This window comes from Curvibacter microcysteis (genome assembly GCF_028649455.1).
Taxonomy (GTDB): Bacteria; Pseudomonadota; Gammaproteobacteria; order Burkholderiales; family Burkholderiaceae_C; genus Curvibacter; species Curvibacter microcysteis.
Genome location: NZ_JAQSIO010000002.1, coordinates 390,726 through 446,044, shown reverse-complemented (window position 1 = coordinate 446,044; position 55,319 = coordinate 390,726). Strand labels below are relative to the sequence as shown.

Here is a 55,319-nt window from a genome sequence, read left to right as displayed (position 1 = left end):
GCGAGCATCTTGCGCGCCATCAGCTGAGCGTGCTCGGGCCGGGCCAGCTCGGACAGCAGGATCAGGAACTCATCACCGCCGTGGCGGCTCACGGTGTCAGACTGGCGCACGCAGGCGCCCAGGCGGCGCGCCACGGTTTGCAACACCAGGTCGCCCGCCGCGTGGCCCAGGCGGTCGTTGATCAGCTTGAACTTGTCCAGGTCCAGGAACAGCACGGCCAGCCACTGGCCGCGCCGCCCCGCCAGGGTGATGGCGCCGCTCAGGCGGTCCAGCATCAAGGCCCGGTTGGGGGTGTCGGTGAGCGGGTCGCGCTGGCTGGCCTGTTGCGCCGCCTGCAGCGCCTGGGCTGCGCGTTCAGCTTCGCTTTGGGATTGCAGTGCTGCCAACAGCAGGTGCTCATTGGCGGCGCGCAAGCGCGCCTCGTGGCGGCCCTGCGCGTCTTGCGCCTGACTCAGCGCTTGGCGGCTCTGCAACAGGTCTTGCTGCAGTTGCTGGCGCTCGGCCTGCAAGCCTTGCACCTGCGAGCGCAGGCGCTGGGCATGGGCCGCCAGGAGCACCAGGGAGCGGGCCTGCGAGGGGGCCGACGGCAGCGGGGCCGGGGACGACAACTGGGGCATGGGCCTAGGGGTCCGCGGTGGTGAAGGGGGCCGTCCAGCGCACGCTCAATGGGTGAGGCCGGCCGCAGCCACCCACTGGCTCAGTGGCTCCTGCAACACCACGCTGAGCCAGGCTTCAGGCTGTTGGAGCGCGTGGGAAGCGGCCTCCTGTTCCAGGGTCTGGCTCAAGTCCGGGCCCAGCAGTTGCTGCAACAGCCCGCGCAAGGCCCACAACACCCCCGGCTGCGCGCCCAGCGGGGCGCTGCCGCCGGGCGACTCGCGCAGCAAGGCCTGCAGGGCGGACAGCTCCGGCTGCGGCCCCAAGGCCGTCACCTGGGCTCGCCAGCTGCGGGCTTGGGCCCCACGTTGCGCCTCCAGGAACAGGTGGAGGCTGCGCAGCAACAAGGCGGCCACGCCCGCGCGCCCCAGCACAGCGCTCAGGCTCTGCAGCAAGGGCGACCAGTCCGGCACCGGGCTCACACCGGTGGGGGCGATGGGGGTGGGGGAAGCAGGAAATCGAGGCATGGCAAATCCCAAAGGGGTTGAACACAGGGCGCTCGGGTGGCGGTGCCCTACTTTTGCGAGACGTTGCCGGGCTGGGGCGCGATGACGATCTCCACACGGCGGTTCATTTGCCGGCCGGATGGACTGTCGTTGCTGGCCACGGGCTGCTCTTCGCCGTACGCGCGGGTGCTGAGTTGGCCGGCCGGCACGCCCAGGGTCAGCAGCACCCGGGTCACGGCCTCGGCGCGGCGTTCGGACAAAGCCTGGTTGGCCTGGCTGCCCCCCACGCTGTCGGTGTAGCCCTCGACGCTGGCCGTGCGCAGCGGGTTGGCTTTGAGGAAATCGGCAATGCGCTCGATCTTGGGCGTGGCAGGCGACAGCAGGCGGGACTGGCCGGTGTCAAACAACACGTCATCCAGGGTGAGCACCAGGCCGCGCTCCGTCTGGCGGGCGTTGAGGTCACGCAGCTGCGATTCCAAATCGGCCACGCGGCGCTCGCCTTGCTGCATCTGGGACTGTTGCAACTGCACCGCCGTGCCCGCAGCGACCAGGGCTTGCTGTTGCTGGGCGCTTTGCTGCTGGACCGCGCCCAGCTGCAGGCGGGCCTGGTCGGCTTCTTGGGTGCGGCTGGCCAGGCGCTGGCGGTCGCGCTGGGCTGCCGCGCCCGCCACCTCCTCTTGCGCGGCGCGGGCACTGGCGGCTTCTTTGGCCAGGGTCAGGCGCTGGGCGCCCAGGTAGGCCGCGTGGTTGACGGTGGACAAGGGGGCGCCACTTTGCGCGCTTTGGTCGGCGGCTCGCAGGGCGGCTTCGGCAGCCTGCCATTCGGCGGGCGCCAGGCGCAGCAGCTGGGGATCGGCCTGGGCCGCGGTGCTGCGCTGGTGCAGCTCTTCCAGGGCCAGGTTGCGTTCCGGCACACCGGCGCAGGCGGCCAGGGTGCTGATCAGGGCCAAAGCGGCCGTGCGGCGAAGGGTGAAGTGGGCGGTCATGGGGTGTCCTGAAGCGTTCAAAACAAGGGCTTGCGGTTGATTTCTTCCTGCAAGGCCCGGGCAGCGGCGCGTGCCTCTTGCGCCGCCTGGCGGGAGCGCACCGACTCGGCGTGCAGTTCAGCCACCTGCGAGTCCAGCACGGCCTGTTCAGCCAAGCGGCGCGCCAAGGCGTTGTCGCGTGCCGCCAAGGCTTGTCGGGCGCTGACCAGCTTGTCGCGCGCCAACTGCAGCTCGGCCGGGGCGAACTCCGGTGTGGGGCTGGCACTGGCGCTGCGCACGGCGGCTTCGGCGGCGGCCATCTGCGCCTCGGGCACGGGCACACCGGCACAGGCCGTGAGGCACAAGGCCGTCAAGACCAGACCGGCCTGCCAAGCGAGGGCGGGCTGATCACCCATGCGAGGGTCGCGCGCCCAGAAAGTGAAAGAGCGGGGACGTTGGAACATGGTGTTCTCCTGACTCGGTTGGGGGCCTTGGACTGCGGTGGCAGCCCTGCCAGACCCAGGACTGCAGTGTGCGGAGAGCGAACCCCGGGGTCTGTCTGGCAGCGCACTTCCACCGCATCCAGGAGGAGCGCGAGGCCGATCGGCGGGCACGCGGCCGGCCGGCCCCCAGCGGGCACGCGCCATGTCGCAGACCCTCTGCATGGCGCAGCCCCGCAGCATGGCGCAGCCCCTCAGCGCGGCCGCGCCCAGGCCTGGGCCGGCACGGCCCCGGTGGGCGACAGCAGGGGTTCGGCCCACAGCAGCGCGTGCTGCAGGGGCTGCACCACCAGGCTGTGACGCAGCGCCTGCACCCCTCGCACCCGGGCTGCGGCGCGCAGGGCGCACTGCAGGCTGGCGAGGTCAGGCACCCGGCCCAGCAAGCTCACCTGCCCCTGGCAGACCTGCACCACGAGGCGGCGGGCATCCACACCAGGCTCCCAAGCCAGGGCTTCCAGCACGTCGGCGCGCAGCTGCGCTTCACTGATCAAAGCCGGCGCCAGAACGCGGGGTGCGGGGGGGTGAACAGAGTTCATGAAGGGCCTTGGCGATCCAGGCGCAGGCCCGGACGGGGTGGAAAGGCCTCAGTGTCCGAGCGCCCTGCCCGGCCGGTCTGTGCGGCGGATCACGGTCCTGCGCGGCCGCCGGGCCTGCGTGCAGCGCACGCGCAGCGCCAGCGCACAGGCGCTGCCGCGATGCCCTCAGCGGCGGGTGCGCGGCGGCTTGACCCAGTCGACGTCCTGCATCACCTGCTCGTAGGTCGACAGGTCCTGCCCGTAGCAGGCACACACCGTGCTGAGCAGGCCAGCGCGGTTGAGCACCAGCATGTGACCTCGGCTGTACTGGATCCAGCCGCGCTGCTGAAACTCACCGGCCGCCAGGGTGACACTGGCCCGGCGCACCCCCAGGATCAGGGACAGGGCTTCGTGGGTCATCCTCAGGTCAGGCACGCGCAGGCGGTCCAGGCTCATCAAGAGGAAGCGGGCGAGTCGCTGCTCCAGGCTGTGAAAGTGAGCGCAGGCCGCCAGAGCCCCCATCTGCGACAGCTCGAAGTACAGGAATCGCGTCATCAACAGGCTCAGCGTCCGGCTGGCCTGGCACAGGGCGCGCAGACGCTGCAGATCGATCTGCCAGGCCCGCCCCGCGCCGATGACCACGGCATCAAACGCGCAGGCCGACACCCCCAGCGCCGAGCCCGCCCCCAAGACCCCTTCATAACCCAACTGCCCGACCTCAAAGCAGCGCGGTTGGACCCGGTGGGTGAGCAGGGAAATCAAGCAATCGGTGGGAAAGTAAGCGTGGGTCAGCGCTTGGCCGGCGCGGGCGAGTGGGGCCGCCTCGTCGAGTTCGACCAGCTTGGCCTGACTCAACACACGGCGGCGCTCATCGGGGCCCAGCTGAGCCAGCAGGCGATTGGCAAGTGAGTGGTCGATGCGAGGGTCCTGAGGGAATGTGAGCGGGAGTGGCTGCGGGCAGTCTGAGCGAAGCCCAGGGCCATTTCTGTCTGGCAGCACACCCTGACCCAGGGGGCCCAGTGCTGAATCGACACGCAGCGGCGCGCCCCAAGTCGTGGGTCAGCGCTGCAAGATTTTCAGCAGGAAATCAGGTCTCACCCGATTACGTACGGCAGCGCACAATGACCTATGTTCGTCAGCGTACATATTGAAACCTCTTTGCCCGCCAGACTTCACCACGGGGTGGGCCACACAGGGAGGGAATCCTGGAAGGCTTGCCTCGGTCTTCAACGCTGTCACACCACAGGACTTCCATGTACCCTAAAGAAGCGCTACCCCAAGGCACGCACCTGAACCATTTGCTCAAAGCGATGGACTCACCGGCCTTCGCGCCGGTCATGGCCCAGCTGGAATTGGTGGAACTGCCGCTGGGCAAGGTCCTGTATGAATCCGGCGCCACCATGAGTTACGCCTACTTCCCCACCACGGCCATCATCTCTTTGCTGTACGTGATGGCCACCGGCGCCTCGGCTGAAATTGCCGTGGTGGGCAACGAAGGCGTGGTGGGGGTGGCCTTGTTCATGGGCGGCAACTCCACCCCCAGCCGCGCCGTGGTGCAAAGCGCGGGCATGGGCTACCGGCTGCGGGCCCAGACCTTGAAGAGTGAATTCGACCATGCCGGCCCGTTTTTGCACCTGTTGCTGCGCTACACCCAGGCCTTGTTGACCCAGATGTCACAGACCGCCGTGTGCAACCGCCACCACTCCCTGGACCAGCAGCTGTGCCGCTGGCTGCTGCTGAGCCTGGACAGGCTCCGAGGTCCCGACCTGGTCATGACCCAGGAACTGATCGCCAACATGCTGGGCGTGCGCCGAGAGGGGGTCACTGGCGCGGCGCTGCAGCTGCAGGCCGCCGGGCTGATCCGCTACGCGCGCGGCCACATCACGGTGCTGAACCGCCCGGGCTTGGAGCAGCGCACTTGCGAGTGCTACGCCGTGGTGAAAAAAGAATACGACCGCCTGTTGCCAGACCGGCCGGCCACCTGAGCCTCAGGCCATTGGCCCCAGCCGCGATGGCCTGGCTGCCCGCGCCGTGCCGAACCGACGCCCCCCAGCAGAACTTGGCCCAGTGCTCAGTCCAGGTTCAACAACAGCCAAGCCCAGGCCAGAAGCCCCAACAGCAGCAGCCAGCCCGAGCGTCGCCAAGGCCCCTGTGCATGCACCTCAGGCGACGAGGCGTGGCCCACACCATCGGCCCCGGCAGGGGTCATTTCAAAGTCGTCGAGAGGGGCTTGGACGGGGAGCTTCATGGCAGGTTCAGGTCACTTGCCTGGCACGATAACGGGCCCAGCCTGACCTGAACCTGACCAGCCGCCTCGACACCGACCGGCCCGTCCCCATCAGCCCTCAACAAGCGCCGCCATCGCCCCTCAGGTCGCAGGCTGCAGCCAGCGCTTGTTGAGCTGAAACACCACCAGGGACGCCAGGGCACTGAACATCACCCCGGCCCCCAGGGCCCACGGCAGGGGCGCGAAGCCAAAGGCCCGGGCCAGCCCCGGCACCGTGGTGACCAGCCCCAGGGCCAGCAAGGTGCCCAACAGCACCCCCGCACTGAGCCGGGGCAGGCCCTGAAACAGATCGCGCCAGCGGCCCGTCGGTGAGCGGCACGGCAAGATCAGGGCCGCATTGCCCGCCACCAAGGCCATGAAGCCGGCGGTGCTGGCCGTAGCCGCGCCCCAACCCAGCCAGGTCAAGCCGCCGTACCAGGCCAGGACCAGCCCCGTCATCCAGCAGCCCTGCAGCAGGCTCAAGCGGACGGCGTGCGCGGACAGCAAGGCCTCGGTGCGGCGCCGAGGTGGCTGGGCCATCAGCCCAGTCCGGCCGGACTCTGCCTCGAACACCAGGGAGCAGGCCGGGTCGATGACCAACTCCAGAAACGCGATGTGCAAGGGCGTCAGCACCAGGGGCCAGCCCAGCAGCGCGGGCAACAAGGCCAGCCCGATGATGGGCAGGTGCACCGCCAAGGTGTAGACCATGGCCTGGCGCAGGTTGGCAAAGGTGCGGCGCCCCCGCTCGATGGCGGTGACGATGGCCTGAAAGTCATCCTGCAACAGCACCAGCGAAGCCGCCTCACGGGCCACGTCGGTGCCCCGCTGGCCCATGGCGATGCCGATGTGCGCGGCCTTCAGGGCCGGCGCGTCATTCACCCCGTCGCCGGTCATGGCCACCACCTCGCCCTGCGCCTGCAAGGCCTGCACCAGGGCCAGCTTTTGCTGCGGCTTGACGCGGGCAAACACCTGAACCGAGGCCAGGTGGGTGGCCCACTCCCCCGGCGGCAGGGCGGCCAGGTCGTCGCCGGTCAAGGCCTGCCCCCCCGGAATGCCCGCCTGCGCGGCCACGGCCAGCGCCGTGCGCGGGTGGTCGCCGGTGATCATCACCACCCGGATGCCCGCGCGCTGGCACTGGGCCATGGCGGCCGGCACCTCGGGGCGCAAGGGGTCGGCCAGCCCCACCAGGCCCAGCCACTCAAAGTCAAAGTCATGCTGCTGCGCGGGCCAATCTTGGTGCCGGGGGTGGCGCGCCTGGGCCACGCCCAGCACGCGCAAGCCCCGGTCGGCCAGGGCTGCGGCCTGCTGCAACACCTGCTGGGCCTGGTCTGGCGGCAGGTGGCACAGGTCGACCACCGCCTCGGGAGCGCCCTTGGTGGAGACCACGTCCTGTTGGGGCGACGCCCCGCGCCACAGGTGGCTCATGGCCATCAGCTCGGGCGACAGTTCGTATTCGCGCGCCAGCTGCCACTCGGGGTGCAGGTGTTCGGAGCCCGCCAGCTGCTGGGCCGCCAGCCTTTGCAAGGCCTGCTCCATCGGGTCGTGTGGCGCTATTTCGCTGGCCAGCACCGCGTACTCCAACAGGCGGTGAAAGGCCTCGGGCAAGGCGCCCGGGGCCAGATCACCCACCGCCTGCTCGGCACCCGCCGCCACCAGGGTGTGCACCGCCATGCGGTTGCGCGTCAGGGTGCCGGTTTTGTCCACGCACAGCACCGTGGTCTGGCCCAGGGTTTCGATCGCGCTCAGGCGCCGGGTCAGCACCTGCTGGCGTCCCAGGCGCCGTGCGGCCAAGGCCAGGAAGACGATCAAAATGACCGGCAGTTCCTGCGGCAACAGGCCCATGGCCAAGGTGATGCCCGCCAACACGGCGGCCAAGGCGTCGCCCCGCAAAGCCCACAGCAAACCCACCAACAGCGCGCAGACCGCCAAGGCGAAGAACACCAGGCGTTGGGTCAGGCGGGCCATCTCCTGGCGCAGCGGCGAGGGCTGCAGACTGACCTCGTCCAGGGACTGACCGATGCGGCCCATCTCCGTGTGCGCACCCACCGCCGTGACCCGCACCAGGCCCTGGCCACTGAGCACCAGGGTGCCGGCCAGCACCAGCCCCAGCGGCGCTTGCTTGGGCACCGGCTCGGACTCACCCGTGAGCAGGGACTCGTCGGTGCTCAACTCATGGGCCTGCAGCAGCTGCCCATCGGCGGGCACCCGGTCGCCCTCGGCCAGCAGCAGCACGTCATCGCGCACCACCTCGCGCCCCGGGATGCGCTGGCTCACGCCCCCGCGCAAGACCAAAGCGCGCGGACTGGAGAGCTCACGCAACTCCGCCAGGGCCCCGTCGGTGCGGCGCTCCTGCAACACCGTCACGGCCATGATGATGAGCACAAAGCCCAGCAGGATCAGGGCCTGGCGAGCGTCCCCCATGGCCAGGTAAATGCCTCCCGAACCCAACATGAGCAGGAACATGGGCTCGCGCACCACCTCCCCCACCAAGGCGCGCAGCGGGCGTCGCTGGCTGGTGGCCAGTTCGTTGGGGCCGTCCTCGCGCAGTCGGCGGGCAGCGGTGGCGGCGTCAAGCCCGGAGGGCGGGGTGTCGGGCATGGGGGGCGTCCAGATTCAGGTTGATCTGAACTTGTAGCGGTAAAGCCGCCCCCCCGCCATCACCCAGCGCACACAAGTCGCATTCAGTGCCCAGGCCCCAAGGGGGCCGGCCAACTCAAATGCCGCGCTTGATGCGCGACAAGGCCGTGGTCACCGAAGTGGAGGCCTTGGCAAACTCCGACCCCGCGCCCAGCATGCGCTGGGCGTCGGCCATGGCCCCCGCATTGATGCGGCGCGCCACGTTGCCCGCGGCCAGGTGGAAGCCCTTGTGTTCTTCGAGCAAGGCCACAAAACTGGGCTTGCCGCCAAAGCGCTGGCCGCCGCGACCGTGCAGCCACTGGCCCAGGGGGCAGCGGTCGTCGCAGGAGATGGTGTCAGCGTCCAGCTGGCTGCGGTTCTCGATGGCCGCGCGCAGCTTGACCTTCCACTGCCGGTGCGCCTCGATGGCCGAGTCCACGTTCAGGTCGGCCACCTCCAGCTGGGGGCGAGCCTCCACCGACATGCCTTCAGGCACCTGGAAGCGAGCCACTTCGTGCGCCAGGGATTGGGCCTGCTCGCGCAGGGCAGAAGCCCCCGCAGCGGTCTCCTCGACCAGGGCGGCGTTTTGCTGGGTGGCGCGGTCCAGGTCCTGCACCGCTTCACTGACCTGGCCAATGCCCTGGGTCTGTTCCACCGAGCCGGTGGCGATGTAGCTGAGCAGCTCGTTGACGCGCTGGGCGCTGGCCACGATCTCCTGCATGGTGGCGCCGGCCTCGCGCACCACGCCAGTGCCGCCTTCGACCTTTTCGACGCTGGTGGCAATCAGTTGCTTGATTTCGCGCGCGGCCTCCGCACTGCGCCCGGCCAGCAGGCGCACCTCGCTGGCCACCACGGCAAAGCCCCGACCCTGCTCACCGGCACGCGCCGCCTCCACGGCAGCGTTGAGCGCCAGGATGTTGGTCTGGAAGGCAATGCCGTCGATGACCCCGATGATGGCCTCGATCTTCTTGGACGACGCCTGGATGTCTTCCATGGTGCTGACCATGTTGCCGATCACCTCACCGCCGCGCCCGGCGATGGTCGCGTTTTGCGCGGCGATGCGGGTGGCCTCCTGGGTGTGGTCCGAGGTCTGGCGCACCGTGGTGCCGATTTGCTCCATGGCGGCCGCGGACTGCTCCAGGTTGGCCGCGGTTTGCTCGGTGCGCGCGGACAGGTCCATCGAGCCCTCAGCGATCTCGGTGCTGGAATGCACGATCTCGTCCGAGGCCTGACGCACCTGCAGCACCATCTGGCGCAGGCTGTCTTGCATGCGCGACAACATCAGCATCAGGTGCGCCGCCTCGTCACGGCCCCAAGGGCGGGGCGAGGTGGTCAAATCACCTTCGGTCATGGCTTCCAGGTGACGCGTCACCTCTTGCAAGCCGCCGCGCATGACCAAAAAGAAGGCATAGAACAGGTACACGGCCACCAGCAAAAAGACCACCGACACGCCCAGCAAGAGCTGGCGCTCGGCCACGGTGCGGTCAATGCGCTTTTGCAGCAATTCGGCCAACAGCTTCAGGCTCTCGGCACTGACGGCTCGCAACTGGTCGACCGCCTTTTGCCCGGGGGCCTCCAGGCCCTGGAGGTCGGCTCGGTAAGTGCCTTCAAACCAGGACTTGGCCGCGGTGTCCAAAAAAGCGCGCGAAGCATTCACCGCGCCCTCCACCTGCAGGCGCTGACGCACCTCGGGGTTGGCCTCGGCGGCACGGGCAGCGGCCTTGCCGATGGCACCGACCCGGTCATGGCCCAGGTACCAGATGCCATACAGGCGTCGCAGCGCTTCGGGGTCGGCACGCCCACGCCGCTCCAGCACGCCCGACATGGCGCGGGTGCGCGAAATGGATTCGATCACTTCAGCCACCACGTCGGTGGACAGGGTCATCAGGTAGTAGGTGTCCTGGTCGGGGTCCAGGGTCAGCTCGGTGCGGTCCAGCACGGTGACGCGCAACTCGCGCACGGCGTCCACATAGCGCTGAAAGCTTTGCTCCAACTCGTCCAAGCCCGCCTTGCCCACCTGACCCTTCAGGGTCTGGTGCAATTGCTCCACGGCCGCGAACTCGCTGCGCACGTCGACCTCGCTTTGCAAGCCCGCCAAATGGCTTTTGACCGCTTCCAACTGCTGGGTCACGCCATTCAGGTCGGTGGTCGCGGCCAAGCCAGACAAGACCAGGCGGCGCTGGCGCTGCACCTCGACCAACCAGGGCTCGATCTTGCGGATCACCGACACCCCGGCCAATTCGTGCTGGGCGAAGTTGATGGTGGCCTGGCTGGTGCGCACATAGGCCAGTGCCAGCAGGACCAGGGGGATCAAAAACGCCAAGGAGATCCAGCCGGCTTTGGCACCAAATTGCAGCTTGCGAAACAGTCGCACGCCCGGCGCCCACATGCCGTGGTGCTGGAAAAAGTGGCTGGGCGAAGTGGCTTGGGAGGGGGACGCCTGGGACGAAGGCTCAACAGAAAGGGAGCGGGTCATGGGGGTGATCGGGGTCCTGTGAAGAAATCGCTGGCGTTCAGCGCAGAGCCGCTCATGAAACGCCCCGGCCACCATGCGCCAGGACAACAACAGCCTGTTTTGTTCGCCAACGTACCTATTGGAACTAATTTTGCTAACGCCAAGATGACTCGGGTCAAATATTTCATCAGGATTACCCTGACTGTCTCATAAAGCAACACTCGCCAGAGCGATGCCGCGTCAGCGCATTCAAGCCGAATTCAGGGCCTGGGCGCCTGGTCCTGGCGCACGCTCAGCGGCGTGCTCATCGGGCTGAAGCGGTAGATGCTGTCATTGAGGTAGCGCGTCACCTCCAGCACTTCGGCTTCGCGCCAAGCCAGCCCACTGTTGGCCTGCCAGCGCAGCACCTGGGCCTGCAGGGAGGACCAGTCGGTGGCCACGCGCCGGGCGCGCCAATGCACCTGGGTGGTGTGGCAGCTGATGCAATGGGTTTCATACAGCAACTGCCCTTGCGAGGGCACCGCTGGCCCCGGGTCCTGCGCCGCCGCCATGGCGCCCAGCGTGATCGCGCCCAGGGCCATCAGCCCCTTGTGAATCCAGCCCATGCTCAGTCCTTCGCCAAGATCAGCACCCATGAGCGGGCACCGAGCCCACCGCAGGGCGGACCGGCCCAGTGTGGGGAGCGGATACCGCGAGGTCGGTGCGCCGGCGCACACGGCCTCACGCGGGTGCCTGAGCGTGGTCCAGCGCACAGCCAAAGCGCGTGGCCCGCCTCACATTGGGCCTTTTCCCACTGCCCTCCAAAGGCCCCACCATGACCCACGCCGACAACGCCGCGCAGCCCCCTCTGGACCTGAACACCCTGCGCCAACAGGCCCGGCAGCACCTGGACCAGGGCGCCGTGACCGCCGACTACCCCGCCCACCGGTTGGAGGTGATTGCCCAACTCAACACGGCGCTGGCCACCGAGTTGGTGTGCAGTCTGCGCTACCGTTACCACCACTTCATGGCGCGCGGCATCCACTCCCAGACCGTCGGCCAGGAGTTCTTGGTGCACGCCAACGAAGAGCTGGAGCATGCCGACTGGCTGGCCGAGCGCATCGTGCAGCTGGGTGGCCAACCGGATTTTTCGCCCGACACCCTGCTGGGCCGCAGCCATGCCGAGTACGTGCGCGGTGAGACCCTGGGCGACATGATCCGCGAGAACCTGGTGGCCGAGCGCATTGGAATCGACAGTTACCGCCACCTGATCCGCTCACTGCAAGACCAAGACCCCACGACGCGCCGCTTGCTGGAACGCATCTTGGCGGTGGAAGAGGGCCACGCCGACGAACTGGCGGACTTGCTGCAACAAGTGCCCCCCAACCTGCTGCCCACGCCCCGCCCTGCCCTGTTGGCGCAGTGACATCCCACCCCTTAAGGAAGCTGCCATGAGCCTCGGAACCCTGTTGTTGATCGTCCTGATCCTGATCCTCATGGGCGTCATGCCCACTTGGCCGCACAGCCGCAACTGGGGCTATGCGCCCAGTGGCGGTGTCGGGCTGGTGTTGATCATTGTGCTGGTGCTGCTCTTGTTGGGCCGCCTGTGAAGCCCTGAAGAAAGCGCCGCATGGAAATGAACCCCCACGATTTGACCCACCTCTTCCTGCAGCTGGGCCTGCCCGCCGAGCGGGCGGAACGCGAGGCCTTTGTGCGCGAGCACCCCCTGCCCCCAGGCACGCGCTTGTCCGAGGCGGCTTTCTGGAGCCCCTCGCAAGCGGAGTTCTTGAAGCGCTCGATCGCCGATAACGCCAGTTGGGCGGCGGCAGCCGATCAGTTGGCGGCCTTGCTCAGTCCGGCCATGCCGGCCTCGGAAGCCGATTGAACCCGGCGCCCCGGCGCCTCAGCGCAAGCTGAACAGCGCCAACAGGGCATTGAAGTACGCGTGCAAGAGCACGCAGTCGCTCAGGCGCCGGCGCCAGCACCAGGCCAGCGCCAAGACCCCGCCCGGCAGCAGCCAAGGGGTGCAGCGCAGCAGGGCCCCGACGCTGAACCCATCCAAATGGATCAAGGCAAAAGCCACAGCCGCCCCTGCGCCGGCCGCCAGGTCCGCCCGGCGCGCTGAGCAGCCCCGGCGCAGCGCCGCCTGCAACAGGCCGGGCTGCCAGGCGCAGCGCATGACGGCTTCTTCCAGGCAAGGGGCCAACACCAAGCTCATCAAGGCGCTGTGCAGGTCGGGCCACACCAGCGCGTGAGCGCCCCGGTGAACCGCCCACCACGCCACGCCCGGGGCCAGCAGAACGGCGGCCAGCAGCGCGCGCCCCAGACCAGGCCAGGGCGCGGGCTTTGGGCCCAGGTCAGCGAGAATCAAGCCGGCGCGCCTGGGAACGGCGGCGCAGCCACAGGCCCGTCAAGCCGCTGAGCAAGAGCAAGACCAGGCCCGCATCGCGCTGGCCCGCCACGCTGGTGCAGCCACCGCTGCCGCCACTGCCCGTGCTGCCCGAGCCGCTGTCACCCGATGCCGCGGCCAACACGCCCGTGGCGCCCGCGTCCAGGGTCAGGTCAGCCTCTTCCACCCGCACCAGGCCAGCGCCCACGGGGCGCACCGGCACATCGGACCCGATGGCAAAAATTTGGTTGGGCTGGAACACCGAGTCGGCCGTGGTTTGAGCGTAGACCTCCACGGTGTAGTCGCCCGCGGGCAGCAAGCCCTTGAGGCTGATCGCGTAGCGGCCGTCATCGGCCCGCGCGTCCACGCCCTGGCCGTCGTCGGCCAGCACCAGGTCGCTGAGCACCGCCACGCCGTCGCTGACGCGGTACACCGTGGCCAGCAAGCGCGCCTTGGCGACCGGGGCCTGACCCGTGAACTGGGCACGCAACACGGGCTCGCGGTTGTCGGCCAAGGTGCCGCCCTCGACGTCGGCGCTCAACTGCACCACCGACTCGGTTTGCACATCCAAGCCCACGGAATTGCTGACGGCCGTGCTGCTGAGGGTGAGGGCACGGGCGCTGCCGTTGTGGCGGCCACTGCTGTTGTCCAGCTCGATCAGGGCATAGCCTTCACTGAGGTTGGACGCGGGCGACAAGGTGCTGAAGGTGCCCGCCGGCGTGACCAGGCGGAAGCTGAGCCGGTCTTTGTCCACCGGGTCGAAGTTCCAGTGCGCGCTGATCACCTGGTCGTGGGGGGTCAGGGTCAGCGGGGTGCTCTGGGTGGACGCGGCGCTGAGGCTGTCCCAGCCGGTGGTGGCCAGGAGGCTGAACACCTCGCCGGCCGCCTTGCGCTGGGCGCGCAAGATTTTCTTCACCGCTTGCTCCGCATCGCGCGCGCTGTAGGCGCTGCCACCCGTGGCCAAGGCCAGGGCGTCCAGGGCCACACCACCACTGGTGGTGGTGGCCGCGCTGCCAGCGGGCAGGCGCAGGCCGATGGCGTTGACCGAGGTGCGCAGCGCACGGGCCTGGCTGCCCAGTGCTTTGGGCAGGGTGCTGCCCTGCCCGGTGAACAGCTCAATGGTGGCCGAGTCGGCATCGGCGCGGTTCTTGGACAGCTCCGCTTGGGCCAGGGCAAAGGCGGCGCTGGCATCGAAGCGGCCATCGACCCGGGTCAAGCCCTGCACACTGGCCACCAAGGCGGCGCGCCCGGTGTCGATGGACTGAAGACTTTGCAGCGGCGTGTTGCCGGTGCTGGGCGAGGTGATCACGGCCCATTGCGTGCCCGTCTCGGCCAATTGCAACACGGCCTCCGCCGCTTGAATGGCCTGTTCAAAGGTCGCGGCTGGCAGGCTACGGTCGATCACGATGGCGTGGCGGGCCACGGCGGCCGAGGTGGCCGCAGCGCGCGCCGTGACGGCCAGTCGGGTACTGACCGTGCTTTGGCGCAAGGCCAGGGCCTTGGCGTCCGCCGGCGAGTCGACGAACACCACCTTGAAACTTTCAAACGCGCTGCCCGGCGTGCCGTCCACGGCATCGGCCGTGGCGCTGCCGCCCGACTTGGCAAACAGCTGGGCGTTGTAATCACTCAGGCTGGCGATGCGGTCCGACGCGGGCACCACCTGGTCCTTGCTGGCGTCGCCAGTGCCGCAAGCGGCCTGCACCAGCAGGGGATCGCAGAACACGCCGAAGTAGCGGGTCAGCTCCGACACCTTGGTCGGGGCGGTGAAGCCCTTGAAGGCATCGAACCACACCCGGGCGCCACCGTGGAATTCCTTGGCCTCGGCCGGGTCGCTGGCGGGGTCGCGGGTCAGCATTTCCCAATGGCTGCCGCCGCGCAGGTTGCTGCGGTCGGTGGCATAGACGCGGGCCTGGGCCGTGTTGTTGACGTCCGCACCGCCGGTGTAGTCCGCCGCCAGCGAGAGGCGGGTGAAGTTCTCATGGTTGTTCATGATCGAGTTGCGCGTGAAGTCCACGCCCGAGGGGCCGCCCGGGTCGGAGGCATTCAGGGCCTTGCCCTCTTCGCGGTACTCGTCGGCAAAGCCGTACACATAGTGGCCCAGCTCGTGCGCGATCACGCGCGAATAGCTGCGCAGGTTCTCTGGCTTGTTGTCCATGGCCAGGAAGTTGTAACTGCTGCCCTCGCTTTGCTGCCAGCGGGCGGCACTGGCGTAAGACCGGTCGCTCTTGTTGATGATCTGCACATCCACGTTTTTGCCAAAACGGCCGTTCTTGTAGAGGTAGACCGTGCCGATGCGGTGGCGGCCTTCGGTCATCAGGAACACGCTGCGCGCCACTTCCCGCAGGATCTGGTCGCGCAACACCTCTTTGGTCAGCACCGTGGTGCCATTGGATTGGGTGGGCGGGGCCGCGTCGTAGTCCCAATCCACGTTGGCTGTGATGTCGAGCACATGGGTGCTGGCCACACGCGAGTTGGGGTGGTTGGCCGCCCACAGGGGCGTGGCCGAGGGCAGGATCAGGGACAAAGCGGTGGCCGCAGCCACCAGGGCGTGCCGACCCCGAGGGCGGTGATTGAGGGGCATGAAGTCTCCAGGTTGATGCGCGTCCCCGCGACGGCCAATACCGGCAGGGTTGGAATCCGGTGGCCAGTCTATGAAGTTCCTTCACGCATTCATTACATATTGTTTCAATTACCCTCCCGGGAGGGCCTAGGGTCAACCCTGGGATCGCCCCGCGCCTGAGCTCAAAAACAGGCCCAAGGCGCGCATGCCTTGCTCAATCTGTGCCACCGACAGGCTGGCGTAGCCCAGGATGAAGCCGGCAGCACGCTGGGGGACACCCGCCGGCATCGGCCTGTCGGGCCGCGAATACAAAGGCGACACGGGGTAGATCCCCACCCCGATCTGGCGCGCCGCCAAGGCCACATGGTCCTCGTCCTGCGGCCCCCAGTCCGGCAGCCACAGCACCAGGTGCAGGCCCGCGGCCAGACCTGCGAGCTGGGCGTTGGCGGGCAGGTAGCGCTCAGCGGCCGCCAACAAGGCGCTGCGGCGGCGCTCGTTGTCGCGCCGCACGCGCCGCACATGGCGCTCGTAGGCCCCGCTGTCGATCAGGCTGGCCACGGCGCGCTGCTCCAGCACCGGCGCGTGCCGGTCGCTCAGGCGCTTGGCCTCCCGAAACACCGGCACCAGGGCGGGCGGCAGCACCAGGTAACCCAGGCGCAGTTGCGGCGACAAGGCCTTGGAGAAGGTGCCCACATAAATCACCCGGCCCTCGTGGTCGATGGACTGCAGCGCGTCGATGGGCCGCTGGCCGTAGCGGAATTCACCGTCGTAATCGTCCTCCACCACCCAGGCCTGCTGTGCCTGGGCCCAGCTCAGCAGCGCCTGGCGGCGGGTGATGGGCAGCACGCCCCCCAGGGGAAACTGGTGCGACGGCGTGACATAGGCCAGGCGCACGGACGGCCCCAGGGGCAGCTGTTCGGTGTCCAGCCCGTGGGCATCCACCGGCACGGGGGCACAGTGCGCCCCGGTGGCCTCAAAACAGCGACGCGCCATCAGGTAACCGGGGTCTTCGAAGGCAAAGCGGTCCCCCGCCTGCAGCAGCAAGCGGGCACACAGGTCGATGCCTTGCTGCGAGCCTTGCACCACCACGATTTGATCGGCATGGCAGCGCAGCCCCCGCGCCCGTTGCAAGTAGCCCTGCAAGGCCTGGCGCAGTGGCGCCTCCCCCTCCGGCGCGCCGTAAGAAAGGCGGGGTGAGGGACGCAGCCCGGCCTCCTTCACGGCCCGGCGCCAGGTCAAGACCGGAAAGTCCGACGAGGCCAGCGCGCCATAGCGAAAATCAAACGGGACTGGCTCCAAGGACGGAGGAGCCTGCACGGCCATGGCCTGCACGCGCTGGCCCAGGGCGGACAGCCTGGGCGCGGCGGCGACGACATCACCCACAGGGCGCGGACTGGGCGTCCCAGTGCCCCCCTGCGGCCACGCCACCCGCGCCACCCGCCCGCCCGAGGTCATCAAATAGCCCTCGGCCGCCAACTGCTCGTACACCGCTGTGACCGTGGTGCGCGACACCCCCCATTCCGCCGCCAAGGCCCGGGTGGAGGGCGCACGCGCCCCTGCGGGCAAGACACCGTCCGTGATTTGAGCGCGCAGCAGCGCATACAGACGGCGCCCAGCACCGGGCGGTGGGCTCGCGACCTGGGGTGGTGGCGGGGACAAGCCCTGCGATGGGGGCTGAGGTGGGGTCTTGGGGCTCAACTGGTCCACTCAATAGAATAAAAACTGGCTCTTCTGATTGTGCCGGTTGTGCGCCACAGTGCTGCTCAGTCACTTTTTCTGGACCGATCCACGATGTACATCCCTCCCCACTTCGCCGAGCAAAGCCCCGAAGAACTGCAGCGCGTGATGCGAGACCACCCCCTGGGCATGCTCGTCACCCACGGCGAAACCGGGCTGGATGCCGACCACATTCCCTTTGCCTTCGATGCCCAAGCCGGCCCGCACGGTACGCTGAGCGCCCATGTGGCGCGCGCGAATCCCTTGTGGCAGCGCTGCCCCAGCGGCAGCCCGGTGATGGTGGTGTTTCGCGGCGCACAGGCTTACATCTCGCCCAACTGGTACCCCAGCAAGCACGAGGCGCACCGCCAGGTGCCAACCTGGAACTACGAGGTCGTGCACGCGCACGGCGTCCTCACCGTACACGACGACGAGCGCTTTGTGCGGCGCCTGTTGGCCGGACTGACCAAGCGGCACGAAGCGGCCGAACCCCGCCCCTGGAAGATGGGGGACTCCGCGCCTGAGTTCATCGACGGCCTGCTGCAGCACATTGTGGGCATCGAGATTGCCATCACCTCGCTGGTCGGCAAGTTCAAGCTGAGCCAGAACAAGGAGGTGCGCGATCGCCAGGGGGCCGCCGACACCCTGGAGGAGCGCCAACAGCCCGGCTTGGCCCAGGCCATGCGGCAGACCTTGCCTGGGTCACAGTCTCAGTCTGGGCGCAGCTCAGCTGGCTGAGCGGGGTCATCGGGGCGGTCAAGCAAGAACCGGAACAACGCTCAACCCGTACTTAGTCCATTTCCAAAAACGAAACACGCTCCAAATAAAAGACCTTATTTATTGCTGTTTTAGATTCAATAGTCACGGCTTCGTCAAATCCACTTCCGAGAATCCGGTCGGTTGGCCCCACGGGGTCTGACCCGGAAGAATCACTGCCCCACCGCTGCAGGCGGACACACGGCGGCAGCGATGGCTTCTGATTTTCTGGAGGCTGGCGGTGCCACAGGCCCAACCGGGTCTTTGGCATCAACCACCTCACTTGATGACCTCTTCTTGCCGTCGGCCACAAGCTGACGGCGCTAGGAAATTTGATGAAAAAGAACCTGATCGCACTGGCCAGCCTGAGCGCGCTGTGCACCCTGGCCCAAGCCCAATCCAGCGTCGTCTTGTACGGCCTGGTTGACAGCGGCATCCGCCACGACAGTGCGGTGGCCAAAACCACCGCCGGCACCGGCTCGCAAACCCAATTCAGCTCAGGCGTGCTCAACACGTCGCGCTTTGGCTTTCGCGGTACAGAAGACCTGGGGGGCGGCCTGAAAGCCAACTTCACGCTGGAGTCCGGGATCAACTTGGGCAGCGGCGCGACCTCCAGCACCACCAACATCTTTGACCGCCGTGCGGTGCTGGGCTTGGAGGACCATTGGGGTCGCGTCGACATCGGCCGCAACACCACCTTCTTGTATGACCTGCAAGCCGGCTTTGTGAACGACCCGCTGGGCCAAGAGCTGACCACCAACCGCCAATACGCCGCCAATGCCGCCACCGCGGTGAACCCGCTGGGCACGCTGGTGGGTTCGGGTCTGGACACCTCGCGCCGCGACAACATGGTCAAGTACCAAAGCCCCAACCTGTCGGGCGCCACCCTGGGTCTGGCCTACTCCTTCGGCAACGTGGCCGGTGCAACGAGCGCCAATTCATCGGTTCAGTTGATGGCCAAGTACGACGCCAAACCCCTGCAGCTGGGCCTGGCATACGACCGCCTGCGCGACACTGGCGCCCGCACCCAGACCACGCTGACCACCGGTGGCAACTACAGCATCGACGGTTACAAGCTCACGGGGGGCTACACCCAGATGCAGGCAGATCCAGGCTTCGTGAACAGCAATACCTCGATCTTGACCAACTCCAGTGCCAGCACCTCGCTGTACAAATTCCTGGCCGGTGCAACTGCCGCCACCACAGGCCTGAAAGCCGCCGTGGTCGACGTCGGCCTGACCTTCTACGCCACCCCGGTGACTGAAGTTGTGGTGGCTTACTACAACACCAAGTACAGCGCCAACGGTGTGTCGGCCAATCGCTACGACACGGTGGCCACGCGCGCCCGCTACAAGCTGAGCAAGCGCACCGACCTGTATGCCGCCATCGACCACACCAAGGCCAAGGGCATCACGGCCGCCCAAACCGCCAGCGTCACGACCAGCAACACGGGCTTCGCCTTCGGTATCCAGCACCGCTTCTGAAGTCAGCACACCCGCTCTTGCGCTGCCACGCGGGGGCGGGCTCAGGGACTGAAACTTCATTGCTTGCCCCATCTGGCCTTCGGCACGGTGGGGCTTTTTTTCACCACACGGACGGTGGAGCGCAATCGCTCGAGCAAGAAAAAACGGGTTCCACTGAAACCAGTGGAACCCGTTTTAAATGGTGGTCGGAGCGGCGGGATTCGAACTCGCGACCCTCTGCTCCCAAAGCAGATGCGCTACCAGGCTGCGCTACGCTCCGACAGCCTGTATTCTAACCCGAGTTTTGGGGTCATTCTGGCTGAACAGGTTAAGAATCAGCACTCAGACTGTCTTGATTGCGTACTCCAACGGAGAAAATCAGGTCAATCCAGCCCTTTCAGCGCCCATTTCAGCCGGGCCACAGCCGCCAGCGCACGCCCGCGCTCGTTCAAAAGAGGCATGGCCCCCACCTCAGCGACTCAGGGTTAGCAGGGGGTCTCCAGGCTTGCAACAGGGCTTCCCAAGCCAGGAGTTTGCAATATACTGCCTGCACACAAGATGTGAAGCACTTTATTGCATTCCACTTCGGAGACAAGGCATGAAGCTCAAAATCCTGGTCGGCACCATGACCAGCACGGCCGACGATGTGGCCCAAGCCATCGAGATGGACTGCGCCGACTTGGTCGATCAGATTGAAGTCACGCCGATGGAGGGTCTGAGCCACCGGGTGTTCGCAGAGGATGCGCTCTATTTGATCTGCACCTCCACCTACGGCACGGGCGATGTGCCGGACAACGCCCAGGACCTTTATGAGTCGCTGGACGCCCCAGGCCTGAGCTTGCCCGGCGTGCGCTACGGCGTGATCGCCCTGGGCGACAGCATCTACCCCCAAACCTTTTGCCATGGCGGCCTGCGTTTTGACGAACGCCTGAGCGCCTGCGGCGCGCAACGCCTTGGCGACATCTGGCGCCACGACGCCAGCAGCGGCACCGATCCCGAAGGGCCTGCCGCGGCTTGGTGCCGCGACTGGCTGGCCCAGGCGATGGCCAGCAGCTGAGTCCCCTGGTACGGGTAACTCAGAGGACGGCACGCCGACCGCGTCAGTTAAATTGCTTTAGGCCTAAACCAATAGACAAAGGAGACACCTTCATGACCTCACGCCGACAGATCCTCAGCCACAGTGCCGCCCTCGTGGGGGCGGCCTCGACCGGGCTCTGGTTGCCCAGCCAGGCCCTGGCCCAATCGGGCAAGGTGCGCGTGGGTTTCATGCTGCCTTACACCGGCACATTTGCACAGCTGGGCGTGGCGATCGAAAACGGCTTCCGCCTGGCCATCGATCAGCAAGGCGGCAAGCTCGGCGGGCGTGAGATCGAGTATTTCAAGGTGGACGACGAATCCGATCCGGCCAAGGGCATCGAAAACGCCAACAAGCTGGTGCAGCGCGACAAGGTCGACGTGCTGATCGGCACCGTGCACTCGGGCGTGCAGATGGGCATTCAAAAAGTAGCGCGCGACAGCGGCGTGCTGAGCCTGATCCCGAACGCCGGCGTGCACGCGGCCACCCGGGCCCTGTGCGCGCCCAATGTGTTCCGCACCAGCTTCAGCAATTCCCAACCCACCCTGGCCTTGGGCCAGGCGATGGTGGCGGCGGGCCACAAAAAGACGGTCTGGATCACCTGGAAGTACGCGGCTGGCGACGAGGCCTTTGAAGGCTTCAAGGAAAGCTACACCAAGGCCGGCGGCACCATCATCAAAGAGCTGGGCCTGCCCTTCCCGAACGTGGAGTTCCAGGCCTTGCTGACCGAGATTGCCTCGCTCAAGCCCGACGCCGTGGCCTGCTTCTTTGCCGGCGGCGGCGCGGCCAAGTTCATCCGTGACTACGCGGCGGCCGGCCTCAAAGGCAAGATCCCCTTGTACGGCTCGGGCTTCCTGACCGAGGGCGTGCTGGAAGCGGCCGGCCCTGCCGCCGAGGGCATCACCACCACCATGCATTACAGCGACTCGCTGGACACGCCGCGCAACAAGCAATTCCGCCTGGACTACGCCAAGACCTTCAAGATGCAACCCGATGTCTACGCCGTGCAAGGCTATGACACCGGGCTGCTGCTGGTGCAGGGCGCCAACGCCGTCAAGGGTGACCTGAGCGGCAGCAAGCCCGCGCTCTACAAGGCCCTGGAGTCGGCCGTGATCGACAGCCCACGCGGCAAGTGGACCATGAGCAAGGCGCACAACCCGGTGCAGGACATCTACCTGCGTGTGGTTGAAAAGGGCGAAAACAAGGTGGTCGGTGTGGCCGCCAAGGCCTTATCTGACAGCGGCGCCGGTTGCCGCCTGACCTGACCCCACCCCGCCTCGGCGCTGCCAGCGCGCCACCGGCCCCGAACTGAGCCCCTGGGCTCGGCGGGACCTGCCCCCGACCTGCCACCAGGCCCGCCGGGGGCGGTGCGGTGGCCGCCTCTTCGCCTGCGCCTGCCCTCTCCTCACCTGCCAGACCAACGCCCCGCCTCACCATGGACCTTGCCAACTTTTTGATCCAGTTGCTCAACAGCCTGCAGTACGGCCTGCTGTTGTTCATGCTGGCCGCCGGCCTGACGCTGATCTTCGGCATCATGGGCGTGGTCAACCTCGCCCACGGCAGCTTCTACATGCTGGGCGCCTACCTGGCCTGGTCGCTCAGCACCCAGTTCAACAGCCTGGCCCTGGCCATCGTGGTGGGCGCGCTGCTGTCGGTGGCCCTGGGCCTGGCGCTGGAGTGGCTGCTGTTTCGGCACTTCTACCACCGCGACCACCTGGACCAGGTGCTGCTGACCTTTGGCCTGATCTATGTGTTTGAAGAGTTGCGCTCCCTCGTGTGGGGCGACGACGTGCATGGCGTGAATGTGCCACCCAGCCTGGAGTGGTCCATCCCGCTGACCGACACCCTGTCCTACCCGGGCTACCGCCTCTTCATGTCGGGCCTGTGCCTGCTGTTGGCGTTGGGCCTGTACCTGCTGATCTCACGCACCCGTCTGGGCATGAAGATCCGCGCCGGCGCCTTCAACCGCGACATGGCCGAATCCCTGGGCATCAACATCAAACTGATCCACGCCACGGTGTTTGCGCTGGGCGTGGGCCTGGCAGCGGTGGCCGGCATGATCGCCGCGCCGATCGCCAGCGTCTACCCCAACATGGGCTCTCAGGTGCTGATCATGTGCTTTGTGGTGGTGGTGATTGGCGGCATCGGCTCGGTGCGCGGTGCCCTCATCTCGGCCCTGCTGGTGGGCCTGGTCGACACCTTTGGCAAGGTGCTGCTGCCGCAAGCCTCGGGCATGTTGGTCTACCTGCTGATGGCGGCCGTGCTGCTGTGGAAGCCCGAAGGGCTGTTCAAGCAATGAGCCCCATGGACGCCACCCCCTGCCCCTCTTTTTTTGCTTTGCCCTTTTCACCGGCCCGGAGTTCTGCCCATGTCTGCCCCCCGAGCGAATCTTGAAACCCTGCCACGCGGCCTGCAGGTCGCGCTGGCCTTGGCCGTCGTCGCCCTGGCGGCCTTCCCCAGCGTGGGCAGCGACTTCTATGTGCAGATGGTCGCGCGCATGATGATTCTGGCCATCTTCGCCATGAGCCTGGACCTGCTCCAAGGCGTGACGGGCCTGGTCAGCCTGGGGCATGCGGCCTACTTTGGCCTGGCCGGCTACGCACTGGCCTTTCTGACACCGGCCGGCGAGCCGGCCAGCCTGTGGTGGACGCTGCCGCTGGCGGTGGGCGCCTCAGCCCTGGCCGCGCTGGTGATCGGCTTCCTGGTGGTGCGCACCCACGGCATCTACTTCATCATGGTCACCATGGCCTTTGCGCAGATGGTGTTCTATGTGTTCTTCGACAACAAGGCCCTGGGCGGCTCCGATGGCCTGTACATCAACTTCCGCCCCGATGCCTCGCTGGGCAGTTGGCTGCCCTTTGACCTGGAGAACAAGCAGACTTTCTACTACTTCACCCTGGTGCTGCTGCTGGCCGTCTACGCCTTCTTGCGCCGGCTGTTGTGGAGTCCCTTTGGCCGGGCGCTGTCGGGCATCCGCATCAATGAGCACCGCATGCGCGCCATGGGCTTCGGCACCTTCGGCTACAAGCTGGCGGCCTTCACTTTGGCAGGCGCCCTGGCCGGTCTGGCCGGCTACCTGTGGGGCGCACAAAGCGGCTATGTGAACCCGGAGCTGATGGGTTTTCACCTCAGCGCGCACGCCATCATGATGGTCATCCTGGGCGGCATGGGTAACTTTGCGGGCGCCGTGGTCGGGGCTTTTGCGTTTGAGACCTTGCTCGACCTGTTCAAAGACCTGCCCACCGTGGGCGGCTTCCAGGCTGGCAAACACTGGCAACTGTGGATGGGCCTGTTCATCGTGGCCCTGGTGGTGTTTGCCCCACGCGGCCTGCTGGGCCTGGTGCAAAGCCTGAGCCAACGCCTGCGCCCCACCCCTTCGGAGAAGCCCCATGACTGATGTGCACGACGCCGAAGTGCTGATGAGCGCGCGCGGCCTGACGCGCCGCTTTGGCGGCCTGGCCGCTGTCAACAACATTGAACTCGACCTGTGGCGCAACCGCATCCATGCGGTGATCGGCCCCAACGGGGCGGGCAAATCCACACTGACCAACCTGCTCTCGGGCGACCTGCCGCCCAGCGAAGGCCGCATCACCCTGGGCGGGCAGGACATCACCGGCTGGTCGCCCGAGCGCAGTTCGCGCCAGGGCCTGGGCCGCAGCTACCAAAAGACCAACATCTTTGGCCCCTTGACTGTGTGGGACAACGTGCGCCTGGCCGCCCAGTCGCGCACACCCCAGGCCTGGCGCTGGCTGCGCCGGGCCGACTCGGTGGCCGTGGTCAACGAGCGCGCCGAGCGCGCCCTGGAGCTGGCCGGCCTGCAAAAGCGCCGCCACACCGTGGCCGGTGCGGCCAGCCACGGTGAGCAACGCCAGTTGGAAATCGCCATGACCCTGGCCACCGAACCGCAGGTCCTGCTGCTCGACGAGCCCCTGGCTGGCATGGGGGTGGCCGAGGCCGAGCGCATTGTCGAGCTGCTGCTGCGCCTCAAACCCGGTCACGCCATGATGCTGGTCGAGCACGACATGGACGCCGTCTTCACCCTGGCCGACCGGCTGACCGTGATGGTCAACGGCACGCGCATCGCCAGCGGCACGCCCGCTGAAGTGCGCGCCGATCCCCAGGTGCAATCGGCCTACCTTGGAGCGGACGAAGAATGAGCGAACTGCTGATCCAGGCCCAAGGCCTGAACACCTATTACGGCGCCAGCCACATCCTGCGCGACCTGAGCTTCCAAGTGGCGCGGGGCGAAACCATCGGCCTCATGGGGCGCAACGGCATGGGCAAAAGCACCTTGCTCAAAAGCATCATGGGCCTGGTGCCGCCGCGCAGCGGCCAGGTGCACATCTGCGGCCGCCCCATGAACGGGCGCGCCACCTACGAAGTGGCGCGACTGGGCATCGCCTATGTGCCTGAAGGACGTGGGATTTTTGGCAACCTCAGCGTGCGCGAAAACCTGCAGATGGCGGCCCGTGCGGGTACGCGCGGTCAGCGCGACTGGACCTACCAGCGCGTGCTCGACACCTTCCCGCGCCTGCAAGAACGGCTGGACCACGGCGGCCAGCAACTGTCGGGCGGCGAGCAGCAGATGCTGACCATTGGCCGCGCCTTGATGACCAACCCCGATGTGCTGATCCTCGACGAAGCCACTGAAGGCCTGGCGCCCTTGATTGCACGCGAGATCTGGCGCATCTGCGGCCTGATCCGCGAAAGCGGCATCAGCAGCGTGATCGTCGACAAGAACTGGAAGCACGTCACCCAAATCAGCAACCGCAACGTCATCCTGGTCAAGGGCCAGGTGGCGTTTGAGGGCAGCTCGGAGCGCCTGCGCAGCGAGCCTGGGCTGCTCGACCAGTACCTGGGGGTCTGAGCCCCCAGCATCCCCACAGGACGCCACGAAAAAACGGCCCCGAGGGGCCGTTTTGCTTGGGAGAGCGCTGACACGATCTCACCGGGGTGGTCGCCTCCCACACGGTCAAACAGACAGCGTGGGGCTCATTGGGCTCATTTGGCCGTGACCGTGACCGGCACCTTCACCGTGGCCGTCAGGCCCAGGTTGTCCACCACGGTCACCGTCAGCGTGTAGCTGCCCGTCACCGGGCTGGGCCATTTGGCGGTGATGGTCAGGCCGCTCATGGCGAAGCCCATGCCCAGCGGCACCCCCGAGATCGAGACCGAAACCCAGCTGGCGCCCGGGTCGGCGATGCTGATGGTGCCCGTCATGGCCTTGCCAGCCACCCCCGTCATCGCCGGGGCGGTGATCACGGGACCTGCATTGGCGATCTTGACCGCATAGACACCTTGGGCGCTGAGCCCGGTCTTGCTGTCCTTGACCGTGGCCGTGACGTTGTAGTTGCCCAGCACGGGATTGGTCCAGCTGACCACGCCGGTGCTGCTGACCACCATACCGGCCGGTGCGCCAGCGAGGCTGAAGGTGACCGGGTTGGCCGAGCTGTAGCTGATGTTGAAGGACAGCGCCACACCCGGCTTGCCCGACACCGTCACACCACCGACCGTGGGCGGCGCTGGCGGAGTGATGGTCACGGTGTAGACGCCCTGGCCGCTCAAGCCATTGACATTGTCCTTGGCCGTGACGGTCACCTTGTAGCTGCCAGCCACGGGGCTGGCCCAGCTGACCACGCCACTGCTGCTGATGGCCATGCCCGCCGGTGCGCCACTCAAGCTGAAGCTGACGGCGTTGGCGGCGCTCACCGAGGCGGTAAAGCTCAGCGCTGTACCCGTCACACCCGTGATGCTAGCCGGCGTCACCACCGGGGCCACTGCAGGCGCCGAGGCCCCCGACAGTTGGGCCAGCAGGCTGCTGGCGTTGGGGGTGCCCAAACCGGTCATGGGGTCAAAACCCACCCGCGCTGCACAGGTGATGCAAGTGCCGTTGTTGCCCCTGGTGATGTCGGCAAATGCGCTGGCGTAGTTGCCCGGCACGGTCGAAATCTGGCCGTACAGCACCGCGTGCGGCGCCCCCAGCACCGGCTTGGCGCTTTGAGCACGGATCGCGTTGGCCACCGCCAGCAAACCGGCCCATTGCGGGGTCGACATGCTGGTGCCGCCCGCGCTGACCCAGTTCACAGCCGAGCTGCCGGGGTTCATCACCGCCACGTACTGGCCGGTGCTCGGGTCCGCGTTCATGGCCACATCGGGGCCGGTGCGGCGCACCACATTGCCCAGACCCGGCACAGCGGTGGTTTGGTACGCCGGCTTGGCCGTGTAGGCGCTGGTGCCGCCCCCGGTGCCCGACCAGGTGACTTCAGAGCGGGCGCCCGTGCCGCTGTAGGTCAGGCTGGTGCCGCCCACAGCCAACACATTGGACGACACCGCGGGCCACAGCACCGCCGTGCCCGAGTCACCCGCGGCCGCCAGGTAGCTCATTTTGGAATTGGTGAAGACCGAATCCACCGAGGCGGTCCAGTTGCCTTCGGTGGCGCCAAAACTCATCGACACGATGCCAGGGCCCATGGCGTTGGCCAGCTTCACACCGCCCAACAAGCTGTTCAGGCTGGGGTCAGCGGCCTCGATCAACACGATGCGGGCCAAAGGCGCGATCGCATGCGCCCACTGCACATCCAACGAAATCTCGGTGGCCCAGCCCGAGTCATAGGCGGGGGCCGTCGCGGTCATGCCGCCCGCTGGCGTGCTGTGCACCACCGACAACTCACAGGCGCTGGCGGAGGCCGCAGGCAGGGGCAAGGCCGCCGTCGTGGCAATCGCCTTGGTCGCGCAAGTGGGCAGGCCAAATTTCTGGTTGAACACGCTCAGTTCAGCCGCTGTGTTCGGGTTGTGCATGGCGTCCACCACATAGATGGTTTGGCCGGCACCGTATTGCGCGGCCTGGGCCGCTGTCAGCGTGGCCCCCGCGGCAGGCAGGGCCGGCAGCCCGTAGGCTGCGCGAATCTGTGCCGGCGAGTAGGTGCTGACGGCGGACCCGGCGCGGCTGACCACATCGCTCACCGCCAGGCGCTTGGCCACATCCAGCCCCTGCAGGGTCAGCTGGCGGGTCGGCACCGAAGCCAGTTCGGCGGGCACCATTTGCTGGCGCGGTGCAAAGGAGGCCGACAGGCCCTGGCCATTGGCATCGCTGTCATCCGGGGCATCAAGCAGCACCGGGGCCAGGTGGAAGGTCGGTTGGGCCACTTGGGCCCCGACCTCAGCAGACAAGGCCTCGGGCTCCAAATTCAGAATCGTGGTGCCGCTGGCCACCAGCACCTGTGCGCTGCCTGTCTCCGCCACGCCTGGATCGCCGCCGCCACAACCCAACAAGGCCAGGGACAAAGCACTCAATGAGAACCAAAGAGTGGCAGACCCGAAGGCTTTATGGGGGGCAATGGGGGCGTGTGACATGGTCTATCTCCGAGTGAATCAAATCGATAAATTTGACACCCGGAACAGATCGCATTGACCAAAACGGTCAGTCACCAAAGAGGGGTTACCGACAGCCAAACGGCTGGGTTTTGTTAAAAAAACCCTTAAAAAGGTCGTTTTTAACCGGCAACCCCGCTATCAAGCCCTTTTGGAGGGCGTAGACCGGTGGCTTTGCGACCCTGACTTTCGTACAGGTGTGCCTTTATCGTTACGCAACTTTACATCGGAAATATGTTTTTTGCCATTTTCAGCCAAGTGATTTCCTCAAATTCCGACAAACGGTTACACCACATCGAACACCTTGGGTGCCGAAAGAAGAGGGATTTAAGACCCGCAATTCCTGCCTTCCGCAGGCCAGGCGGGCCCGTCACCAGGTGGCGGTTTGGAAGTGCTGGACGAGGAAGTCGAGCAGCGCCCGAACGGCGGGCGACAGGTGACGGCGCGACGGGTACAGCGCCTGGATGTTGAGCACCGGTGGCTGCCAATCCGGCAGCACGGCCTGCAAATGCCCCGCGCGCAACGCAGGGGCGGCCAGGTAGGTGGGCAGCATGGCAATGCCCTGCCCCGCCACGGCGGCTCGCATCAACACCATGGCGTCGTTGGCGCTGAAGCGGGTGGCCACCGCCTGGGCCACCGCCTGCTCGCCCTGGCGCAAAGTCCACAGGGTTTTGCCCACATGGGCATGGCTCAGGCAGGCGTGCCGGGCCAGGTCCGCCGGGACGGTGGGCACCCCCTGCCGCGCCAGGTAGTCCGGCGATGCCGCCAGAACCGACTCGCACAGCGCCAGCGGGCGCGCAATCAGCAGTGGGTCAGGCTCGGCACTGATGCGGATGGCCAAGTCCACTCGCGCCTCGACCAGGTTCAAGGCGCTGTCGCCCACGTTCAAATCCAGCCGCAGGTGGGGATGCAGGGCCAAAAAGGCGCCCAGGGCCTCCACCAGCTGCGCATAGCCAAAGGACAGGCTGCAGGTCAGGCGCAGCTGGCCACGCAACTCGCCCCCACTGCTGCGCGCGGTTTCTTCCTGCAGGTCTTCACTCAAGGCCAGCATCTGTTGGGCCCGGCGCAGGCAGCTCTCGCCTGCGTCGGTCAGCGAGACGCGCCGGGTGGTGCGCTGCAGCAAACGGGCGCCCAGCCATTGTTCGAGCTCGGCGACGTAGCGCGTGACCATGGCGCGCGACATGTCGAGGCGATCGGCCGTGACCGTGAAGCTGCCGCTGGCAGCGACTTCGGCAAACACGCGCATGGCGGTCAGTCGGTCCATGGTGGGCTCGATTCAAGAAACAATGATGGGGAGATTATCCGAGCCACTTGGCCGGCTTTTGCCATCGAAGGCCCTCCTGCCCCACCCGGGCAGGCTCACCTTACAACAGGGCCCGAACCTCGCGCGCGGCCTCCAGCAACCAAGGCAGGAGACTCTGCTGCAGCGCGGCGGCTTCACGCTGCTGGGTGGAGGCCACCACATTCAGCGCCGCCACCGTGCGCCCTTGCATGTTGCGCAGCGGCACCGCCAGGGCCAGCACGCCCAATTCATGCTCCTCGGTGGCCAGGCAAAAATCGTCCTGCCGCACCTGCTTGAGCAAGCGGCGCAGCCCGGTGGCCTGCACGGTGGTCTGCGGCGTCAAACGGGTCAGGGTGCGGGCCTGCAGCCAGGCCGTGAGTTCGGCCGAACTCAGCGCCGCCAGCAAGACCCGGCCGGTGGACGTGGCGTGGGCCGGCAGCCGCGCCCCCAAGTGCAAGCCATAGGCCAGCAGGCGCGTGGGCGCGCCATACACCCCGCTGCGCGCCACGATCACCACCTCATCGCCGTCCAGCACCACAGCAGAGAACGACTCCTGCGTCTGCGCGGCCAGGCGGTTCAGGGTGGGCTGGATCACACGCGGCAGCCGTGCCGAGGCCAGGTAGCTGCCCGAAAAACGCAAGACCTTGGGCGTGAGCCAGAAATAGCTGCCATCGCTTTCCAGGTAGCCCAGGTGGGTCAGGGTCAGCAGGTGGCGGCGCGCTGCCGCACGGGTGATGCCCGCACGCTGTGCGGCCAGCGTGGCATTGAGCCGCTGGCGCTCGGTGTCAAAACTCTCCAGCACGGCCAGGCCTTTGGCCATGCCTTCAATGAAATCGGCTTTTGCAATCATGCGGCGCTCGGGGCTGCGGTGGGTGGGGGTCAGCCTGGCGCCGCAGGGCGGCCAGGATGCGATTGATCCACATCAATGTTGCGCGATCATCGCACAAGCGATTGATGAATCGCACAAATGCCGGTGGCATGGCTTGGGAATTCCCGGCTTGGCTTTTACGCTTGCGGCACTGATTTCAACACCCACGGAGACCCCATCATGCGTACCCAAGTCGCCATCATCGGCGCCGGCCCCTCGGGCCTGCTGCTCGGTCAACTGCTGCACAAAGCCGGTATCGACAACATCGTCATCGAGCGCCAAAGCGGCGACTACGTGCTGGGCCGCATCCGCGCGGGCGTGCTGGAACAAATCACCATGGACCTGCTGGAACAGGCCGGCGTGGCGCAACGGGCCCATGCCGAGGGCCTGCCGCACGATGGGTTTGAGCTGTTGTTCAAGGGCGAGCGTCACCGCATCGACATGCACAAGCTCACGGGTGGCAAGCGCGTCATGGTCTACGGCCAGACCGAAGTCACCCGCGACCTGATGGCCGCACGCGCCGCCGCTGGCCTGAACACGGTTTACGAAGCCAGCAACGTCAGCCTGCATGACTTTGACAGCCAACAACCCCGCGTTCGTTACGAAAAAGACGGCGTGCAGCACGAGATCACCTGTGACTTCATCGCCGGCTGCGACGGCTTCCACGGCGTGGCCCGGGCCAGCGTGCCGGCCTCGGCCGTCCAGCTGTACGAGAAGGTCTACCCCTTTGGCTGGCTGGGCGTGCTGGCCGACGTGCCGCCGGTGGGCGAGGAGCTGATCTACGCCAACACCCCGCGCGGTTTTGCGCTTTGCAGCATGCGCAGCCACACGCGCAGCCGCTACTACCTGCAGGTGCCGTCCGACGACAAGGTCGAGAACTGGACCGACACCCTGTTCTGGGAAGAGCTGGCGCGCCGCCTGGACCCCGCCGCACGCGAGCGCCTGGTGACCGGCCCCTCGCTGGAGATGAGCATCGCCCCGCTGCGCAGCTTTGTGGCCGAGCCGATGCGCTTTGGCCAGCTGTTCCTGGCCGGCGACGCGGCCCACATCGTGCCGCCGACCGGCGCCAAGGGTCTGAACCTGGCCGCCTCTGACGTGGGCTACCTGTCCAGCGCCTTCATCGAGCACTACCGCGAACGCAGCCAAGCCGGTATCGACCACTACTCGGCACGCTGCCTGAGCCGCATCTGGAAGGCCGAGCGCTTCTCCTGGTGGTTCACCTCGCTGATGCACCGTTTCCCGGAAACCGGCGAGTTCGGCCAAAAGATCCAAGAGGCCGAGCTGGACTACCTGGTGAACTCCGAGGCCGCCTCCACCTCGCTGGCCGAGAACTACGTCGGCCTGCCGATGAAGCTCTGATTCCAGGGCCTCCGCTCCCGAGGGCCCGCATCGCAGTGGGCCCCGGTCTGCCGCTATAGTTCGCTCCAAGAATTAAAAAATGGAGAGACACGATGCGTTTGTGCCCGGCCCTCAGCGGCCTGTTTGCACGCAGCGGCCCCCTGCGCCATGCCGCGACCAGCTGCCCCCAGCGGCGCGGGCTCCTGGCCTTGGTGCTGGGGGCGTGCCTGACCAGTGTTCTGCCCTGCCCCGCCCTGGCGGCTGAGGATTGGGTGGTCAGCCAGATTGGTCCCTTCACCGGCCTGCCCTCCCCCGACGCCCCCGACATCCAAGCTGGGGCCAAGGCCTATTTCGACCAAGTCAACAAAGCCGGCGGCGTCCAAGGTCGCCGGTTCAGCCTGTTCACGCTGGACGACCAGTTCAACGCCGACGGCTTCAAAGCCGCCCTGCCCAAGGCCCTGGAAAACCGCCCCATCGCGCTGATCAGCCCGGTCGGCTCGGCCGCGCTCAGCACCTTGATCAAGGAGCGCTTGCTGGACAACGCCAACCTGGTGGTCATCAACGCCGTGCCCGGGGCGGACTCCCTGCGCAACCCCGGTCACCCCAAGCTGTTCCACATCCGCGCCAGCGACCGCGACCAGTACGCGCGCATGCTGGAGCACGGCCGCACCCTGGGCGTCACCACCTTGCACGTGCTGTACCAGGAGCTGCCCATCGGCCAGCAAGGCCTGGCCGCCATCAAGGAAATGGCACCCGGCTACGGCTACACCCGCGCCGAAGGCAGCCAGTCCAAGCACGACGAGGCCAGCCTCGGCGCCGCCGCCAAGGAAGTGCGCGGGGCCGATGCGCAGTCGGTGATCGTGGTGGGCTCGCCCAAGTTCATGGCCGACGCCATCAAGCAGCTGCGCGACGCGGGCTACAACCGCTCCATCCTCGCCTTGTCCTACCTGTCGGCGCCGCTGCTGGTCAAAGTGGCTGGCGAGGCAGGGGCTCGCGGCGTGGGCATTGCCCAGACCTTTCCCAACCCCAATGGCCGGGGCCTGCCGCTGCAAGCCGAGTTCCAGGCCACCATGGCGCGCCACGCCCCCGAGGTGAAAACCTACACTGCCTTCCACCTTGAGGGCTACCTGAGCGCCCGCGTGCTGGTCGAAGCCTTGCGCCGCAGCCGGGGCAACCCCAGCCCCGAAGCCCTGAGCGAGGCCTTGCGCAGTGCTGGCGAGCAGGACTTTGGCGGCTTTCGCGTCAATTTCAGCCGGGGCAACACCGGCAGCAAATGGACCGAGATGAGCGTCATCGACGCCACCGGCAAGCTGCGCTACTGAGCATCGCGGGCGCGCCCGACCCGCCCCCCTCGGGCCTGGGGCGCCGCGCAAGGCCCGCGACCCTTTTCAAAAACGGCCCACGCCGGCTTGACGCGGCGCCAAGGGCTTCCAGGAGACATCGCCATGACGCAACCGCCAGCCCCCTTGCAAGGCACCCGCGTGCTCAGCCTCGCACTGAACCTGCCCGGCCCCGCCGCCTTGATGCGCTGCCAGCAGATGGGTGCCCGCTGCACCAAGCTCGAGCCGCCTCCGCGCCACGGCGTGTCGGCCGACCCCATGGGCGCCTACAACCCCCAGGCGTATGCGGTGATGCATGAAGGGGTGCGCGTGATCCATGCCGACCTCAAGACCGCCGAAGGCCAGGCCGTGCTGCACACCGAACTGGCCCAGACCGATGTGCTGATCACCTCGTTTCGTCCCTCGGCCCTGCACAAGCTGGGCCTGGCCTGGGACAGCCTGTCGGCACGTCATCCGCGTCTGTCCTTGGTTGAAATCGTGGGGGCGCCTGGTGAACGGGCCGAAGAGCCTGGCCACGACCTGACCTACCTGGCCGAGGCCGGCCTGGTGCCGGGGCTGGCGCTGCCAGCCACTTTGTTTGCCGACATGGCCGGCGCCCTGCAGGCCAGCGAGGCGGTGCTGCAATGTCTGCTGGAGCGGGCGCGCAGCGGTGCAAGCACGCGCCGAGAAGTTGCCTTGAGTGAAGCGGCGCGTTGGCTGGCCCTGCCGCGCCATTGGGGCCTGACCCGGCCCGAGGGCGCGGTGGGCGGGGCCCATGCGGGCTACCGCGTGTACCGCTGCGCCGATGGGCGCGTGGCCCTGGCGGCCCTGGAGCCCCACTTTGCGGCCGCGCTGTGCCAGCAGGCCGGCATTGCCATCACGGGTGCGGACACCTTGTTCTCGGCGGCCACCCACAGCGCCGTGGCCCAGTTCCTGGCCGGCCAGACCCGGGCGGCCCTGGAGCAGATGGCCCAGCAGCACGACGTGCCGCTGTTCACCCTGGCCGACTGAGGTCGAGACAGCCGGCCGGGCACCAGATCAGCGCAGGCGCTCGACGCGGAAGCCGCGCTTTTCCAGCAAGGACGGCAGGCCGTTGGGTCCCACCATGTGCAGCGAACCCACGGCACCAAAGACGCGCAGGCCCTCGGCGTGCAAGGCCTCAAAGCGGTCGGCCAGGCCTGGGTTGCGGTCGTCCATCAGCTTCTTGAGCTGGCTGCGGTCCAGCGGGGTCTTGAGGCAGTCGCACCAGTCGGCGTAGCGCTCCAGGGTTTGGAAGTCGCCCTGCTCCCACAGCTGGGCCAAGCGCGCCAGCATGCGGCGCGATTGGCCTTGCTCCAGCTCATCCAAGGTGCGGCTGACCAGGGTGCTGGCTTCGGCGTCATTGGCGCCCAGCAAGGCGCTCATCTGGCCCGAGGCCGACTCCAGGGACACCAGCGAACGCTCGCCGCGGCGCGCCAGCACGGCCAGCATGATTTCGGTGCCAAAGCTGGGCTGCAGGCCGTCACGGCGACCTGCCAGGAAGGTCAGGGTCAGCACCTGCACCTCGGGCGGCGCCGCCCCCAGCGCGGCGGCGGGCAGGCACTCGGCCTGCCAGCGCTGCTGCAGGCGGGTCTGCAGGGCCGGCGACAGCTTGCGCTGCACGCCCTGGGTGATGGAGGCCATTTCACGCTGCAAGTCGGGGTCGAAGGGGTTGAGCTCCAAAGCCGTCACATCGGTGTTGGCCAGGGCCTCGCCCACCTGGGGGCCCGGGGCCATCCACTCGGCCTTGCCGGCATGGAAGGTGCCGTAGAGGTATGACGTGCGCTCATCGCGCGTGACCTTCCACAAGAAACCCCGGTCCGCGGCCTGGGCAGCCGCTTGTTGGAACAACTCGGCCGACAGCGGCGGCGACGCGGGCGGGCAGTTGGCCGGGCTGGATTGGCTGCTCGGCGCCGTGGTGGCGGCCGCAGCGGCATGGGATTCCTTGGCCGGCTTGTGCGCGGCTTTGGCGGCCCAACCGGTGCCCGCCAGCAGGCACAAACTGCTCAGTGCCAAGGGACGGGCCCAACGGCCCCAGGCCGCGATGGGAGCGCGAGCGCTCCAAAAAGACAGGTATTTGCTCATGGCCGGCATGTTGCCACGGCCACAAGCCAGTTGGAGCCCGCCAGCGCGATTTACCAAGGCGACACACGCCACCGGCCACCACCACGTGACCCATGGCACGGCGCAGCGAGGCTCAGCGCGCGACCGAGAAAGCCAGCATGGCTTCGATCAGCTGCTGCAAGGTGGGCTGGATGCGTGCGGCCAGATCGGGGCGGTACGCAAATGGCAGGGTCTCTTCCATGTAGCTGCTCTGGGTCATCTCCAGCTGCACCGCATGAAAGCCCTGCTCCGGGCGGCCATAGTGGCGCGTGATGTGGCCGCCCTTGAAGCGGCCATTGAGCACGGCCGTGTGGCCTGGCGCGCCTTGCGCGATGGCCAGCAAGCGCTGCGCCAACACCGGGTCACAGCTGGCGCCGTTGGCCGTGCCCAGGTTCAGGTCGTTCAGCTTGCCTTCAAAAAAGCGCGGCAGCACCGACCGGATGGAGTGCGCGTCCCACAGCAGGGCCACGCCGTGCTCGGCGTGCAGGCGCTGCAGCTCGGCCTCCAGCTGCGCATGGTAGGGCTGCCAGACCTGCTCACGGCGCTGGGCGATCTCGGCGTCATCGGGCACCTCGCCCCGGGTGTAGATCAAGGTGTCGTCAAAGGTGTCGACCGGGCACAGGCCGGTGACGCTCTGGCCCGGGTACAGACTGGCGCCATCGGGCGGGCGGTTCAGGTCGATCACATAGCGCGAATGGGTGGCCACCAGCATGGAGGCGCCCAATGCATCGGCAAAAGCGTAGAGCTGCTCCAGGTGCCAGTCGGTGTCCGGCACTTGGCGTGCCTCGTCGCTCAGGCGGCTGGCCACGCACTCGGGCACATGGGTGCCGACGTGGGGGAAAGAGATCAACAGCGGGGTGCTGCCCCGGCGAAAACGGAACGGGGCTTCAGTGGTGTGGAAGTGGGCCATGGGTCATCAGGGTTGGAACTCAGGAAACTGCGTCAGCGTACCGGCTGGCGCCTCACACGGCGGCCAGCAAGGCACTGCGCGCCTGGACAAAGGCTTGGGCGGCGGACTCGTGCAAGGCATGCCGGCCTTGCTGAACGCGCGTCACCCCACCGGACACGACCTCGCGGACGGCCGAGCTGCGGTGGCTGCCGAACACATGGGCCGACAGCATGTCCTGCGGGCTCAAACCAGCCAGGGCCAGGTGCTGCGGATCCAGCACCACCCAGTCGGCGCGCTGGCCCGCGGCCAGGCCCGCCACCGGGCGCGCGCTGGCCTGGGCGCCGCCCGCCACGGCCTGCAAGGTCATGGCGGTGGCGACATGGGGTTGATCCGCCTGGGCCAGCACATTGCGCTGGCGGCGCTGCAAGCGCTGGCCGTACTCCAGCAGCATCAGCTCTTCAGCGGCATTGACGCAGGTGTGGCTGTCCGAGCCCAGGCCCCAGGCGCCGCCGGCCTGCGCCCACAGCGGCAGGTCGAACAGGCCATCGCCCAGGTTGGCTTCGGTGCTGGGGCACAGGCCGGCCACCGCGCCGCAGGCGGCGGCCCGGCGGTACTCGTCCTCGTTCATGTGGGTGGCGTGCACCAGGCACCAGCGGCGGTCCACCGGAGCGTGGTCGAGCAGCCACTGCACGGGGCGCTGGCCGGTCCAGAGCAGGCAGTCGTCCACCTCCTGGGTCTGCTCGGCAATGTGGATGTGGATGGGTGAAAGCGGGTCCAGCGCCGTCAAGCCGGCCACCGCCTCGCGCAGGCTGTCGGGCGGCACGGCGCGCAGCGAGTGTGGCGCCAGCCCCAGGCGTGCGCCCTGGACGGCGGCCTCGGGGCCCAGGTCCTGCAGCAGGCGCAGCAAGGCCTCGGTGGGGTTCAAAAAGCGGCGTTGGCCAGCGTGCGGCGCCTGGCCGCCAAAGCCCCCGGTCTGGTACAGCACGGGCAGCAGGGTCAGGCCCAGGCCGACGCGCTGCGCCGCGCGCAGCAGGCAGCGCGACAGCGTGGCGGCGTCGGCATAGGGCTGGCCGTCGCTTTGGTGGTGCACGTAATGGAATTCACACACCGAGGTGTAGCCGGCCTCCAGCATTTCGAGGTACAGCCAGGTGGCAATCGCCTCGAGCTGCTCGGGGGTCAAGCAGCCTGCGAAGCGGTACATCAGGGTGCGCCAGCTCCAGAAGCTGTCGTTTTGCCCGCCCTGCACACTGCGGTACTCGGTCAGGCCGGCAAAGGCGCGCTGGAAAGCGTGTGAATGCAAATTCGGCAGGCCCGGCAGCACCGGGCCACCGGCGCGCGCCACGCCGGCCGGGGGCGCGGCGCCGGTCTGCACCTGGGTCAGCTGCCCCTGGGCATCCCAGGCCAGCAGCACATCCTGCGCCCAGCCGCTGGGCAGCAGCGCGTGTTCAGCAAACAAAAGTCCAGGGCTCATGCGGTGTTCGATCGTGGTTGAAGTTCACAGGGAGAGGACAGCAGCGCCGCCTCAAGCACGCTGGGTGATGCGGCCCTGCCGCACCACCGTGGGCTGGGCGCGCTGGCCCACCCAGTAGGCCAGTTCCGCCAGGTCCTGCACCGGCCAGAACACCAAGTTGGCGGGCCGCCCCGGGCCGATCAGGCCATGGGTGTCTTGCAGCCCCAAAGCACGGGCGGCGTGCTGGGTGATGCCGGCCAGGGCCTCGGGCACGGTCAGGCGGAACAAGGTGCAGGCCATGTTGAGCATCAACAGCAGGCTGAGCGCGGGCGAGGTGCCGGGGTTGTGGTCGGTCGACACGGCCATGGGCACGCCAGCAGCGCGCAGCGCCTCAATGGGTGGCAGGTGGGTGTCGCGCAGGCTGTAGTAAGCCCCGGGCAACAGCACCGCCACCGTGCCGGCCGCGCGCATGGCGGCAATGCCGTCGGCGGACAGGTGTTCGATGTGGTCGCAGGACAAAGCGCCATAGCGCGCCGCCAGCGCCGCCCCCCCCATGTCTGACAGCTGCTCGGCATGCAGTTTGACCGGCAGGCCCAGGGCCTGGGCGGCCTGGAAGACCTGTTCGGTCTCGGCCAGCGAAAACGCAATGCGCTCGCAAAACACATCGACCGCGTCGACCAGGCCCTCGGCGGCCAGGGCGGGCAGCATCTCCTGGCACACCAGATCGATGTAGTCGCCGCTGCGACCGGCGTACTCAGGCGGCAAGGCGTGGGCGCCCAGGAAGGTGCTGCGCACGGTCAGGCCGTGCCTGTCGCCCAGGCGGCGCGCCACGCGCAGTTGCTTGCGTTCATGCTCGAGGCTCAGACCATAGCCCGATTTGATCTCGATCGCGCACAGGCCTTCGGCCAGCAGGCTTTGCAAGCGCGTACTGGCGCTGGCCAGCAGCTCGTCCTCACTGGCTGCGCGGGTGGCGCGCACGCTGGCCACAATGCCGCCGCCGGCGCGCGCCACGTCTTCGTAGCTGGCCCCGGCCAGGCGCAAGGCAAACTCGTTGGCCCGCAAGCCGCCGTAAACCAAGTGGGTGTGGCAATCGACCAGGCCCGGCGTCAGCCAGGCGCCCTGGGCGTCATGGCGGGCCAGGCCCGGGGGCGCCACCAGATCGGCCTGGCGGCCCACCCAGCGCAGCTGGCCGGACTCCACCCACAGCGCGTCGCTGTCGGCCGGCACGCCGTCGGCCCAAACGCCAGGCGCTGCCCGCCAGTTGAACCACAGGCCATCGGCCTCCTCAGCGACCGGCTTGGCTCGATCTGCTTGTGCGCTTTCCATGCTCATTCCTTGGCCGTCAAAACAGGGTGAATGGTGACCCACAACAAGGCCGCGTCCGCGTCGGCACAGTGCCCCTGCTGGGGGCCTGGGCCACCGGACCACCACAGGCCCTGACCCGGGCTCAGCGGGGTGCCAGTCACGTCAGCAGACGACGGCCCCAGCTGCCAGTGCCCTCGCAAGACCAGGCCCAGTCCGGCGGAGGACGCCAGGTCGGCCTCGACACCGAAGCCCCCGGCGCGCAGCACGCGCACCGTGGCGCGGCAGGCCGCGCGCCTTGTCATCACATTGAAGTCCTCGCAAGGCCCACCCAACAAGCGGCTGTCAATGCGGGCCTCGCCGGCAAAGGCAAAGGACTGCCAGGGGGTGCCCAGGCAGTGCGCCACCGAACCATCGCTTGAATCCAGCTGCACGCCCCCCCCTTCGAGCAGGGTGATCACCCGGTCCACCCCCGGGAAGGCCGAAAACGGCCCGTCGCTGGCGATGTGGGCGATGCTCACCCGCCAGTCAAAGCGGGCCAGGTCCGCCCCAGGCGGTTGACAGACGATCTCACGGGTCAGTCCGCCCCCGTTCTTCCAGGGGGTGGCGACCAGGCTGGCGCGGTCGAACCGTTGCCAATGCGGCGGCAGGGCGGTTGCTTCACTCATGTGCGGCTCAACACGGCTTGCAGGAAGTGACGGGTGCGCTCCTGGCGCGGCGCGGTGAAGATGGTGGCCGGGTCGCCGGACTCGACGATGCCGCCGCCATCCATGACCACCACCAGGTCGGCCACCTCACGGGCAAAGCCCATTTCGTGGGTCACCACCATCATGGTCATGCCCTCACTGGCCAGCAGCTTCATGACCTGCAGCACCTCGCCCACCAGCTCGGGGTCGAGGGCCGAGGTGGGCTCGTCAAACAGCATCACCTTGGGGTTCATGGCCAGGGCGCGCGCAATCGCCACCCGCTGCTTTTGCCCACCCGACAGGCTGGCCGGCATGGCGTCGGCCTTGGCCGACAATCCGACTTTTTGCAGCAGCTCGCGCGCCTGGGCCTCCGCCTGGGCCGCGCTCAGGCCCCGCAGCAGGCGTGGCCCCAGCGTGACGTTGCCCAGCACGGACAGGTGCGGGAACAGGTTGAAGGACTGGAACACCATGCCCACCTCGGTGCGCAAAGCGTTGAGTCCGCGCTCAGGCAGCATGGCGCCGTTGTGCACCAGGGTGTGGCCAACGATTTCAACCGTGCCTTCTTCGGGCTGTTCCAGCCCGTTGCAGCAGCGCAAGAAGGTGCTTTTGCCCGAGCCGCTGGGCCCGATCACCACCACCACCTGCGAGGGCTGGACCTCGAAGTCAATGCCTTTGAGCACCACATGGTCGCCATAGCGCTTGCCCAGGCCGCGGATGCGAACGATGGGCTGGCCGGGCTGAAGGGTCTGAGTCGTTGTCATTGCACCATGCCTCCGGCACGCAGCCGCTGTTCGATGTGCCGCAGGGCCAGGGTGGTCAGGCCCGTCAACACGAAATACACGGCGGCAATCGCCAGGTAGACCTCCAGCGAGCGGTAAGACACGCTGATGATCTTCTGCCCCTCGTGCATCACGTCGTGGATGGTCAGCAGGGAGACCAGGGCCGAGTTCTTGATCAAGGCAATGAACTCATTGCCCAGGGGCGGGATCATGCGCACCACCGCCTGCGGCAGGATGACGGTGCGCATGGCTTGCGCGTACGACATGCCAATGGAGCGTGCGGCTTCCATCTGGCCGCGCTCGATCGACTCAATGGCGCCCCGCACGATCTCTGACACGTAGGCGCCCGAGTAAATGCCCATGCCCAGCACGCCGCACACAAACGCGGGCAAGAGCAAGCCAAAGTGCGGCAAACCAAAGAACAGAATGAACAACTGCACCAGCAGCGGCGTGCCGCGGATCAGCGCCACATAGGCGGTGCACAGGCCGTAGACCAGGGGGTGGCTGCGGCGCAAGCGCCCCAACCCCACCAGCAGACCCAGCACACAGCCCAGCAACAGGGCGCAGGCGGTGATCTGCACGGTGACCAGGGCCCCGTTGAGCAGATCAGGCCAGCCGGCCCAGACGGGAGAAAAATCAAAGTCCATGGGAAGGAGCGCTTGTCGATTTCAACGTGGAGTGGTCATCACTTGCTGCTGGGGAACCACTTGGCCACCAGGCGCGCGTGCGTGCCGTCGGCCTTGAGCTTGGCCAGGGAGGCGTTGACGGCGCGGGTCAGCTCCGGCGTGTCCTTGCGCAAGGCCATGCCGTACTCTTCGGTAGTCAGCTGAGGCTCCAGCACCTGCAGGCCCGGGCGGGTGCGCATGTACTGGAAGGCAGCAGGCTTGCCCGTGACCAGGGCATCGGCGCGGCCGATGTCGACCAGGTTGAACATCTCCTGGTTCTTCTCGACCTCCACCAGCTGCACCTGCGGGAAGGTCTGCTTCACATAGGTCACCGATTTGGTGCCCACCTGCACCGACACCTTCTTGCCGTTGAGGTCGATGGGGGCCTTCATGCCGCTGCCCGACTTGACCATGGTGACCAGGCCACCGGCGAAATAGGGCTCGGTGAAATCAACCACTTTCTTGCGCTCATCGGTGATGTAGATGGCCGACACGGCCATGTCAAAGCGCTTGGACATCAGCCCCGGGATCAGGCCCTTGAAGTCGATGTCCACCCACTCGACCTTCTTGCCCATGGCGGCGGCCACGGCCTCGACCAGTTCCACGTCAAAGCCGGTGCGCTTGCCGTTGTCCACGTACTCCATGGGCGGGAAGGTGGCGTCGGTGCCCACTTGCAGCACCTCGTTTTGCGCGCTGGCCGTGCCGTGCAGACCCGCCAGGGCGGTGGCGGCGAAGGAAGCCAGAAGAAGTTGACGGCGGAAGTTCATGGTGAGGTCCTGTCTAGAGGGGTTGAAACAAGGCGGGGGGAGAAATCTGACAACAGCCTCGGCGGGCTAAAAGCTCTGCAGCGCGCGCGCAATGCGCGCCGCACTGACCAGGGTCATGTGCACAAAGGCGGCTTCGCGCCCGGTGCTACGCAAGGTCGGTGCCATCAGGGTGATGGCGCCCAGCAACTGGCGCTGCGCGTCCAGCAGCGGCACGCTCACGCCCCACACGCCGGCATCGACTTCGCCGCTGCTGAGGGCATGGCCGCGCTCGCGGATGGCGCTCAGCTCGGCCTCGCGCGCCATGCGCTCGGCGGCGGACAGGCCCAGGCGGTCCAGTGCCGACGACCTGGCCGCCTCCGGCAGGTGCGCCAACAAGCACTTGGCGCTGGCGCCGTCGCGCAGGGGCACGCTGCGGCCCTTGTCGAAGGAGCAGCGCAGCGATTGCACGCTGTCGACCATCTCCAGGCACACGGCACGCTCGTTGAGCACGGCCACCAGGGCCACGCTCTCGCTGCTCAACCGCGACAGGGACTGCATATCGGCCCGCGCGCACTGCACCAGGCGCGAATTGGCATCAAAGCCACTGGCCAGCTCAACGCTGGCCGGGCCTGGCCCATAGCGGCCATCGACCTCCATGACAAAGCCCCAGCGCCGCAGCGTGGCGATTTGCCGGTACAGCGTGCTCTTGGCCAGCCCGGTGGCGGCGCTCAACTCCAGCGCGCTCAGGGGCTCGCGGTGCTGGGCCAGCACCGACAAGACCTGAAGGGCGCGGTCGGTCGCAGGTGCAGCCTCAAGTCCAACAGGCATGGGAATGGCGGGTTGATGAGCGGTCATTGCGCTTGCAGTATCTGGCGCAGCAGCGGGTGGGCCAAGACCTCATTCCCAACCCGTGGGAACGGCGGGTGCTTTTTGCCCGCCCTCCCCGGCCCGCTGTCGCGCCATTGGCGCGTGCTGCGCTGGATTCCAGCCCGCGCTCAGTCCTTGAGCATGGGCAGGTTCAGACCATGCTGCTTGGCGCAGGCCTGGGCGCTTTCATAGCCGGCGTCGGCGTGGCGCATGACGCCCGTGGCCGGGTCGTTCCACAGCACGCGCGACAGGCGCTGGGCCGCCGCGTCGGTGCCGTCGGCCACGATGACCACGCCCGAATGCTGCGAATAGCCCATGCCCACCCCACCACCGTGGTGCAGGCTGACCCAGGTGGCGCCGCCGGCGGTGTTGAGCAAGGCATTGAGCAGCGGCCAGTCGCTGACGGCGTCGGTGCCGTCCTTCATGGACTCGGTTTCACGGTTCGGGCTGGCCACCGAGCCGGTGTCCAGGTGGTCGCGGCCGATGACGATGGGGGCCTTGAGTTCGCCGTTCTTGACCATCTCGTTGAAGGCCAGCGCGGCCTGGTGGCGCTCGCCCAGGCCCAGCCAGCAAATGCGGGCGGGCAGGCCCTGGAAGGCGATGCGCTCGCGCGCCATGTCCAGCCAGCGGTGCACATGGGTGTTCTCGGGGAACAGTTCCTTGATCTTGGCGTCGGTCTTGTAGATGTCCTCGGGATCGCCCGACAGGGCCACCCAGCGGAACGGGCCCTTGCCCTCACAGAACAAGGGGCGGATGTAGGCCGGCACAAAACCGGGGAAGTCAAAGGCGTTCTTCACGCCTTCGTCAAAGGCCACCTGGCGGATGTTGTTGCCGTAGTCGACCACCGGCACGCCCAGGGTCTGGAAGTCCAGCATGGCTTGCACATGGTGGGCGCAGGACTGGGCGGCGGCCTTCTTGAGCACCGCGTGCTGGGCTTCGTCCTGCTGGGCGGCGCGCCATTGGGCCACGCTCCAGCCCGCGGGCAGGTAGCCGTTGACCAAATCGTGGGCCGAGGTCTGGTCGGTCACCAGGTCGGGCTTGGGGCCGCCGGCGCGGGCGCGGCGCACCAGCTCGGGCAGGAGTTCGGCCGCGTTGCCCAGCAGGCCAATCGACACCGCCTTGCCGGCCGCCGTGTACTCGGCCACCAGGGCCAGGGCGTGGTCCAGGTCGCGGGCTTGTTCATCGATGTAGCGGGTGCGCAGGCGGAAGTCCAGGCTGCTTTGCTGGCATTCGATGTTCAGCGACACCGCGCCCGCAAACGTGGCGGCCAGGGGCTGGGCGCCCCCCATGCCGCCCAGGCCCGCGGTCAGGATCCACTTGCCCTGCAGGCTGCCGCCGTGGTGCTGGCGGGCGGCCTCCATGAAGGTCTCGTAAGTGCCTTGCACGATGCCCTGGGTGCCGATGTAGATCCAGCTGCCGGCCGTCATTTGGCCGTACATGAACAGGCCCTTGCGGTCGAGCTCACTGAAGTGCTCCCAGGTGGCCCACTTGGGCACCAGGTTGGAGTTGGCGATCAGCACGCGCGGCGCGTTCTCGTGGGTCTTGAACACGCCCACGGGCTTGCCCGACTGGATCAGCAGGGACTCGTCGTCCTCCAGCTGGCGCAGGGACTCCAGGATGGCGTCGTAGCAGGCCCAGTTGCGGGCCGCGCGGCCAATGCCGCCGTAGACCACCAGGTCCTGCGGGCGCTCGGCCACCTCGGCGTCGAGGTTGTTTTGCAGCATGCGGTATGCGGCTTCGGTGAGCCAGCTCTTGCAGCTTTTCTCGCTGCCACGCGGCGCGCGGATCACCCGGCTGGCGTCATGGCGCGGGTCGGCCGGGGTGGCGGTGATGAAAGAATCGTTGGCGTTCATGGTCAACACTCCTGAGGTAAGGGGATGAAGGCAGCAGAAAGGGACAAAAAACGGGGCCGGCTCAGGCGACCGAGACAAAACTGGGCAGGGCCGCCGTCAGGCAGCGGGGCCAGTCGCTTTGGCGAGCCCACAGGCGCATGGCCTCGATGTCGGGCGCCAGGTAGCGGTCCTGCGCCAGGAAGGCCACGCGCTGGCGGATGCCGGCGAGCAGGCCTTCGACCGCGGTCGAGCTCTTGAGCGGGCGCTGGAACTCCAGGCCCTGGGCGGCGGCCATGGCCTCGATGCCCACCACCACGGCGGTGTTGTTCACCATCTCGCCCAGGCGGCGCGCGCCAAAGGTGGCCATGGAGACATGGTCTTCCTGGTTGGCCGAGGTGGGCAGGCTGTCCACACTGGCCGGGTGGGCCAGGGATTTGTTCTCGGAGGCCAGGGCCGCGGCCGTGACCTGGGCGATCATGAAGCCCGAGTTGACCCCGCTGTCCTGGATCAAAAAGGCCGGCAGGCCCGACAGGCCCGTGTCCAGCAGCAAGGCCATGCGGCGCTCCGAGATGGCGCCCACCTCGGACACGGCCAGCGCAATGATGTCGGCCGCAAAGGCCACCGGCTCGGCGTGGAAGTTGCCGCCCGAGATCACGTCACCGTTGTCGAACACCAGCGGGTTGTCCGAGGCGGCATTGGCCTCGATCACCAGCACGCGCGCAGCGTGCTGCAGGTTGTCCAGGCAGGCACCCATGACCTGGGGCACGCAGCGGATCGAGTACGGGTCTTGCACACGGCCGCAGTGCTCGTGCGAGTGCACGATGTCACTGCCGGCCAGCAGCTCGCGCAGCGCGGCGGCCACGGCGATCTGGCCGGGCTGGCCGCGCGCGGCGTGGATGCGTTCGTCCAGCGGCTTGACCGAGCCCTTGATGGCCTCCAGCGAGAGCGCCCCCGCCGCCAAGCCGGCGGCAAACACCTCCTCCGCCCCGAACAGGCCGGCCAACGCCAGCGCGGTCGACACCTGGGTGCCATTGAGCAAGGCCAGGCCCTCTTTGGGACCCAGCACAAACGGGGACAGGCCGATGCGCGCCAGCGCCTCGGTGCCGCCCAGTCGGCCGCCTTCGGGGGTCATCACCTCGCCCTCGCCGATCAGCACGCAGGCCAGGTGGGCCAGCGGGGCCAGGTCGCCCGAAGCGCCGACCGACCCCTTGGCCGGGATCACCGGCAGCAGGTCGGCATTGGCCAGCGCCAGCAGCGCATCGATCAGCTCAGGCCGCACGCCCGAGTGACCGCGCGCCAGGCTCACCGCCTTGGACGCCAGCACCAGGCGCACCACCGGCGCGGGCAAAGCCTCGCCCGTGCCCACGCTATGCGACAGCACCAGGTTGCGCTGCAGCTCGGCCAGGCGCTCGTGCGCAATGCGGGTGCTGGCCAGCTTGCCGAAGCCGGTGTTGATGCCGTAGACCACGCGGTCTTCATCGACGATGCGCTGGATGCTGGCCTGGGCCGCAAGGATGGCGGCGCGCGCCGAACCATGCAAAGCCAGGGTCACACCACCGGCCTGGATCTGGCGCCACTGGGCCAGGCTGACCTGACCGGGTTGCAGAACCAGGGTGGCGCTGGCGGCCGTTGAGGAAGAGGTGTTTGATGTCATGTTGACCATCCTGTCTATACAAGTTAACGCGAAAAAATTCAGGGGCTGAGCGTGGGGGCTTTCAGCCAAAAACGGGGTTGCCGTCGGCGCGGAAGCGGCTGCCCAGGCGGTAGCGCGAGGCCGGGTGCAGGCAGCGCACCACGGTCACCGGCACGCCGCGCGTCCAGGTGCGCCGCGTCAGCAGCAAACAGGGTTGCTGGGGCTGCATGTCGAGTTGCTCGGCTTGCTCCGTCGTGGGCAACACGGCGTCGACCACATGCTCGACCTGATCGAAGGGGACATGGCGCACCAGGTACTCGGAGGGTTGCATCTGCGTGAAATCCTGGGCGCCAAAGTCGGGCGCCACGCGCGGGTTGACGTAGCGGTCTTCCAGCTGCACCGGCACCCCGTCTTCGAGGTGCACGCAGACCGAATGAAAGACCGAGTCACCCAGGCGCAGGTCCAGCGCGGCCGCGACCTCCATGGAGGCCGAGATGCGCTCCACGGTCAGCATCTGGCAGCGGTAGTCGTGGCCACGCTGGCGGATTTCGCTGGCCAGGTTGGCGATTTGCAGCAGGGTGGACTGGGGCTTTTCTTCGGCCACAAAACTGCCCACACCCGCCACCCGCACGATGCGGCCCTGCTCGCTGAGCTCGCGCAGGGCGCGGTTCACCGTCATGCGCGAGATGCCGAACTGCGCCACCAGCTCGTGCTCGGACGGCAGGCGGTGGCCAGCGGGCCAGGAGCCGTCCTGGATCTTGCGCGAGATGTGGTCCTTGATCTGCTGGTACAGGGCCAGCGCGGGGGCACTGGCCCCAGCCGAGGCCGAGGTCGGGCCCACGGCGGGCACATGGGAGGCGGCTTTGCGGCGGCTGGCAGGGGTAGGCGACATGGGGCGCAATGGTAACGAGATGGGCCGATCAGTGCGTGGCGGCGGCCATGGACTCGGCGCGGATCTCTTCGGTCAAGCGCGCCTTCAGGTCCATGAACTCAGGGCTGGTCTTGATCGTGTAGTGGCGCGGGTGGGGCAAGTCCACTGCCAGCTCGGTCTTGATGCGGCCAGGCCGGGCACTGAAGACCGCGACGCGGTTGGCCATGAAGATGGCCTCGTCGATGTCGTGGGTGACGAACAGCACGGTTTTGCGCGAGGCCTCCCAGATGCCCAGCAACAGCTCCTGCATCAGCACCCGGGTCTGGTTGTCCAGCGCGCCGAAGGGCTCGTCGAGCAGCAAGATCTTGGGGTCATTGGCCAGCGCACGCGCAATCGCCGTGCGCTGCTGCATGCCACCCGAAAGCTGCTTGGGGAAATGCTGCTCAAAGCCACGCAGGCCGACGCGGGCGATGAAGAAGTCGCTGCGCTCTTTTTGCTGCGCCTCGCTCATGCCGCGCTCGCGCAGGCCGAAGCGCACGTTTTGCTCGATGCTGAGCCAGGGAAACAAGGTGTAGCTCTGGAACACCATGCCGCGGTCGGCACCCGGGCCTTGCACGGGCTGGCCGTCCAGCAGCACGCGGCCGCTGGTGGGCTGGTCCAGGCCGGCCACGATGCGCAGCAAGGTGCTCTTGCCACAGCCCGAGGGGCCGAGGATGGTGACAAAGTCGTTGTCCCGCACCTCGAAGTCCACCGGCAGCAAGGCCTGGGTCTTTTGACCCCGGTTGGATTCGAAGGTGCGCGACACGCCCTGGATGGACAGCTGGCTCATTTGAAAAAGCTCCACACAAACAGGCGCCGGTTCAGGGCCTTGAACGCAAAGTCAGACACCAGGCCAATCAGGCCGATGACGATGATGCCGAAGATGATCTGGCCGGTGTTCAGCAGCGCCTGGCTGTCGGTGATCATGTGGCCGATGCCGGAGGACGAGCCAATCAGCTCGGCCACGATGACGTAAGTCCAGGCCCAGCCCAGCACCAGGCGCAGGGTCTCGGCGATCTCGGGCGCAGCGCCCGGGATCAGCACGCGGCGCACCACGCCCTGGCCGTTGGCGCCCAGGGTGTAGGCGGCTTCGACCAGGTCCTTGCGCGCACCGCCCACGATCACGGCCACCATCAGCACGATCTGGAAGAAAGAGCCGATGAAGATCACCAGCACTTTTTGCAGTTCGCCAATGCCGGCCCAGAGGATCAGCAAGGGGATGAAGGCCGAGGCCGGCAGGTAGCGGCAAAACGAGACAAAGGGCTCAAAAAAAGCCTCCACCCCTTTGTAGGCGCCCATCGCGATGCCCAGCGGCACGGCCAGCACCGAGGCCAGCACAAAGCCGCCCAGCACGCGCCACACCGTCATGCCGATGTCCTTGTGAAAGCCGTACTCGGTGAACAGCAGCCAGGCTTCCTGCGCCATCGTGACTGGGCTGGCCAAGAAGGTGGGCGACACGAAGCCGCCCAGCGTGAAGCCGGACCACACCGCGACAAACAAGACAAAAAAGCCCAGGCCCAGGGCCCAGCGCGCGCGCGGGCTGACGGGCTCCAGCGGGCGCCAGCCCGAGCGGGCGGCCGGGGCGGGGTTTTGCAGGCTGGGCGGGTGCGCCGTGGGCATGGCCGCACCAGCGGAGGAGGCAGACGGAGTGGCCATGGCTTATTTGATGAAGCTCGCGTCGAAGGTGACAGCCAGGTTCTCCGGCGCTTTGCGGATGATGCCGGCCTCCAGCAAGATGGTGGTGGCGTCCTTCATGAAGGCGGTCAGCTCGCCCGCGAAGAACTTCTGGTTGGCCGCCTTGTCTTGCCAACGCAGGTAGGCCGAGGACTTGGCGAACTGCTCACCGGTTTGCTTGACCGCCGAGCCCATCAGTTCGTTGGACTTGGCGGGCTCGGCCTTGATCATCTCCAGCGCGGCAAAGTACGAATCGGTCAGCGCCTGGGCGGCCTTGGGGTTGGCCTTGAGCCAGGTCGGGTCGCAGCCCACGGTGTCCATCACCATCGGGTAGTCCAGCGTGGTGGCCAAGATCTTGCCGGCGGCGGCGTTGTCGCGCACGGTGGACAGGTAGGGCTCGTAGGTCATGGCGGCGTCGTTCTGACCGGCCACAAAGGCCTGAGCCGCGGCTTGTGGCGCGAGGGTGGTGACCTTCACATCTTTCAGGCTCATGCCGTTCTTGCTGAGCATCCAGGCCAGGCCGAAATACGGCGCGGTGCCCGGGGCGTCGACGCCGATGGTCTTGCCCTTGAGGTCGGCAAAGCCCTTGATGTCGTTGCGCACGGCCAGGCCGTCGGCACCATAGGACTTGTCCATCTGGAAGATCTGCACGATGGGCACGCCGTTGGCGTTCCAGGCCACATGGGTCTCCACCGTGGTGGCGGCGCACTGGATGGCCTTGGAGGCCAGGGCCAGGTGGCGGTCTTTTTGCGGAATCATCTTCAGCTCGACGTCCAGGCCGTTCTTCTTGAAGATGCCGGCCTTGTCGGCCAGGGTCAGCGGGGCGAAGCCCGTCCAGCCCGACATGCCGAGCACGATCTTGGTTTCCTGTGCCTGCACCGGGGCTGCCAAGCCCACCACCAGACCCACAGCCGCCATCAGCGACGCCACTTTGAAGGTAGAACGACCCATTTCTCTGCTCCTAGATTGCTGAAGAAAACCAGTTCTCACACAGCGCTTGCGGCACGGTGCGCTTGCTTGCCGACCCTGCCACGCAGGCCCGGAAAATTCCTGTCTATACAAGTCCTGCGACAAATCCACACCGCCGACGCCTGCGCAGCTCGACAAGGGCTGGAGTGTGAATCACCAAGCTGGTGCAGCTCATCGGTGTTTGCACCAATATGCTGTCTATACAGGACTTGTTAGCCCGGATGGGCAGAGCCATGCAAAGGCTGTGCCAGGGCTGGCCTGCACCGCTTCAGGCTTTGGGCAAGAATGCCCACTGGCGCGGGCGCGCCCCGCCCGTCCTGCGAGCCCCAGACCCCAGACCCACCCCACGAGACAAACACCCGCCATGCCAAACCATGCCCAGTTCCCCGCGATCACCCGCCGCCCCGCCCTGTTGGGGCTTGGCGCCCTGCTGTTGAGCGGCAGCGCCCGGGCCCAAAGCCCTGCCACCGCCCCGGCGGCCCCTGACGCCCCCACCTACGCGGGTGCCGAGCCCCTGGGCGTGGCCATGGAAGGCTGGCACTACCCCTACCCGGTACAGACCCTGGCCTGGGAGCACGAGGGCCGCCAGCTGCGCATGAGCTACATGGATGTGCGCCCCACCCGCCCCAACGGCCAGACCGTGCTGCTCATGCATGGCAAGAACTTTGGCTCGGACTACTGGGCCGGCACGATGAAGGCGCTGTCGGACCACGGCTACCGGGTGATCGCCCCCGACCAGATCGGTTTTGGCAAATCCGCCAAGCCCGAGCAGCGCTACAGCTTCGCCCTGCTGGCGGACCAGACCGTGCGCCTGCTGGACCACCTGCAGCTGCCGCGTGTGGCGGTGGTGGCCAACAGCATGGGCGGCATGGCGGCGGTGCACCTGGCGCGCCGCCATGCCGCGCGGGTGTCCGCCCTGGTGCTGGAAAACCCCCTGGGCCTGGAAAACTATGTGCTCAGCATCCCACCCCAGGAGACCGACCGCCTGGTGCAGCTGGAGATGGCCCAGACCCCGGCCAGCTACCGCAACTTCCTGAAGAGCTACTTTCCGAACTGGCAGCCGGCGTTCGAGCGCCTGGTCGAGCAGTTCGCCCGGGTCCAGCAAAGTGCCGAGTACCCGCGCTTTGCCCGCATCTCGGCCCTCACCTACCAAATGATTTACGACGGCCCCATCACCGACGAACTGCCCCGCCTGACCCAACCCACTCTGCTGGCCATCGGGCAAAAAGACCGCACGGTGTTCGGTCGCCGCTTTGCCCCGCCGGAAGCGGTCAAGCCGCTGGGCAACTTCCCGCTGCTGGGTCGGGCTGCACAAAAAGCCATCCCGGGCAGCGAGTTGGTGGAGTTCGACAACGCCGGCCACATCCCGCACCTGGAGGTGCCTGAGGCGTTCCACGCCGCCGTGCTGAAGTTCCTGGACAGCCAGAAGTAAAGCCCCAGCCAGCGCGGCCCTGCTGCAGCCCCGCAGCAGGCGCGCCTCAGACCAGCCAGGGGTCGCGCTGCGGGTCGCCCAGCTCGGCGCGCAAAAACTCCAGGAACGCATGCACCTTGCGTGGCACATGCTTGCGCCCCGAGTAAGCGGCCCAGACCTCCCAACGGTCACCAATCCAATCGGGCAACAAGCGCACCAAGGCCCCGCTGCGCAGGTAGGGCTCGGCATGGGCTGACAACATCCCCACCAGACCCAGACCATGCAGCGCCGCATGGCACAGGGCCTCCGGGCTGTTGGAGTGGAACTTGGGCGCCCCCGGTCGGAACTCGAACGGCGCCACCTCCCCGGGCCCGACCCAGGCCAGCATGAAGGTGGACGGCAAGTCCTTGCTGCTGGGGATCAGGCAATCGTGCTGGGCCAGGTCCTGGGGGTGCAAGGGCAAGCCATGGCGCTTCAGGTACTGGGGCGAAGCGCACAGCACGCCCGAAGTGCTGGCCAGGCGGCGCGCCACAAAGTCGCCACTGGGCAGGGGCTGGCGCGAGAACAGGATGGTCACGTCGGCCTCCAGGTCGGGCGCCAACTGCATGCGATCGGCCACCTGAATGTCCACCTCCAGTTGGGGGTAGAGCTGGCCGAGGCGGGGGACGCGGGGAATCAGCTGCGCGGCCGCAAAGTCCAGCGAAGAATGCACCTTGAGCACCCCTGAGGGCAGGCTGTTGTAGGTGGTGACTTCGTCGTTGGCCGCGCGCAGCGCGTCCACGGCGGGGCGGATGCGGCCCGCGTACAGCTCGCCGGCCTCGGTCAGCGACAACGTGCGCGTGGTGCGGTTCAGCAGGCGCGCGTTGAGGTTTTGCTCCAACTCCTGGATCAGGCGTGTGACCTTGGCGGGCGAAGTGTTCAAGGCCCGAGCCGCTGCGGCAAAGCCACCGTGGTCAATCACGGCCAATAGGGCATGCAAAGAATCGAGTTGGTCCATCGCAGAAGGCGTTGATCCCGGGGGCCCATGGGCGCCGGGCAAGGAAGTGGGTCGGGACGCAGGTCCAGGGGGCGGGGAGGCGTCAATGGTAAAGGAGCTGTCAATTCCCCGCCCCGGCACGGTCATGGCGCTTCTTGACGCCGCTCATTGCAAGCACAATCAGCGCACAGTGATGGCCTGAGCCCCCCCCTGCACGCTGCCGTCGCTCCTCTTCCTCTCTTCTTTTGTGACCCTTCGCCATGATCACCGTCCACCACCTCGAAACTTCGCGCTCGCAGCGCGTGCTCTGGCTGCTTGAAGAGCTGGGCCTGCCCTACCAGATCAAGGTCTACCAGCGCGACAAGAAGACCCGTCTGGCCCCGCCCGAACTCAAGGCCATCCACCCCCTGGGCAAGTCACCGGTGATCACGGACGGGGACGTCACCGTGGCCGAATCGGGCGCCATCCTCGAGTACCTGGCCGAGCGCTACGGCCAGAACCTGGAGGGCGAACTGGCCCAGCTGGAACCCGCGCGGGGCAGCGAAGCCCACCGCCAGTGCCGCTTCTGGATGCATTACGCCGAAGGCTCGCTGATGAACTGGCTGGTGATGAAGCTGGTCTTCATGACCATTCCGACCCAGCCCATGCCCTTTTTTGTGCGCCCGATCGCGCGCGCCCTGTGCGGCACGGTGCAGGCCAAGCTGATCAACCCCAACGTGGACACCGCCCTCGCCTTCATGGACGCCCACCTGGCCAGCCACCCCTGGTTTGTGGGCCCGACGCTGAGCCTGGCCGACTTTCAGATGAGCTTTGCCGTCGAAGCGGCGCTGTCCCGCGCTGACAACGCGCAACGCTACCCCCAGTTGCAGGCCTACCGCCAACGCATGAACCAGCGCCCGGCCTACCAACGGGCCATTGCCAAGGGCGGGCCGGTGGTGATGTGAGGCGAACGTCGGGACAGTGGAGTGCCCCGAGCGGCATGGAGCACGCGCAGACAAAATGCGGTGATATGGCCGACTCAACATGGGTCAAAGCGCAGCGCACCGTGAGCTGCCGCACCGACGCCCTCGGCAGCCAAGCCTAGGGTGGTCCCATCCCGTGCCCGGCGCGCCAGTCGCTGGGCACACCGCCGCAGCCCTGCCAGGACCCCACCATGCCCAGCTCAGATCCCCCAACCAGTGCCCACGGCCCCACCGACGCCGCCCCCCCAGACCAGGACATGGCCGAACAAGCCCAGCCGGGTCACGGCATCCCGTCACAGGACCCCGACCCAGCGGCCCAACACGCACTGAGCGCTCAGGACGCTGAACGCGAGGCAGATTCAGTGCTGGTCGGTGGCGTCTTGGTGGCAGGGGCCGCCGTCGGTGCCGCGGTGGGCATGGCGCTCGCCGGGCCGGTGGGGCTGCTGCTGGGCACCCCCTTGGGGGCCCTCACAGGGGCCTTGGGGGGAGAGGCCTTGGGCAGGGTGAACCCGCCAGACAGCCCGCCGCCCGCGAACCCCAAAACGTAGACGTTCAGCCCATCACCACCCGATTGCGCCCGGCGGCCTTGGCTTGGTAGAGCGCGGAATCGGCCCGTGCCACCACGCGGTCGCTGCGGGCATCGGAGGCCTGCACCACCGCGCCCCCCACGCTGACCGTGCAGCCCAGGCTGCCGGCTTCGGCTGCCTGCGAGGCCAAGGTTTGGCGCAGTTGGTCGGCGCGCTGCTGGGCCATCGCGAGGTCGGCGCCTGGCATCAAGACCAGGAACTCCTCCCCCCCGTAGCGTCCCAGGCTGTCTTCACTGCGCAAACCTTGCTGCAAGGCCGCTACCACCCGCACCAGGGCGCGGTCGCCCGCCTGGTGACCATGGGCATCGTTGATGCGTTTGAAGTGATCGAGGTCCAGCAAAAGCAAGGCATAGCCCTGCCCCTGCTGCAGCCACTGGGCCTGGGCCTGTTCAACCCGCTGACCGATGGCTCGCCGGTTCAAGGCACCGGTCAGGTCGTCGTGGTTGGCCAGGTCCTCAAAACGCTGGCGAAGGTGATCGCTGAACATCAACAGACCGCCGACCAGGACCAGCAAGACTGAAAAGGCATAGGAGCCCATGTAGACGGTGTGGATCAGGGACACCGGGTCAAAACGGTGGGTGTCGGGCCGGTCGATCCACCAGGTGGCCACCGCCCGCACCCACAGCACCAGCGTTTGCCAAACCATGGCGGCGCCCATCAAACGCGCCGGCAAACCCTCGCCATGTGCCCACAGCAAACGGGCATGGGTCGCACACACCACGGACATGGTGAGGGCAAACAACATGATCCGCACCCGGTAATCAGGCCAGATCCAGAGGAACACCTGCAAGCCCAACAGACACAGCACCACGGCGGTCAGCCAAGGCCACCAAGTCCAGGGCCGCCCCAAGAACTGGCTGCTGCCCGCCAGCATCGCCACATTGCAGACCAGCAAGAGTCCATTGCCTGCCAGGGACACCAAGACCGTCGGGTGGCGCCCCTCCAGCGCAAACAAGAGGGCCGAGGCCACGGCCAGCAAAGGCGCCAACCCCCAACTGCCCAAACCCCGGGTGGGGGCCCGGAAGTGCAGGCGCATGGCCAAAAACACCACGCCCATGGTGGTGCACATCAGGCCACCAAACAGATTGAAGCTGCGCAAATCCAGGGGCGTCATGGGGGGGCGGTTGTGAAGGCGGGGGGGTAGGCGAAGGCCATGTCTGGGGAAGTCCGTGGATGGCCGACAGGCGGTCGTCCAGCCAGACTTGAAAATACCACGCCTTGGCGACGGATCCGGCCATCGGATCCCGCAACGGGTGTGAACAAAACCCGTTCCCGGCGGGCCCAGTTGGGTCCGCGCTATAAATCAAGGACGGCACGAGCCGCCGCCGCGCCGTGCAAACCCCGCCCAGCCCCCGGTGCTGGAACATGACCCCACCCGCCCAAGCCCATGACGCCGCTACCCACCGCCCAGCGCTTCCCCTTACGTTCCCTGGTGCTGCTGCTGGCCGCAAGCACCCTGGCCTGGCTCGCCGGCTGCAGCGCTTTACCCACCCAGGCGCCCGCCGCAACGATCAGCCTGCCCCTGCGCATCGGTTGGGTGGATGGACTGGAGGCGCGGTATGTCACCACCGATGTGTCCGACGCGGATTTGGCGGTGGAGCAAAACGCCAACTTCGCCCCCCGGCTGGCCCGATCGGCGCAAGCCCCTGCCGGCCTGAACCTGCTGGAGCGGGTCTACAAAGTGGCCAATTTTCAGCAGCGCCCCGTGTTCCAGTCGGCCCCGCAACCCGTGGGCCCGGGCAGCCTGGACAAGTCCTACAGCCCGCTGTGGCGCCTGACCTGGGTGACCTGGAAGCAGGCCGGCCAGGCCAAGGAGCTGCGCTCGGAACAGGACATCCTGGACGCCGAAGACCAAGGCCTGCTGACGGTGCAAGCCACCGACCTGGTGCTGAATTGCCCCATCCTCTCTGTGGAGGGTCGGGGGCGATTGCAGGGGGTCCGTTGGTGATTTCACGCTGAGGGCAGGCCCTTCAATCAAGCGGTTGAGCGAACTGATTCCCTTGCCGTACAAACAGTGCACTCAATGAGCCAAGTGCGGGCATTGGCCAGTCGTTTCACCTTCTTTGAGGTGCTAAAACGTCAACTTGACGATGCGCCCGTGGGGGATCCTCTTGCTCGACTCAAGAGCTCGGCACGAGGTGATGCACAACCTGGGAGTTGTGGGTTACTGTCCCGAGCTGATTCACCAGCGCTGGACAACGTGATGGAGAAACACCGATGTCCAATGCATTTTGTGCGCCAGAGCGTGAAACCAGCTACGCCAAGTGGAGCACGTGGGATTGGTTGGCATGGAAAGCACTCGATCAACAACTTGGCGGAGGATGGCC

Annotated in this window: 53 protein-coding genes, 1 tRNA gene and 1 riboswitch (2 of these 55 cut by a window edge); of the genes, 20 read left to right on the top strand and 34 right to left on the bottom strand. The window is 67.2% G+C overall.

The annotated features are described in order from the left end of the window. The 6 genes from PSQ39_RS07295 to PSQ39_RS07270 all read right to left on the bottom strand — a co-directional run. On the bottom strand, positions 1 to 617 hold the 5' portion of the coding sequence (locus PSQ39_RS07295; RefSeq protein WP_273926040.1) for a diguanylate cyclase domain-containing protein. Its footprint begins 184 nt before the window's first position; the window shows 617 of its 801 coding nt (coding positions 1-617); it begins with the start codon at positions 615 to 617; the stop codon falls past the left edge of the window. Positions 618 to 662: 45 nt separating this feature from the next. Then, complete coding sequence (locus tag PSQ39_RS07290) at positions 663 to 1,121, bottom strand: hypothetical protein (RefSeq protein WP_273926039.1); 459 nt, start codon at positions 1,119 to 1,121, stop codon at positions 663 to 665. Between the two features lie 47 nt (positions 1,122 to 1,168). Further along, complete coding sequence (locus tag PSQ39_RS07285; protein WP_273926038.1) at positions 1,169 to 2,086, bottom strand: OmpA family protein; 918 nt, start codon at positions 2,084 to 2,086, stop codon at positions 1,169 to 1,171. Positions 2,087 to 2,103: 17 nt separating this feature from the next. After that, entirely contained in the window at positions 2,104 to 2,529 is a 426-nt protein-coding gene (locus PSQ39_RS07280; protein WP_273926037.1) for a DUF4398 domain-containing protein, read from the bottom strand. Positions 2,530 to 2,759: 230 nt separating this feature from the next. After that, a complete protein-coding gene (locus PSQ39_RS07275) occupies positions 2,760 to 3,101 on the bottom strand; it encodes a BON domain-containing protein (protein WP_273926036.1) in 342 nt (113 codons plus the stop codon). A gap of 165 nt (positions 3,102 to 3,266) precedes the next feature. After that, entirely contained in the window at positions 3,267 to 3,938 is a 672-nt protein-coding gene (locus PSQ39_RS07270) for a Crp/Fnr family transcriptional regulator (RefSeq protein WP_409242001.1), read from the bottom strand. Positions 3,939 to 4,390: 452 nt separating this feature from the next. Here PSQ39_RS07270 and PSQ39_RS07265 point away from each other — a divergent pair, with 452 nt between their 5' ends. After that, entirely contained in the window at positions 4,391 to 5,065 is a 675-nt protein-coding gene (locus tag PSQ39_RS07265; protein ID WP_273926368.1) for a Crp/Fnr family transcriptional regulator, read from the top strand. Between the two features lie 86 nt (positions 5,066 to 5,151). Here PSQ39_RS07265 and PSQ39_RS07260 read toward each other — a convergent pair whose 3' ends face one another. The 4 genes from PSQ39_RS07260 to PSQ39_RS07245 form a co-directional block, all read right to left on the bottom strand. Beyond that, positions 5,152 to 5,328 (bottom strand): hypothetical protein, encoded by a 177-nt coding sequence (locus PSQ39_RS07260; RefSeq protein WP_273926034.1) that lies wholly within the window; start codon positions 5,326 to 5,328, stop codon positions 5,152 to 5,154. 120 nt (positions 5,329 to 5,448) lie between these two features. Continuing rightward, positions 5,449 to 7,944, bottom strand: a complete 2,496-nt coding sequence (locus PSQ39_RS07255; RefSeq protein WP_273926033.1) for a cation-translocating P-type ATPase — start codon at positions 7,942 to 7,944, stop codon at positions 5,449 to 5,451. A 115-nt stretch (positions 7,945 to 8,059) separates the two neighbouring features. Beyond that, the gene (locus tag PSQ39_RS07250) at positions 8,060 to 10,438 is read right to left on the bottom strand and encodes a methyl-accepting chemotaxis protein (RefSeq protein WP_273926032.1); all 2,379 of its coding nucleotides are present in this window, start codon (positions 10,436 to 10,438) and stop codon (positions 8,060 to 8,062) included. 239 nt (positions 10,439 to 10,677) lie between these two features. Continuing rightward, positions 10,678 to 11,022, bottom strand: coding sequence for a c-type cytochrome (locus tag PSQ39_RS07245; RefSeq protein WP_273926031.1), 345 nt, complete (start codon positions 11,020 to 11,022; stop codon positions 10,678 to 10,680). 209 nt (positions 11,023 to 11,231) lie between these two features. Between PSQ39_RS07245 and PSQ39_RS07240 the strand changes: the two genes are divergently transcribed. From PSQ39_RS07240 to PSQ39_RS07230, 3 genes are read left to right on the top strand one after another with little or no spacing between them, the layout of a single operon-like run. Beyond that, positions 11,232 to 11,822, top strand: coding sequence for a ferritin-like domain-containing protein (locus PSQ39_RS07240; protein ID WP_273926030.1), 591 nt, complete (start codon positions 11,232 to 11,234; stop codon positions 11,820 to 11,822). A 25-nt stretch (positions 11,823 to 11,847) separates the two neighbouring features. Continuing rightward, positions 11,848 to 12,006, top strand: a complete 159-nt coding sequence (locus PSQ39_RS07235; RefSeq protein WP_273926029.1) for a DUF3309 family protein — start codon at positions 11,848 to 11,850, stop codon at positions 12,004 to 12,006. Positions 12,007 to 12,026: 20 nt separating this feature from the next. After that, positions 12,027 to 12,281 (top strand): DUF2789 family protein, encoded by a 255-nt coding sequence (locus PSQ39_RS07230; RefSeq protein ID WP_273926028.1) that lies wholly within the window; start codon positions 12,027 to 12,029, stop codon positions 12,279 to 12,281. A gap of 18 nt (positions 12,282 to 12,299) precedes the next feature. Here PSQ39_RS07230 and PSQ39_RS07225 read toward each other — a convergent pair whose 3' ends face one another. The 3 genes from PSQ39_RS07225 to pdxR form a co-directional block, all read right to left on the bottom strand. Beyond that, positions 12,300 to 12,767: a CPBP family glutamic-type intramembrane protease gene (locus PSQ39_RS07225; protein WP_273926027.1), complete on the bottom strand. Its 468-nt coding sequence runs from the start codon at positions 12,765 to 12,767 to the stop codon at positions 12,300 to 12,302. Continuing rightward, positions 12,754 to 15,366 carry a choice-of-anchor X domain-containing protein gene (locus PSQ39_RS07220; RefSeq protein ID WP_273926026.1) on the bottom strand — a complete coding sequence of 871 codons (2,613 nt, stop codon included), beginning with the start codon at positions 15,364 to 15,366 and terminating at the stop codon, positions 12,754 to 12,756. The genes PSQ39_RS07225 and PSQ39_RS07220 overlap by 14 nt, the downstream gene beginning before the upstream one ends. A gap of 132 nt (positions 15,367 to 15,498) precedes the next feature. Further along, entirely contained in the window at positions 15,499 to 17,004 is a 1,506-nt protein-coding gene (gene pdxR, locus PSQ39_RS07215; protein WP_273926025.1) for a MocR-like pyridoxine biosynthesis transcription factor PdxR, read from the bottom strand. 132 nt (positions 17,005 to 17,136) lie between these two features. Here pdxR and PSQ39_RS07210 point away from each other — a divergent pair, with 132 nt between their 5' ends. Together PSQ39_RS07210 and PSQ39_RS07205 are read left to right on the top strand one after the other, a co-directional pair. After that, positions 17,137 to 17,799 (top strand): FMN-binding negative transcriptional regulator, encoded by a 663-nt coding sequence (locus PSQ39_RS07210; protein WP_273926024.1) that lies wholly within the window; start codon positions 17,137 to 17,139, stop codon positions 17,797 to 17,799. A 353-nt stretch (positions 17,800 to 18,152) separates the two neighbouring features. Next, the gene (locus tag PSQ39_RS07205) at positions 18,153 to 19,301 is read left to right on the top strand and encodes a porin (RefSeq protein WP_273926023.1); all 1,149 of its coding nucleotides are present in this window, start codon (positions 18,153 to 18,155) and stop codon (positions 19,299 to 19,301) included. 182 nt (positions 19,302 to 19,483) lie between these two features. Here PSQ39_RS07205 and PSQ39_RS07200 read toward each other — a convergent pair. Then, positions 19,484 to 19,560: transfer RNA gene (locus PSQ39_RS07200), tRNA-Pro, on the bottom strand. 318 nt (positions 19,561 to 19,878) lie between these two features. Between PSQ39_RS07200 and PSQ39_RS07195 the strand changes: the two genes are divergently transcribed. The 6 genes from PSQ39_RS07195 to PSQ39_RS07170 all read left to right on the top strand — a co-directional run bounded on the left by PSQ39_RS07195 (position 19,879) and on the right by PSQ39_RS07170 (position 25,222). Beyond that, a complete protein-coding gene (locus PSQ39_RS07195; protein ID WP_273926022.1) occupies positions 19,879 to 20,337 on the top strand; it encodes a flavodoxin domain-containing protein in 459 nt (152 codons plus the stop codon). A 92-nt stretch (positions 20,338 to 20,429) separates the two neighbouring features. Next, complete coding sequence (locus PSQ39_RS07190; protein WP_273926021.1) at positions 20,430 to 21,620, top strand: ABC transporter substrate-binding protein; 1,191 nt, start codon at positions 20,430 to 20,432, stop codon at positions 21,618 to 21,620. Between the two features lie 170 nt (positions 21,621 to 21,790). Continuing rightward, positions 21,791 to 22,654, top strand: coding sequence for a branched-chain amino acid ABC transporter permease (locus PSQ39_RS07185; RefSeq protein WP_273926020.1), 864 nt, complete (start codon positions 21,791 to 21,793; stop codon positions 22,652 to 22,654). Between the two features lie 69 nt (positions 22,655 to 22,723). Continuing rightward, entirely contained in the window at positions 22,724 to 23,752 is a 1,029-nt protein-coding gene (locus tag PSQ39_RS07180; protein WP_273926019.1) for a branched-chain amino acid ABC transporter permease, read from the top strand. After that, positions 23,745 to 24,512, top strand: coding sequence for an ABC transporter ATP-binding protein (locus PSQ39_RS07175; RefSeq protein ID WP_273926018.1), 768 nt, complete (start codon positions 23,745 to 23,747; stop codon positions 24,510 to 24,512). The genes PSQ39_RS07180 and PSQ39_RS07175 overlap by 8 nt, the downstream gene beginning before the upstream one ends. After that, a complete protein-coding gene (locus PSQ39_RS07170; RefSeq protein ID WP_273926017.1) occupies positions 24,509 to 25,222 on the top strand; it encodes an ABC transporter ATP-binding protein in 714 nt (237 codons plus the stop codon). Before PSQ39_RS07175 ends, PSQ39_RS07170 begins: the two co-directional genes overlap by 4 nt. A gap of 134 nt (positions 25,223 to 25,356) precedes the next feature. Here the strand turns inward: PSQ39_RS07170 and PSQ39_RS07165 are convergent, their stop codons facing one another. From PSQ39_RS07165 to PSQ39_RS07155, 3 genes are all read right to left on the bottom strand, one after another. Next, complete coding sequence (locus tag PSQ39_RS07165; protein WP_337961933.1) at positions 25,357 to 27,648, bottom strand: S53 family peptidase; 2,292 nt, start codon at positions 27,646 to 27,648, stop codon at positions 25,357 to 25,359. Positions 27,649 to 27,851: 203 nt separating this feature from the next. Continuing rightward, positions 27,852 to 27,940, bottom strand: a riboswitch (cyclic di-GMP riboswitch). A 156-nt stretch (positions 27,941 to 28,096) separates the two neighbouring features. After that, positions 28,097 to 28,990, bottom strand: a complete 894-nt coding sequence (locus tag PSQ39_RS07160) for a LysR family transcriptional regulator (protein WP_273926015.1) — start codon at positions 28,988 to 28,990, stop codon at positions 28,097 to 28,099. Positions 28,991 to 29,090: 100 nt separating this feature from the next. Next, a complete protein-coding gene (locus tag PSQ39_RS07155) occupies positions 29,091 to 29,858 on the bottom strand; it encodes an IclR family transcriptional regulator domain-containing protein (RefSeq protein ID WP_273926014.1) in 768 nt (255 codons plus the stop codon). A 198-nt stretch (positions 29,859 to 30,056) separates the two neighbouring features. Between PSQ39_RS07155 and pobA the strand changes: the two genes are divergently transcribed. From pobA to PSQ39_RS07140, 3 genes are all read left to right on the top strand, one after another. Then, complete coding sequence (pobA, locus tag PSQ39_RS07150; RefSeq protein ID WP_273926013.1) at positions 30,057 to 31,235, top strand: 4-hydroxybenzoate 3-monooxygenase; 1,179 nt, start codon at positions 30,057 to 30,059, stop codon at positions 31,233 to 31,235. A gap of 92 nt (positions 31,236 to 31,327) precedes the next feature. Then, complete coding sequence (locus tag PSQ39_RS07145; RefSeq protein WP_273926012.1) at positions 31,328 to 32,536, top strand: ABC transporter substrate-binding protein; 1,209 nt, start codon at positions 31,328 to 31,330, stop codon at positions 32,534 to 32,536. 123 nt (positions 32,537 to 32,659) lie between these two features. Next, complete coding sequence (locus PSQ39_RS07140; RefSeq protein ID WP_273926011.1) at positions 32,660 to 33,544, top strand: CoA transferase; 885 nt, start codon at positions 32,660 to 32,662, stop codon at positions 33,542 to 33,544. 27 nt (positions 33,545 to 33,571) lie between these two features. On the opposite strand, the gene PSQ39_RS07135 is transcribed toward PSQ39_RS07140, so the two are convergent. From PSQ39_RS07135 to PSQ39_RS07065, 15 genes are all read right to left on the bottom strand, one after another. Further along, the gene (locus PSQ39_RS07135) at positions 33,572 to 34,636 is read right to left on the bottom strand and encodes a TraB/GumN family protein (RefSeq protein WP_273926010.1); all 1,065 of its coding nucleotides are present in this window, start codon (positions 34,634 to 34,636) and stop codon (positions 33,572 to 33,574) included. A gap of 112 nt (positions 34,637 to 34,748) precedes the next feature. Then, positions 34,749 to 35,564: an N-formylglutamate deformylase gene (gene hutG / locus PSQ39_RS07130; RefSeq protein WP_273926009.1), complete on the bottom strand. Its 816-nt coding sequence runs from the start codon at positions 35,562 to 35,564 to the stop codon at positions 34,749 to 34,751. Positions 35,565 to 35,616: 52 nt separating this feature from the next. Then, on the bottom strand, positions 35,617 to 37,014 hold the full coding sequence (locus tag PSQ39_RS07125) for a formimidoylglutamate deiminase (RefSeq protein WP_273926008.1): 1,398 nt from the start codon (positions 37,012 to 37,014) through the stop codon (positions 35,617 to 35,619). A 51-nt stretch (positions 37,015 to 37,065) separates the two neighbouring features. Beyond that, the gene (hutI, locus tag PSQ39_RS07120) at positions 37,066 to 38,319 is read right to left on the bottom strand and encodes an imidazolonepropionase (RefSeq protein ID WP_273926007.1); all 1,254 of its coding nucleotides are present in this window, start codon (positions 38,317 to 38,319) and stop codon (positions 37,066 to 37,068) included. Positions 38,320 to 38,321: 2 nt separating this feature from the next. Further along, on the bottom strand, positions 38,322 to 38,963 hold the full coding sequence (locus PSQ39_RS07115) for a HutD/Ves family protein (RefSeq protein ID WP_273926006.1): 642 nt from the start codon (positions 38,961 to 38,963) through the stop codon (positions 38,322 to 38,324). Continuing rightward, the gene (locus PSQ39_RS07110) at positions 38,960 to 39,742 is read right to left on the bottom strand and encodes an amino acid ABC transporter ATP-binding protein (RefSeq protein ID WP_273926005.1); all 783 of its coding nucleotides are present in this window, start codon (positions 39,740 to 39,742) and stop codon (positions 38,960 to 38,962) included. Before PSQ39_RS07110 ends, PSQ39_RS07115 begins: the two co-directional genes overlap by 4 nt. Further along, complete coding sequence (locus tag PSQ39_RS07105; protein ID WP_273926004.1) at positions 39,739 to 40,407, bottom strand: amino acid ABC transporter permease; 669 nt, start codon at positions 40,405 to 40,407, stop codon at positions 39,739 to 39,741. The genes PSQ39_RS07110 and PSQ39_RS07105 overlap by 4 nt, the downstream gene beginning before the upstream one ends. Before the next feature lie 38 nt (positions 40,408 to 40,445). Beyond that, the gene (locus PSQ39_RS07100) at positions 40,446 to 41,192 is read right to left on the bottom strand and encodes a transporter substrate-binding domain-containing protein (protein WP_273926003.1); all 747 of its coding nucleotides are present in this window, start codon (positions 41,190 to 41,192) and stop codon (positions 40,446 to 40,448) included. A 66-nt stretch (positions 41,193 to 41,258) separates the two neighbouring features. Then, positions 41,259 to 41,999, bottom strand: coding sequence for an IclR family transcriptional regulator (locus tag PSQ39_RS07095; protein WP_273926002.1), 741 nt, complete (start codon positions 41,997 to 41,999; stop codon positions 41,259 to 41,261). Positions 42,000 to 42,166: 167 nt separating this feature from the next. Next, on the bottom strand, positions 42,167 to 43,891 hold the full coding sequence (gene hutU / locus PSQ39_RS07090; protein ID WP_273926001.1) for a urocanate hydratase: 1,725 nt from the start codon (positions 43,889 to 43,891) through the stop codon (positions 42,167 to 42,169). Between the two features lie 61 nt (positions 43,892 to 43,952). Further along, positions 43,953 to 45,533 carry a histidine ammonia-lyase gene (gene hutH, locus PSQ39_RS07085; protein WP_273926000.1) on the bottom strand — a complete coding sequence of 527 codons (1,581 nt, stop codon included), beginning with the start codon at positions 45,531 to 45,533 and terminating at the stop codon, positions 43,953 to 43,955. Between the two features lie 52 nt (positions 45,534 to 45,585). Continuing rightward, on the bottom strand, positions 45,586 to 46,395 hold the full coding sequence (gene hutC / locus PSQ39_RS07080) for a histidine utilization repressor (RefSeq protein ID WP_273925999.1): 810 nt from the start codon (positions 46,393 to 46,395) through the stop codon (positions 45,586 to 45,588). Positions 46,396 to 46,423: 28 nt separating this feature from the next. Continuing rightward, entirely contained in the window at positions 46,424 to 47,203 is a 780-nt protein-coding gene (locus PSQ39_RS07075; RefSeq protein WP_273925998.1) for an ABC transporter ATP-binding protein, read from the bottom strand. Beyond that, entirely contained in the window at positions 47,200 to 48,033 is an 834-nt protein-coding gene (locus PSQ39_RS07070) for an ABC transporter permease (RefSeq protein ID WP_273926367.1), read from the bottom strand. The genes PSQ39_RS07075 and PSQ39_RS07070 overlap by 4 nt, the downstream gene beginning before the upstream one ends. Before the next feature lie 39 nt (positions 48,034 to 48,072). Beyond that, on the bottom strand, positions 48,073 to 49,038 hold the full coding sequence (locus PSQ39_RS07065) for an ABC transporter substrate-binding protein (RefSeq protein WP_273925997.1): 966 nt from the start codon (positions 49,036 to 49,038) through the stop codon (positions 48,073 to 48,075). A gap of 382 nt (positions 49,039 to 49,420) precedes the next feature. Between PSQ39_RS07065 and PSQ39_RS07060 the strand changes: the two genes are divergently transcribed. Beyond that, positions 49,421 to 50,488: an alpha/beta fold hydrolase gene (locus PSQ39_RS07060; RefSeq protein WP_273925996.1), complete on the top strand. Its 1,068-nt coding sequence runs from the start codon at positions 49,421 to 49,423 to the stop codon at positions 50,486 to 50,488. A gap of 46 nt (positions 50,489 to 50,534) precedes the next feature. On the opposite strand, the gene PSQ39_RS07055 is transcribed toward PSQ39_RS07060, so the two are convergent. Then, positions 50,535 to 51,464 carry a LysR family transcriptional regulator gene (locus tag PSQ39_RS07055; protein ID WP_273925995.1) on the bottom strand — a complete coding sequence of 310 codons (930 nt, stop codon included), beginning with the start codon at positions 51,462 to 51,464 and terminating at the stop codon, positions 50,535 to 50,537. Between the two features lie 239 nt (positions 51,465 to 51,703). Here PSQ39_RS07055 and PSQ39_RS07050 point away from each other — a divergent pair, with 239 nt between their 5' ends. Further along, positions 51,704 to 52,387 (top strand): glutathione S-transferase family protein, encoded by a 684-nt coding sequence (locus PSQ39_RS07050; protein ID WP_273925994.1) that lies wholly within the window; start codon positions 51,704 to 51,706, stop codon positions 52,385 to 52,387. Positions 52,388 to 52,596: 209 nt separating this feature from the next. Continuing rightward, positions 52,597 to 52,953: a hypothetical protein gene (locus tag PSQ39_RS07045; protein WP_273925993.1), complete on the top strand. Its 357-nt coding sequence runs from the start codon at positions 52,597 to 52,599 to the stop codon at positions 52,951 to 52,953. Positions 52,954 to 52,957: 4 nt separating this feature from the next. Here the strand turns inward: PSQ39_RS07045 and PSQ39_RS07040 are convergent, their stop codons facing one another. After that, positions 52,958 to 54,106, bottom strand: a complete 1,149-nt coding sequence (locus PSQ39_RS07040; protein ID WP_273925992.1) for a GGDEF domain-containing protein — start codon at positions 54,104 to 54,106, stop codon at positions 52,958 to 52,960. Between the two features lie 273 nt (positions 54,107 to 54,379). On the opposite strand from PSQ39_RS07040, the gene PSQ39_RS07035 reads away from it, so the two are divergent. Next, a complete protein-coding gene (locus PSQ39_RS07035) occupies positions 54,380 to 54,940 on the top strand; it encodes a DUF7482 domain-containing protein (protein WP_273925991.1) in 561 nt (186 codons plus the stop codon). A 269-nt stretch (positions 54,941 to 55,209) separates the two neighbouring features. Beyond that, positions 55,210 to 55,319, top strand: the beginning of a protein-coding gene (locus PSQ39_RS07030; RefSeq protein ID WP_273925990.1) for a hypothetical protein. 604 nt of this gene lie beyond the right edge of the window; only the first 110 of its 714 coding nucleotides appear in the window; it begins with the start codon at positions 55,210 to 55,212; the stop codon falls past the right edge of the window.

Bases quoted from the DNA above. Each gene is read 5' to 3' on its own strand.
- PSQ39_RS07290 (WP_273926039.1), bottom strand. From the start codon at position 1,121: ATGCCTCGATTTCCTGCTTCCCCCACCCCCATCGCCCCCACCGGTGTG.
- PSQ39_RS07285 (WP_273926038.1), bottom strand. From the start codon at position 2,086: ATGACCGCCCACTTCACCCTTCGCCGCACGGCCGCTTTGGCCCTGATC.
- PSQ39_RS07280 (WP_273926037.1), bottom strand. From the start codon at position 2,529: ATGTTCCAACGTCCCCGCTCTTTCACTTTCTGGGCGCGCGACCCTCGC.
- PSQ39_RS07275 (WP_273926036.1), bottom strand. From the start codon at position 3,101: ATGAACTCTGTTCACCCCCCCGCACCCCGCGTTCTGGCGCCGGCTTTG.
- PSQ39_RS07265 (WP_273926368.1), top strand. From the start codon at position 4,391: ATGGACTCACCGGCCTTCGCGCCGGTCATGGCCCAGCTGGAATTGGTG.
- PSQ39_RS07260 (WP_273926034.1), bottom strand. From the start codon at position 5,328: ATGAAGCTCCCCGTCCAAGCCCCTCTCGACGACTTTGAAATGACCCCT.
- PSQ39_RS07255 (WP_273926033.1), bottom strand. From the start codon at position 7,944: ATGCCCGACACCCCGCCCTCCGGGCTTGACGCCGCCACCGCTGCCCGC.
- PSQ39_RS07250 (WP_273926032.1), bottom strand. From the start codon at position 10,438: ATGACCCGCTCCCTTTCTGTTGAGCCTTCGTCCCAGGCGTCCCCCTCC.
- PSQ39_RS07245 (WP_273926031.1), bottom strand. From the start codon at position 11,022: ATGGGCTGGATTCACAAGGGGCTGATGGCCCTGGGCGCGATCACGCTG.
- PSQ39_RS07240 (WP_273926030.1), top strand. From the start codon at position 11,232: ATGACCCACGCCGACAACGCCGCGCAGCCCCCTCTGGACCTGAACACC.
- PSQ39_RS07235 (WP_273926029.1), top strand. From the start codon at position 11,848: ATGAGCCTCGGAACCCTGTTGTTGATCGTCCTGATCCTGATCCTCATG.
- PSQ39_RS07230 (WP_273926028.1), top strand. From the start codon at position 12,027: ATGGAAATGAACCCCCACGATTTGACCCACCTCTTCCTGCAGCTGGGC.
- PSQ39_RS07220 (WP_273926026.1), bottom strand. From the start codon at position 15,366: ATGCCCCTCAATCACCGCCCTCGGGGTCGGCACGCCCTGGTGGCTGCG.
- PSQ39_RS07210 (WP_273926024.1), top strand. From the start codon at position 17,137: ATGTACATCCCTCCCCACTTCGCCGAGCAAAGCCCCGAAGAACTGCAG.
- PSQ39_RS07205 (WP_273926023.1), top strand. From the start codon at position 18,153: ATGAAAAAGAACCTGATCGCACTGGCCAGCCTGAGCGCGCTGTGCACC.
- PSQ39_RS07195 (WP_273926022.1), top strand. From the start codon at position 19,879: ATGAAGCTCAAAATCCTGGTCGGCACCATGACCAGCACGGCCGACGAT.
- PSQ39_RS07190 (WP_273926021.1), top strand. From the start codon at position 20,430: ATGACCTCACGCCGACAGATCCTCAGCCACAGTGCCGCCCTCGTGGGG.
- PSQ39_RS07185 (WP_273926020.1), top strand. From the start codon at position 21,791: ATGGACCTTGCCAACTTTTTGATCCAGTTGCTCAACAGCCTGCAGTAC.
- PSQ39_RS07180 (WP_273926019.1), top strand. From the start codon at position 22,724: ATGTCTGCCCCCCGAGCGAATCTTGAAACCCTGCCACGCGGCCTGCAG.
- PSQ39_RS07175 (WP_273926018.1), top strand. From the start codon at position 23,745: ATGACTGATGTGCACGACGCCGAAGTGCTGATGAGCGCGCGCGGCCTG.
- PSQ39_RS07170 (WP_273926017.1), top strand. From the start codon at position 24,509: ATGAGCGAACTGCTGATCCAGGCCCAAGGCCTGAACACCTATTACGGC.
- PSQ39_RS07160 (WP_273926015.1), bottom strand. From the start codon at position 28,990: ATGGACCGACTGACCGCCATGCGCGTGTTTGCCGAAGTCGCTGCCAGC.
- PSQ39_RS07155 (WP_273926014.1), bottom strand. From the start codon at position 29,858: ATGATTGCAAAAGCCGATTTCATTGAAGGCATGGCCAAAGGCCTGGCC.
- pobA (WP_273926013.1), top strand. From the start codon at position 30,057: ATGCGTACCCAAGTCGCCATCATCGGCGCCGGCCCCTCGGGCCTGCTG.
- PSQ39_RS07145 (WP_273926012.1), top strand. From the start codon at position 31,328: ATGCGTTTGTGCCCGGCCCTCAGCGGCCTGTTTGCACGCAGCGGCCCC.
- PSQ39_RS07140 (WP_273926011.1), top strand. From the start codon at position 32,660: ATGACGCAACCGCCAGCCCCCTTGCAAGGCACCCGCGTGCTCAGCCTC.
- PSQ39_RS07135 (WP_273926010.1), bottom strand. From the start codon at position 34,636: ATGAGCAAATACCTGTCTTTTTGGAGCGCTCGCGCTCCCATCGCGGCC.
- hutG (WP_273926009.1), bottom strand. From the start codon at position 35,564: ATGGCCCACTTCCACACCACTGAAGCCCCGTTCCGTTTTCGCCGGGGC.
- PSQ39_RS07125 (WP_273926008.1), bottom strand. From the start codon at position 37,014: ATGAGCCCTGGACTTTTGTTTGCTGAACACGCGCTGCTGCCCAGCGGC.
- hutI (WP_273926007.1), bottom strand. From the start codon at position 38,319: ATGGAAAGCGCACAAGCAGATCGAGCCAAGCCGGTCGCTGAGGAGGCC.
- PSQ39_RS07115 (WP_273926006.1), bottom strand. From the start codon at position 38,963: ATGAGTGAAGCAACCGCCCTGCCGCCGCATTGGCAACGGTTCGACCGC.
- PSQ39_RS07110 (WP_273926005.1), bottom strand. From the start codon at position 39,742: ATGACAACGACTCAGACCCTTCAGCCCGGCCAGCCCATCGTTCGCATC.
- PSQ39_RS07105 (WP_273926004.1), bottom strand. From the start codon at position 40,407: ATGGACTTTGATTTTTCTCCCGTCTGGGCCGGCTGGCCTGATCTGCTC.
- PSQ39_RS07100 (WP_273926003.1), bottom strand. From the start codon at position 41,192: ATGAACTTCCGCCGTCAACTTCTTCTGGCTTCCTTCGCCGCCACCGCC.
- PSQ39_RS07095 (WP_273926002.1), bottom strand. From the start codon at position 41,999: ATGCCTGTTGGACTTGAGGCTGCACCTGCGACCGACCGCGCCCTTCAG.
- hutU (WP_273926001.1), bottom strand. From the start codon at position 43,891: ATGAACGCCAACGATTCTTTCATCACCGCCACCCCGGCCGACCCGCGC.
- hutH (WP_273926000.1), bottom strand. From the start codon at position 45,533: ATGGTCAACATGACATCAAACACCTCTTCCTCAACGGCCGCCAGCGCC.
- hutC (WP_273925999.1), bottom strand. From the start codon at position 46,395: ATGTCGCCTACCCCTGCCAGCCGCCGCAAAGCCGCCTCCCATGTGCCC.
- PSQ39_RS07075 (WP_273925998.1), bottom strand. From the start codon at position 47,203: ATGAGCCAGCTGTCCATCCAGGGCGTGTCGCGCACCTTCGAATCCAAC.
- PSQ39_RS07070 (WP_273926367.1), bottom strand. From the start codon at position 48,033: ATGCCCACGGCGCACCCGCCCAGCCTGCAAAACCCCGCCCCGGCCGCC.
- PSQ39_RS07065 (WP_273925997.1), bottom strand. From the start codon at position 49,038: ATGGGTCGTTCTACCTTCAAAGTGGCGTCGCTGATGGCGGCTGTGGGT.
- PSQ39_RS07060 (WP_273925996.1), top strand. From the start codon at position 49,421: ATGCCAAACCATGCCCAGTTCCCCGCGATCACCCGCCGCCCCGCCCTG.
- PSQ39_RS07055 (WP_273925995.1), bottom strand. From the start codon at position 51,464: ATGGACCAACTCGATTCTTTGCATGCCCTATTGGCCGTGATTGACCAC.
- PSQ39_RS07050 (WP_273925994.1), top strand. From the start codon at position 51,704: ATGATCACCGTCCACCACCTCGAAACTTCGCGCTCGCAGCGCGTGCTC.
- PSQ39_RS07045 (WP_273925993.1), top strand. From the start codon at position 52,597: ATGCCCAGCTCAGATCCCCCAACCAGTGCCCACGGCCCCACCGACGCC.
- PSQ39_RS07040 (WP_273925992.1), bottom strand. From the start codon at position 54,106: ATGACGCCCCTGGATTTGCGCAGCTTCAATCTGTTTGGTGGCCTGATG.
- PSQ39_RS07035 (WP_273925991.1), top strand. From the start codon at position 54,380: ATGACGCCGCTACCCACCGCCCAGCGCTTCCCCTTACGTTCCCTGGTG.